Raw genomic sequence first — 57671 nt, forward strand, 5'->3', positions numbered from 1 at the left:
AGGCACCTCCACCAGATCGTCGGTTCGGCAAGCAGCCCGCATCACAGCGGACCCGACCCGACGACTGGTGGACGGTCGCCTATCGGCGCGGCCTCTTAGCCGGCCCGGCTCTCGACGTACCGCCGAGCACGTTCGAGGGCCTCCGCCGGGTCCACGCCGGCGACGCCGGCCATCCAGCAGGCGATCGGTGCCGCTATCCGCTCTGAATCGTGGGCTGCTGCGCCTGCCAGGTTCAGCAGCGCCTCGGTGATGTCCTCGCCCGGAGCAGGAGCACCGATCACCTCGGCAAACCCCGCCAGCCACTGCTGCGCCGTGGTGTCCGGCGGCACGGAACCCGTCTCGTCGCTCATCGTCACAGCGTACGTTTGGCCGACCGCGCCGTCGCGGGCAATTCACGCTCTCCCGCTCCCGTCGGATCGCTACGGTGCGGACCCGGCAGGTGGCACCCGCAGCCGAAAGGACACCCGATGAGCGACGACGACGGCATTTTCGGACCCGAGCTGTTCGAGTTTCTCGAAGAGCTCGAAGCGAACAACAACCGGGAGTGGTTCAACGAGAACCGCGAGCGCTACGAGGAGGAAGTGCGCGAGCCTGCGTTCGACTTCATCCGTGCCATGGGCGCCTTGCTGGGCGAGATCTCACCGCACATGACCGCACGCGACACGAAGGTCGGCGGCTCGCTGATGCGCGTCTTCCGCGACACGCGGTTCTCCTCCGACAAGACTCCGTACAAGACCAATGTGGGCATCCAGTTCCGCCATGTCCGGGGCGGCGATGTCCACGCTCCCGGCTACTACGTCCACCTGGACACCGAGAGCTGCTTCTTCGGCGCCGGCAGCTGGATGCCTGATCGGGATGCGCTTGCTGCGTACCGCGTGGCCATCGACGAGCGTCCGGACGCATGGATTGCGGCCCGGGACACGTGCCAGTCCGACGGCTGGCGCATGGAAGGCGAGCGGCTCAAGCGCTCGCCCCGTGATTGGTCGGCGGACCACCCGATGATCGAGGACCTCAAACGCAAGAGCTTCATCGCAGTGCGCGACTTCGACCACGGCGTCGCGCTCAAGCCCGACTTCCCTTCGATGATCGCCGCTTGGTGCGCCGAGACACAGCCGCTCATGAGGTTCTTGTGTACCGCTGTCGGGCTCAAGTTCTGAGCTGTTGATCGCCCCTTTCCGGGCGACGGCTGGCTTCGCGGGAGTGACGGAAGGTGACGCTCATGCGCGGCGAAGCCGTCGCTGTCTTCGGCACTGAGTGCTCCCAGGACCGCTGGCAGGCGCCGCCCATCACGAGCAGATCGCCTGAGGCCAGGGTGAAGGCACGACTGCGCCCCCCGCCCTTGGGTCGCAGCAGGAAACGGCGAGGACCGCCGAGGGAGACGATGGCCACCAGCGAATCGTCGGGATTGATACCGATGCGGTCGCTGTGCCACGCCACAGAGTCACGGCCGTCCCGGTAGTAGTTGACCCACACAGAGTTAAGCGGCTTCCCGTATCGGTCACCGAGAGCCGTCGACATGGCGTTGACGGCTCTCGGCGCGCTCGAAGTAGGACACCTGAGCTGCGCGCCGAGCCGTGGTTCCTCCACCATCCGGCCGTACATCTCGCGCTGTGCCCTGGTCCAGCGGAGCCTTTGCGCCAAGTCAGCCAGCAGCTCGTCGGCGCCGCTCAGCCATCGAGACGATGCGTCGATCCAGCTGTGGTCATCGAGGATCGTGCGCACCACCGCTGCGGCCGGGTTGAGTTGGGGCGTGCCCAGAGCGAACAGATCGGTTTGGTAGTCGCCGACACCGGCCGTGACGGCGGTGCGGTTCCACACCATCGCCATAGGGTATCAAACGTACGTTCCTTAAACACGAATGTTCGCAAGTGCTGTCAGTTGTCCAGTCGCACCAGCTCCGGCGGCAGGTACGACTTCACCGGCGGCGGTTCGCCCTCGAAGAGCTCGACCTCTACGAGACAGGTGTGTGCTGAGGGTCCCTGGGCCAGCCGGGAGGTCCCGATGTCCGCGGTCAGCGCGTTCGGATTGCCGGCTCGGCAGGTGCCGTCGGGGGCGGGGTCGTACCAGGCGCCGGTGGAAATCTGCACCGCTTGGGGCATCACGGCGTCGTCCAGCACTGTGCCGGCCAGGCAGGCACCCCGGTCGTTGAACAGCCGCACCACGTCGCCGTCGGCGATGCCCCGTGCTGCGGCGGTGTCGGGATGCATGCGAACCGGTTCGCGGCCCGCCACTTTGGTGGCCTGGCTGGGAGCGGCGTGGTCGTACTGGCTGTGCAGGCGCGCTGCGGGCTGGTTCGACACCAGGTGCAGCGGGAACCGGTCGCTGCGGGCTCCGCCCAGGCGTTCGAAGGGCTCCATCCACGCCGGGTGCGGCGGGCAGTCGTCGTAGCCGTAACCGGCGATGGTCTCGCTCCACAGCTCGATCTTCCCGCTCGGCGTGCGCAGCGGCTTGGCCGTCGGGTCGGCACGGAAGGCCTCCAGGAACACCTGGCGGGGTTCCCCCATCGGCGACATGCCCGGTGCCATCACGTAGCCGTCGCGCAAGAACTCGTCATATGGAGGGGACTCGGGATTCGCCGCCCGGTGAATCTCGTAGATCACCTCGAGCCACTCGTCTGCAGTGCGGCCTTCGGTGAACTTCTCCCCGAAGTCCAGCCGCTCGGCGAGGCGGGCGAAGATCCAGTAGTCGTCGCGGGACTCCCCCACGGGCTCCGCCACCGCCGACATCGCGACGATCATCGTCTCGGCGCCACCGATGTCGTTTCGTTCCAGGGGTGTGGTTGCCGGCAGCACGACGTCGGCACGGCGGGCCACCGGCGACCAGAAGGGCTCGTGGACGACGATCGTCTCGGGTCGCTGCCACGCCCGCACCAGCCGGTTCAGGTCCTGGTGGTGGTGGAAGGGGTTGCCGCCCGACCAGTAGACGAGCTTGATGTCGGGGAACCGGCCGCGGTGCCCGTCGAAGTCGAACGGCTCACCGGGCCCTTCGAGCATCTCGGTGATGCGTGAGACCGCGATCACCGGCGGACCCGGCTGGCGCATCGGCACCGGCAGGCCTGGCACGCGCACCCGCACCTGACCGGCGCCGGTGTTGCCCTGGGTGCCGAAGCTGAAGGCGTAGCCGCCGCCGGGAAGCCCCACCTGGCCCAGCACGCACGCCAGAGCGAGCGCCGTCCAGTACGGCTGCTCGCCGTGGTGGGCCCGCTGGGTGGACAGGCTGAGGTTGACCAGGGTGCGTTTGGCGGCCATCTCGTGCGCCAGCGCCCTGATGCGCGCAGCCTCGATGCCGGTGACTGATGCGGCCCATCCGGCCGTCTTGGGCGTGTCGTAGTCAACGGCATCGCGCCACGGCGTTGCGCCGTCCCAGTCACCGCAGGCGGTTGCGAAGCCCTCGCCGAGCACGTGTGCTCGCAGCTGCGCCCAGCCGTGGCAATGGGTGACCAGGAACTCCTCGTCGGCGAGGCCGTCGGTGACGAGCGTGTGGATGATTCCCAGCATCAACGCCACATCGGCGCCCGGGCGGATCGGCAGCCAGTGCGCGCCGACGGCAGGATCGAAGTCGTCCCGCAGCGGGCCCACGTTGACGAACTCGACGCCCGCCTTGCGGGCCCGACCCACCCAGTCGTTGTGGTGATGCGGGCCTTGGCCGCCGTAGGTGACGTGGCTGTTGGTGGCGCGCATGCCGCCGAAGCACACGAACAGCTCGGTGTTCTCGCAGATGACCGACCACGAGGTCTGACGGGCCAGCGCGGCGTGGTAGCCCATGCCGACCATGTAGGGGAACAGCGCTTCGGCTGCGGCAGACGAGTAGGTGCCCTTCTGGTCGGTGCAGCCGCCGGCAAGCCGCATGAACCGGTGCTGCTGGCTGGACGCCAGCCCGAAGCGTCCCGCTGAGCCCCAGCCGTACGAGCCGCCGAAGATCGACGACCGGCCGTGCTGGGAGCGCACCCGGGCGAGCTCGGCGGCGACGAGGTCCAATGCGTGGTCCCAGCTGACCTCGACGAACGGCTCATGGCCACGCAGGTGGGTTGCCGCTCCCGGTCCGTCCCGCAACCACGACTGCCGGACTGCTGGGCGCATCACCCGGTTCTCGGCGAAATGTCGCAGCGATTCCCCGAGGTGCGACTGTTCGGGGTCGGCGGGGTGCCGGCGTACGTCCAGCACCTCGCCATCGGCCGAATCCAACAGGAACGACCCGAAGTGCGTCGCCATCGCCGTGGTGCGCACGGTGGTTGCGGGGGCGTCCGGCGCTGCCGTCATGAAGCGCCCGCAGGGGCGGCTGCCGTGCCTGCTGCGTCGGCGGCGCCGTTGGATGTGCGCTGGCTCCAGGCATCGGCCAGCAACTCGAGGCTGGTGATGCGTTCAGCCAGGCCGTACGTGGAGGTGTGCACCATCAGCTCATGGGCACCGGTGGCAGCGGCCAGCGCCTCGAGACCTGCCACCGCTTCGTCGGGATCGCCCACGATGGCGTTGGTCGGCATCGCGGCCGCGTGCTGCCATTCGGGATGAGCCATCGCCTCATCGGGCGGCAGCAGCGGCCAGAACCGGCCTGTACGAATGCCCAGTCGGCGAAGCAGCGACGGTGCTGCGTGGTAACGGGCCGTTTCGCTGTCCGCGGCGGTGACCAGCCCCGCGCTGACCATCACGTAGGGCTCGTCGAGCACCATCGACGGCTGAAACCGCTGCCGGTACAGATCGACGGCGCCCAGCACGCCCCCGCCGTCGAAATGGTGGGCGAAGGCGAACGGCAGACCCAGGTAGCCGGCGAGCTGGGCCGAGTAGCCGCTGGAGCCCAGCAGCAGCACCGGTGGCATCGACGTGGCCTGCGGCGTCGCCTGGAACTCCAGCGGAGGCCCGTCGGTCATGCGCACATCACCGAGATAGGCCATCAGATCCAGCAGATGGCTCGGGAAGTCGTCCACCTGCCAGGGATCGGGCACTGAGCCGTCCTCGGCCGGACCCCGGACTGCTGCGGCCGATATGCGATCGCTGCCGGGAGCTCGCCCGACGCCCAGGTCGATGCGTCCCGGATGCAACGCCTCAAGCATCGCGAACTGCTCGGCGATCACGGCCGGGCTGTGATTGGGCAGCATCACCCCGCCCGAGCCCAGCTTGATGCGTTTGGTGTGAGCGGCCAGGTGGGCGATGAGCACCGCCGGCGACGTGCTCGCCACGGTGTCGATGTTGTGATGCTCGGCCACCCAGAAGCGCTCGTAGCCCAGGCGGTCCGCAGCCCGAGCCAGCTCGGTGGTATCCGCCAGTGCCTGCGCGCTGGTGCCGCCCTCAGAAACGGTCGCCAGATCCAGCACCGACAGCGGCACCGGTTGCGCGGCACTCACGGCGTCAGGCTAAGAGGAAGCGGGCAGCGGCTGAGCGGCAAGGATTCAGCCCAATGCACCCGCCGCAGCGGCGTCGGCAATCTCGTCGTCGCTGAGGCCCAAGAACTCGCTGAGCACGTCGAACGTGTGCTGGCCGATCATCGGCGCGGCATGGCGTGGACCATGGTCATAACCCGCGATCCGGTACTGATGGCCCGAATAGGGCACGTTGCCCATCCGTGGGTGCTCGAGCCAGCGATGAAAGCCGAGATGCGCATACTGCGGGTCCGCCAGCAGGTCGCTGCTGCGCTGCACCATGCCTGCCGCGATCCCGGCGTCGAGCAGTTGCCGTTCCAGCGTGGCTGCGTCTTGGTCAGCCGTCCACGCCGCGATCTCGTCGTCGATCGCATCGTGGGCCTGAAGCCGCCCATCAAGCGTCGACAGCTCGGGTGCGAGGGCCCACGGCGGAGCGCCCATGAGCTTGGTCAGCGTCGCCCACTGGGTGTCATCCGCGATGGTGATCGCACACCACCGGTCCTCCCCCGCACACCGATACACACCCTGGGGCGCCATTTCGGGATCGCGATTCCCGATCCGGGTGGCCACCGTGCCGCTCTCGCCGAAATCGGCGAGCTCAGGAGCGAGGAATTGCAGGCCGCACTCGAGCTGAGCGGCTTCGATGACACAGCCTTCGCCGGTTCGGCGCCGACGATCCAGCGCCGCAAGCAGCGTGGTGGTGATGATGCGCGGCGAGATGGTGTCGGTATAGGCGAGGTAGGGACCGTCGGGCGGCAGGTCGGGCCAGCCCACCACCGGGTAGAAGCCTGCGATGGCGGCCGCGTGGTAACCAAATCCACCCAGCTCCGACATCGGGCCGCCGCTGGCCAGCAGGGACGTGTGCACCACGATGGCTTGAGGGTTCAGCTCGGCGATCAGGTCGTCGTCGGCGATGTTGCGAGCGAAGGTCCCCGGCGTCCAGGCCTCCACAACGACATCGGCCCACGCAATCATCCGGCGGGCGATCTCGACGCCCTCGGGCGTCTTGAGATCGATGTCCATGCTGAGCTTGGACGTGTTGAAGGTGCCGAAGAAGTGGGCCATGTCCACATCGACGACGTCGTCCTTGAAAGGCGGGTTCGCACGCAGCCCGTCGAGGCGCGAACTCGACTCGATCCGAACCACGGTCGCGCCATGATCGGCGAGAGCCTTCGCGGTGATGGGCCCCACTCCGATCCAGCTGAAGTCCGCAACGCGCAGCCCGGCGAAGGGCAGTTCGGCAGTGCCCACACTCCACTCCAGGGGCTGCGCTGATGGCTCGGGATCTGCGGCAGCCTCGGCGATCTGGTCTCGGATCTCGACGCTGTGTTCATTGAGTCGCGGCGGCTGCCGCTTCGTGCCGATGCGCACACCGTTGATCGTGGCTGGACCGCCAGGGAGGTCCACTGGGGCGGTGTTTCCCCCTTCGGTCGGTCGCCAGAAGTCGCGGATTCGCAGGTGCTCGAACTCGACGAGGTCGGCCACCGTGTGGACCGGCGCAATCGTCTCCTTCAGAACCATTGAGCGCTGCAGCAGTTGAGCGTTCGTGTGTCGCCCACACAGCCCCACCATCGCCCGGTACAGCTCGTCGAAGGTCCGGCTGATCGGTTCGCCGGCGGCGGCACGCATGTCGTAGGTGTCCCATTCCTCGACGCGCCAGCTCTCGTCTGCCAGGCCCTCCTCGATGTACCACTCGAGCAAGCGGCCTGTCGCCACGCCCCGGGCAACCCCGATCGCCCAGCCGTCCTGTGTGCGATAGCGCATCTCGAGGGGCACGGCCAGTTGCGCGACCGTGCCGGAGCGCTTGAAGTCCCGCCCGCAGATCGCATGAGTCTCCATGGCGTTGAGGAGCGTCCACGTCATCGCCGCCTGGGCTGACACGCCGACGTGCTGTGACGAACCCGTGGCGCGCATTCGAGCGTGGGCCATCAACCCTGCCGCTGCGGATTCGGCGCCCGCGTGGCGCCATGCCTGAGCGATCGACGCCTTGACGGGCGCTCGCTCGAAGATGCCCTGCATGTTCGCCGGCCCGCCCAGCGCCGCCAGCGACAGCTCCGAGGCGGGATCGCCGCTGCGGGGTCCGTCGAGACCGAACGGCGTGACCTGCACATGAATGATCCGGTCGTTCAGCGCTGCAAGATCATCGTGGCCGTATCGGGCGGCGGCCAGCGTTCCCGCCACTCCCGACTCATAGACGAAGTCCGCGAGCTTGACGAGGCTCTCAAACACGTCCCTGTCTTCCGGGGCGTCAAGGTCCAGCACGATGGAGCGCTTGTTGGAGTTGTACGCGCAGAATTGCCAGCTGCGCAGGTCGTCTGTCGCGCCATTCGATTCACGCACCGGCAGCGCCGCGCGGGCAGACGTGCCGCCGGGCGGCTCGACCTTGATCACGTCCGCGCCCAATTCGGCCAGCATCCACGGCCCGAATTCGCCGCGGTGATCAGTGAGATCGAGAACGGTCATACCCGCAAGCGGCGCGGATGCCGTGTGCTGGGCGGCGTCGGGTGAGGTCATGTGGCCCCTGAACTCATGAACGTGCTGGCACGTCGAATCGGTACGACGATACGCAGGCGCTTGCTGTGACGGGGCGGTTAGCTTGCCCAGATGGCCGAGAACTCCTCGCCACAGCGATTCCGAGCTCCCAGCGAGCTGAGCGACGAGATGCTGGAGCGAGTGCGCGCGTGCGGGGAAAGCTGCGACGCCGACCGCAATCCCGATCGGGAGATCTTCGCCGACCTCGGACGCGACGGTCTCATGAAGCTGCTTGTGCCCGCCGAGCTGGGCGGGCTCGGTCGGCACCCCGCTGAGTTCATCGAGTTCACCCGCAGGGTCACCTACGAGCACCCGTCGGCTGGCTGGGTTGCCATGACCTGCAATGAGGAAGCCGAGATCTTCGCTGCCTACCTCGAACCGTCGACGGTCACCACGTTCTACGGGGAGCATCCTGATGCGGTCATCGCCGGCTCGGGCGTCCCACGTGGCATAGCGCGTGCGACCGACGGCGGCTGGCTCGTCAACGGTCGTTGGACCTTCGTGAGCGGCTGCAGCGTGGCCGATTGGTGGGTGGTGGCCAACATCGTCGAGGGCACCCGGCCCAAGGACATCTGCCACGTCCTGGTGCCCGCCGATCCGTCGCTCATCGACGACACGTGGCACACGCTGGGTCTGCGTGGCACCGGCAGCCACGACGTCGTGCTGACCGACTGTTTCGTGCCCGCAGACCGGGCTGGCGTGGCCGAGAACTTCTCACTGCCCAAGCCCAACGAGCATCCCTTCTACCGGCTGCCCTCAGGGCTGCGGTTCCCATTCCCCAAGACCGGCGTGGCCTCGGGCATTGCCGACCGCGCCATCGACGAATTCACCACGCTGGCCACCGCCAAGACGCCGCTGTTCGCCCGCACTGAGCTGGCCGCGCGGCCCGACGCCCATGCGGCGATCGCACGTGCCGCCGCGCTAGCCGGTGCCGGCCGATCGTTCGTGGCCGACCAGCTCGACGAGATCTGGCAGACCGCCTCGGCCCACGGCGAGGTCACCCCGGCGCAGCACGCCCGCGCCCGGCTGGCCTGCTCGTGGAGCGTCCAGAACTGCATCGAGGCTGTCGAGACCCTGGTCAACGCAGCGGGCAGCACCGCCAACTTCACGGCATCGCCGCTCGGTGCACTGCTCAATGACGTGCGTGCCGTGGCCGGGCACTTCATGGTGGGCGGATACCAGATGGACACCGCCGGACGGGTGCTGCTGGGCCAAGATTCCGGCGACCGCAACTTCTGAGCAGGTTCACGCGGCAGCACCGAGTTCGAGAAGAACACGGCGGCATACGCCGACCTGCTCGCCACGCTGCGGGAGCGGCAGCAGTTCGCCATCTCGGGCGGGGCCGGCAGGGAGCGCTCCATCGAGCGCCATCACAGCCGGGGCAAGATCCTGCCGCGGGACCGGATCGACCTGGTCTGCGATGCCGGCACGCCGTTCCTGGAGCTCTCCACGCTGGCGGGCTGGGAGATGTACGACAACAGCGCCCCCGGCGCGGGCATCGTCACCGGTGTCGGCGTGGTCTGCGGCGTGCCGTGGATGTTCATCGCCAACGACGCCACGGTGAAGGGCGGCTCGCTGCTGCCGGTCAGTATCAAGAAGCACGTGCGTGCCCAGGACATCGCCGCCGAGAACGGCCTCGGCGTCATCTACCTGGTCGATTCCGGCGGCGCGTTCCTGCCCCTGCAGGACGACATCTTCCCCGACAAGGACCACTTCGGCGGCAGCTTCTACCGCCAGGCCCGGCTCTCAGCCATGGGCCTCCCCCAGATCTCGGTGGTGCTGGGCGGATGCACGGCAGGCGGGGCGTACGTTCCGGCCCTGAGCGACGAGGTGATCATGGTGTCGGGCATCGGCCGCATCTACCTCGGCGGCCCGCCGATCGTGAAGGCCGCGCTCGGCGAGATCATCGAGCCCGACGATCTCGGCGGCGCAGCGCTGCACACCCGCATCTCGGGCGTGTCCGACTACATGACACCCGATGAGCGATCGGCCTACGGCAAGCTGCGCGAGCTCTGCGACGCCGTCAACCAGCGTCCGGTGGATCACCGCGAGGGCTGGCTGTCATGGACAGCGCCGGAAGCACCCCACTACGACCCGGCCGAGATCTACGGCGTGATCTCCGCTGACGACCGCATCGGCTTCGACGCACGAGAGGTCATCGCCAGGCTGGTCGATGGCTCCCGCTATTCGGAGTTCAAGCCCGAATGGGGCGAGCACATCACCTGCGGCTTCGCCCGCATCTGGGGTCATCAGGTCGGCATCGTCGCCAACAACGGGATCATCTTCTCCTCCGACGCCCTCAAGGCCACTCATTTCATCGAGCTGTGCGAGCAGCGGCGTGTGCCGCTGCTGTTCCTGCAGAACACCACCGGGTACATGGTGGGCAGCGACTCCGAGGCAGCCGGCATCGCCAAGCACGGGGCAAAGATGGTGTCCGCCGTCGCCAACGCGACAGTGCCCCGCTACACGGTGCTCATCGGGGGCTCCTACGGTGCCGGCAACTACGGAATGTGCGGGCGTGGCTTCAACCCCAGGTTCCTGTTTGCCTGGCCCAACAGCCGAATCGCCACGATGTCAGCCGAGACAGCGCAGACAGTGCTGGTGGACATCCGGCTCGCCGGCATGCGCGGCACCGAGACCACCGAGTCCGAGATCGCTGCCATGCGTGCCGAGGTGGCCGCTCAGTACGAGCAGCAGAGTGATCCGTATTACGCCACGGCACGGCTGTGGGACGACGGCCTGATCGATCCGGTCGACACGCGTGACGCACTCGGGCTCTGCCTAGCGCTCGCGGCCCGCCAGGATGCTCCTGCAGTGGGCAGCGGCATCGTGTACCGGATGTAGCCGGGAAGCACGTTCGCTATGAAGCTGCTGGTCGCGAACCGAGGCGAGATCGCGAGCCGGGTGTTCGCGACGGCACGCCGGCTGGGCTGGCGAACGGTCGCCGTCTATGCCGAACCCGATCGTGATGCACCGTTTGCTCTCGAGGCCGACGAGGCGATCTGCATTGGGCCGGCCTCGCTCGAGCGCTCGTACCTCGACGCCGGGGCCATCGTGGCGGCGGCCCACGAGACCGGGGCCGATGCGATTCACCCCGGTTACGGCTTTCTGTCCGAGAACGCCGACTTCGCCCGGGCAGTCGTCGACGCCGGGCTGACCTGGGTCGGGCCGCATCCTGACGCAATCGCCCAGATGGGCTCGAAGATCGAAGCTCGTGCCATTGCGGAGTCTGCGGGCGTGCCGACCATTCCCGGGTTCAGCGACGTCGACATCGACGGTGTTCGCGAGCGATTGAGCTTTCCGGTGCTGATCAAGGCGTCAGCGGGCGGGGGCGGCAAGGGCATCCGCATCGTCCGCTCGGCTGACGGGTTCGACGCCGCGCTGGCTGAGGCCCGCACGGAGGCATTGCGCTCGTTCGGCGACGACCGGGTGCTGGTGGAGCGCTACATCGAGCGGCCCCGTCATGTGGAGGTGCAGGTCGTCGGCGACCGGCACGGCACGGTCATCCACCTCGGCACTCGCGACTGCTCCTCGCAGCGTCGCTACCAGAAGCTGTTGGAGGAAGCGCCGGCACCCAATCTGGATGCCGCCGCCCGTGAGGGATTGCATGACGCGGCGGTGGCACTCGCCCATCGCATCGGTTACGACAACGCCGGCACCGTGGAGTTCATCGTCGATGCCGGCACCGGCGAGTTCTTCTTCCTGGAGATGAACACCCGCCTGCAGGTGGAGCATCCCGTCACCGAGGCCATCACCGGGCTCGACCTGGTGGAGCTGCAGCTGAGAGCCGCCGGCGGCGAGCCGCTGGGTTTCGACCAGTCAGCCGTCACGTTCAGCGGGCACAGCATCGAAGCCCGTATCAACGCCGAGGACCCGTCTGATGGCTTCACTCCCCAGGCAGGCCCGGTACGCCACCTGCAGGTTCCCCCCGGAGTGCGCTGGGATGCCGCCATCGCCGCCGGCAGTCAGATCTCCCCGTACTACGACCCGCTGATCGCCAAGCTCGTCGTCACTCGCCCCGACCGCCCTGCGGCGCTCGACGCCCTGCGCGATGCGCTCGACGGGCTGGTCGTGGGCCCGGTTCCCACGAATGCCGGATTCCTGCGCTGGCTCGTCGACGCGCCCCAACTGCGCGATGGCGAGATGACCACGAACGTGATCGATGGGCTCGGAGCCGCCGAGATGCCTGCGCCGCCGCCTGCCGCCGAGGCGGCCGCGGCCGCCGCGGCCGCCTGGTTGGGCCAGTTGCTGGACGAGCGTGCAGCGGCCCCGAGTGGGCCGTGGACCGTGCTGAGCGACTTCCGGCTGACCCCGCACACCTCGGACGCCGTCGCCGTGCTGCGCGATGAGGTCGGCGAGCTCCACGAGGTGTCCGCCAGGGCGATAGCGGCGGGCCGTGCCGCGAACACGAGCAGTGCAACGCGGGATGGCGTGGCCGTCAATATCCGCGGCCACACGATCACCTTCGAGGTGCCCGACCGCTCCGACGCCTGGGCGCCCACCGCAACCGGCGACACCGGCGACGTCGACTCGGTTGCTGCACCATTTCCCGCTGTCGTGGTCGACGTGCCGGTGGTGACGGGTGATGTCGTTGCCACAGGCGACGTGGTCGTGGTGGTGGAGGCGATGAAGATGCTGCACTCGCTTGCCGCGCACGGGGCGGGCACCGTTGCAGAGGTCCGCTGCGGGCCAGGCGATGCAGTCGAAGCCAACCAGGTGCTCGTCAGCTTCGAACAGCACGAGCACGACCTGCCGGCAGATCCGGCTTGATCGCCGCCACGACCTGGAGGACCCCGACGGCTCTGGGGTCTAGACCAGTCCGAACGGCAGGCTCGTCAGCACCTCGTTGCCGGTCTCGGTGATCAGCACCTGCTCCTCCAGCTTCACGCCCTCACCGCCTGATCTCGGCCCGATGAACGCTTCCACGCACATCACCATGCCGGGCTCCAGAACCCCGTCGTAGCCGATCGAGTCCCACTTGTGGCGGTGGTAGATAGCCGGGTATTCGTCGCACAGCCCGACGCCGTGGGAGATGACCGTGTAGCCGCGGTAATGCTCGGGGTCGGGGTACCACGCCTTGTCGGTGATCTCGCGCAGTGTTGCTCCGGGGCGGTGCAGCTCGCTGTTGCGCTGGATCTGTTCGAGTGCGAGCGACCACGCGTCGTGCTGGGCACCGCTGGGTCTGCCGCTGCCGCACAGCCATGTCCGCGACAGGTCCACGCACATGCCGTACGCGCCTACCAAGTCAGTGTCGAAACCCATCAGCTCGCCTGCCTGCACCCGGCGGCTGCTGGCCTCGTGGTACCACGGGTTCGTGCGCGGTCCCGACGACAGCAGCCTGGTCTCGATCCACTCGCCGTAGCGCCGCAGGCTCCCTGCCCACAGCTCGGCCCACAGATCCAGCTCGCTCACTCCGGGCTCGAAGACGGCGGCCATGTCGCCGACGGCTGCCTCGCAGGCGTGCACAGCGCACCGCATGGCCCGGATGTCGTCGGGGCCCTTGATCGCACGGGCCTGCTCCATCAGCTCGCCGGCGCTGACCAGCTCGATGCCGCGGCCTTCCAGGGCCTGGACGCCGCGCAGTTCGAGCTGATCGACGGCGAGGCGTCGCCCTCCCCCGCTGTGCTCGTCCACCAGCCCAGCTATCTCAGCCGCCCAGCGGCCGGCGACTTCGCCCGAGCGCGGCCCGGCCTTGAAGTAGATGTACGACAGCCCCGGGCGGATCTCGTCCACCGTCTCGGAGTGGGCATCGAGGAACTCCCCGTCGGAGAACTCGAACACCACAACGGGCCCCTCGGCGGCCACGAACGCGTAGCGGACGGCATTGTGCATGGTCCACAGCGACATGTTCGTGGTGTCCGTGGCGTAGCGGATGTTCACCGGGTCGTACAGCAGTGCCGCATCGCAGTCCGCGCCGCGCAGCTGCTCGCGGACCCGTTCGAGGCGGTACCGGCGCAGCGCCGAGCGGTCGGGAAGCTGCAGCCCCGCAGCAGCCCACTCGGCCTCCAGCTCGGCACCCGGGCCGAGCGCGTGCATGTTGAGGTCGGTGTGGTCCAGCAACCACTCCGGGGGTTCGGCCCGGCCGACGCCGATCTTGGGCTTGTGGCGGCGATCGAACCCCTGCAGTGCCATGACCGCTCGCCCCTCCCAAGGTCTGCACAGCCCCGCTGTGAGGCCGAGACACTGATGCGCGGCGAGCCTAGGGTCTGGGAATGACCGCAGAAGGACATGGCGGCGAAGCCGCCGGCACGCTCACCGGTATCACCATTCACCCCATCAAGGGCTGCCGCCGCGTCGAGCTCGATTCGGCTCTGGTCACGGCAACCGGGCTCGAAGGCGACCGTGCATGGCAGGTGGTGACGGCCCCCAACGACACCGACGCACTCGGGGAAGCGGTCACCCAACGTCGAAACGCGGCGCTCGCCACCGTCGCCCCCGTGCCGATCGACGGCGGCCTGACCATCAGCGCACCCGGCATGGGCACCATTGACGTGAAACGCCCCGACGCCAATGACACCACCGTCCTTGCCTTGATCGGCGATGAAGTGGCGTGCGCAGATGCAGGAGACGAGGCGGCCGAGTTCTTCAGCGAGGTGCTCGGCTTCCCGGCCAGACTCGCAGCGTTCACCCCTGAGTCATCCCGTCCGATGCGGCTGTTCCGGGGACGCCTCACCGGTTTCGCTGACGCCGCGCCGGTGCTCGTGGCCAATACGGCCTCGCTCGACGATCTGGTGGCGCGGGCCTCAGAGCCGTTCGGCATCGAACGATTCCGGGCGAATCTCATCGTGACCAACGACGAACCTTGGTCGGAAGACACCTGGACCGAGTTCTCGATCGGCTCGGCCCAGCTCACCGCTCGCGTGGTGTGGCCCCGCTGCGCTGTCCCTCAGATCGATCAGGACACCGGCGAGCGCCACCGCGAACCTGCTTTGGTGCTGCGCAAGCACCGCTGGTGCTCGGTCGCGGAAGGCTTCTCGCCAGGCATGCGGGGGATGCTGGAGGGCAATGCCATGTTCGGTGTCGCGTGCACCATCGACCCCGAGGGCGTTGCGGTCTCCGTCGGCGACCCGGTCAACGTGACAGCCACCGGTCCACCCCTGCTCGACCCGCCCCGCTGAGCGCTGCCGAGCGAGTCGCTAGGTCAGCTCGGCGAGCACGCCGTCGGTGTGCTCGCCCAGCATCGGTGCTCGCTGCCAGGCCCACCAGTCGCCGTCGGTGGTGAAGGGCGAGCCGGGAACGGTGTAGGTGCCGAGCACCGGGTGCTCCTCGGGTCGCCACCAGCCCACGGCTTCGAGATGCGGGTCGTGACGCAGATCGCCCACGGTGTTGACCGGGGTGATCGGGATGCGCCGCCGCTGGCCTTCCACGAACAGTTCCTGTTTGGTGAAGCGGGTGGTGAGCTCCTCGACCCACGCGTCCACGGCTTCCAGCGCCTCACGGCGCACCACGATGTCGATGAAGATCTCGTCGAGGATGCCCTCGTTGCCGGTCAGCTCGTGCACCCATTGCGCGACTGCGTTCCAGTGCGCCGGCTGGATGGCGATGATCGCCACGTAACCGTCCGACGCTGGGTACATGCCCATCGGGCTGGTGACCGGACGGCGATTGCCAGCCCGAGGCCGTGGCACCTGGTCGTCGAGATACAGCGGCACACCGGTCTCAGGCGACAGCCACAGGCCTACTTCCTGCAACGACAGGTCGATGGTCTGGCCGAGTGCCGGCTCACCCGCCGCCCCAGCCTGATTGCGTGCACGCACCGACATCATCGAACCGATCACCGCATGCAGCGAGGCGCCGTGCATCAGCACACCGATCTCTCCTGCCGGTGCCAGTGGGGGGCCGTGCGGGAAGCCCACGGTGGACGCCAAGCCGCACGATGCCCAGGCGACAAGATTCGACGAACGCCAGTGACGTCGCGGCCCTGTCATGCCGAACGGCGTGATCGATACCCAAGTCAGGTGCGGATACCTCTCGACGATCCCGGAGACACCGAGCCCGCCCTGGCCCATGTCTGCCAGCCACGGGTATGCCTCTTGGGCGACGGGCATCGCATCGTCGAGCACCACGTCAGCTGTGCCGATCAGCTTCACCAGCGACGCGGCATCCTCGCTGTCGGTCGGGTCGAGCACCACGCTGCGTTTCGACGCCGCGTAGTACGCCCACCACAGGCTGGCCTCGGGGCCTGCGTGACCCGGCGCCAGCGGCGGCATAGTGCGGATCGGATTCCCCCCAGGGGGTTCCACGCAGATCACGTCGGCGCCGAGCGCCGCCCAAACGCGGGTGCCATACGCACCCGACAGCCCGGTCAGGTCAAGCACCCGAACCCCGTTCCACGGGCCGTGGCCGTGTTGCGCGGGGCTCATTGGCTGCCGCCGGTGATGCTGCCTTCGGCGTCGTAGAACTCCGCTATCCCGACCGATTCGTACCAGCGGTCGAAAGGCCGTTCCAGCACAACCTCAGGTCGGGCATCTACGAACGCCGTCCCGTCAGAGACCATCTGCTCCACATCGTCCTCCGAATAGCCGATCTCGGTGAGGACATCGACGGTGTCGCCTCCCATGTTGGGCCCGGCGCGTGTGACATACGGGGGTGTCGCACTTAAGCGCACCGGGTTGCGAACGAACAGGTCGCGGCCCAATCGTGGACTCGGGGCGATCGAATACGGGCGGCGGTCGTGCACCTGGGGGTCAGCCAGCACGCCCGTGTGGTTGAGCACCTCGTAGGCCGCAACGCCCAGCTCCTGCAGCTCCGCGGCCGCTTGCTGGGGGCTGCGACGGCTGGTCCAGTCGGACAGCTCGGCATCAATCGCATCGTGATTGGCAACGCGATCGGCCAGCGTGCCGTGCGGGTAGGTCGACAAGGCGGCATCGCCGCCGGCGTCGTGCGCAGGCACATCAGACCATTCGGCCAAACCCGCCAGCGCCTGCCATGCCTCGTCATCGGGCACTTCGACGGCGATCCAGCGATCGTTGCCCGCGCATGGGTAGATCCCCGCAGGTGCCGCCCACGACACCCGGTTGCCATTGCGAAACGGCTCGGGCACGCCGAGGTCCTGGCCCACCAGGTATGGCCCCAGGAACGACACGGTGGTCTCGAGCTGGCTGATGTCGATGAACCGGCCCTCACCTGTGCGGTCCCGTTCGTGCAACGCCGTGACAATCGCCAGCATGGTGTGCAACCCGCCCATGTAGTCCGGCGGGGCGATGGAGGGAATGCCGGCGGGTTCCTCGTGCGGGAAGCCAGTGAGCGCGTCCCATCCCACGAGCGGTGCCTGATTCGGGCCGAAGGCCCGGAAGGGGTAGTACGGCTTGTCGGGGTCGACCCCGAACCCGGTCATGCCTGCATAGATGATGTCGGGGCACACCTGCTTGACGGATTCGTAGTCGAGTCCCAGTTCGGCGATGCCCGGCGCCGCGAAGTTCGTCAAGAACACGTCGCACGTGGCCAGCAGGCGTTTCGCGGCCTCGAGTGCCTGGGGCTGTTTCAGCTCGAGCCCGACCGAGCGCTTGCCGGCCGACATCTCGGGCACGTAGGGACCTGTGTCGCAGAAGACATCCGCCAGCTCGGGATCGCGAGCCCATGCGGAGCCGAACGCTCGCGCCACATCGGGATAGCTGTGGGCCTCCACCTTGAACACCTCGGCCCCGTGATGCGCCATCGCCTTGCCGCAGCAGGGGGCTGCCACCGCAATGCTGATCTCGAAGACCCGGATCCCTGCAAGCGGTCTGCGGTTAGCGCTCGCCGTCATCGATGACACCTCATGTGCTCCGATCCCATAGCCCGGTGACCTTAGACGCAGCGCGGCAGGCTGCCCTCTCCCCGTGCTAGGACAAGACCCCGGCGGCGGGATCCGCCTGCCGCCAGGCCAAGCCGGAGGGTTGCCCCGACATGACTGATTCGACTGCTTCCGCCGATTCACCGACCGAGGTCGTCGGCAAATTCATCGCCTGCATTGAAGCAAAGGACCTCGACGGGGCGGCCGCCCACGTCTCCGACGACGTCTATTACGACAATGTGCCGGTCGGCGACATGACTGGCCCCGACGCCATGAAGGAGTTCCTGAGCGGCCTGACGAAGGGCGACGGACCCGTGGAATTCGAGGTCGTCCGCCAGACGGCCACCGGCAACACCGTGATGAACGAGCGCGTCGACCGCTTCCACACCGGCTCCGGCAGGCTGATCGAGCTGCCGGTGATGGGGATCTTCGAAGTCAACGACGGCCTGATCACATTCTGGCGCGACTACTTCGACAACGGCATGTTCATGCGCCAGATCAAGGGTTGAGCCCGCTGTGGCGTACCAGTACGAGGGCTTCGACCTCACTGGCAAAGTCGCGGTCATCACGGGAGGCAACGGCGGCATCGGTCTGGGCTACGCCCGTGGCGTCGCGGCCGCGGGTGCCGACGTCAGTATCTGGGGCACGAACCCCGACAAGAACGCAGCGGCCGAGGCCGAGTTGCAAGAGATCAACCCGTCCGCCAGCGCCCTTCGCTGCGACGTCTCCGACGAGGAGCAGGTCGAGGAGTCCATGGCAGCGGTCGTCGAGCGCTACGGGCGCGTCGATGCTTGCTTCCCGAACGCCGGCATCGGCACGCAGAATCAGAAGGGCTTCCACGAGCACTCCAACGAGGACTGGTTCAGCGTCATCGACGTGAACCTGCACGGCGTGTTCTTTACCCTGCGCGCCGCCACCCGCCAGATGATCGCCCAGGGCGAGGGCGGCTCTCTAGTGCTCACGTCCAGCGGCACCGCCATCCAGGGTGCCGCCCGGGGTCAGGCGTATGCAGCCACCAAGGGCGCCATGCTGGCGATGATGATGGGCCTGTCGGTCGAGATGGCCCGCTACAAGATCAATGCCAACGCCGTCATCCCGGGCTGGATCGACACCGCCATGACCGAGCGGCTGTTCAACTGGGACAAGTTCGTCGACAACGTGATGCCCCGCATACCCATGCGCCGATGGGGCGTGCCAGACGACTTCGGCGCCATCGCGGTGTACCTCATGAGCGATGCAGCCCGCTGGCACACCGGCGATGTCATCAAGATCGACGGCGGCTTCAGCATCTTCTGACGCTTCGCGCAACGCCCCCGTGCGATTGTCGATTTACGAAGATGTGTTAGGTTTTTTGGGCGGGGCACTGAGCTAGGGGGGACATCGTGGAGGAATACGACATTCACATCAAGGACGGCACGATCGTCGACGGGACACGCGTGCCGAGCTTCCGCGGCGACCTGTGGATATCCGACGGGCGCATTGCCCAGATCGGCGGCCGTCCCGACAAGCCCGCGAAGGAAGTCATCGATGCGGGCGGCTGCATCGTGGCCCCGGGCACCATCGACCTGCACACCCACTACGACGCGCAGATCCGCTGGGATCCGTACTGCTCCATCTCGAGTTGGCACGGGGTGACATCGGTGGTGCTCGGCAACTGCGGTTTCGGGTTTGCTCCCTGCAAGCCCGGCTTCCGCGAGCGGTCGATGCTCACGATGGTGCGCACCGAGGCGATCCCGCTGGCAGCCATGCAGGAGGGCATGCTGCCGAAGTGGGACTGGGAGACCATCCCCGAGTACCTCGACTCGCTGGACCGCACGCCGAAGGGCGTCAACGTCCTGCAGTACATGCCCACGGCGTCGCTGATGATCTACGTGATGGGTTTGGAAGCGGCCAAGACCCGTCCGGCCAACAACGCAGAGCGCAAGGAAATGCAGCGCCTGCTGCACGAGGGCATGGACGCCGGCCTGTGCGGCTTTTCAATCCAGCGCCTCGGGCCCAACTCCACCCAAGCCGACTTCGACGGCTCGCCGATGGTCACCGACACCATGATCGACGACGACATCTTCGTGCTGGCCGAAGTGCTGCGTGAGCGCGACGAGGGCTTCATCCAGCTCACGCAGGCCACGAGCCCCGACGTCAACAATCCGGAGGATCTCGACTTCAAGCGGCGGCTGGCCGAGGTGAGCGGGCGACCGATCATCGACAACGTGGTGCCCGTGAGCCAGCGCAACCCGCGTGTCCACGAGGAACGGCTCGAATGGCTCGAGCAGGCCCACAACGACGGGCTGCGCATCTTCGGCCAGGGCGCTTCGATCCGCACGGGCTTCGCCTTCTCGCTCGACGAGTGGAACCTGTACGACTCAAGCCCGGCATGGCGCGAGGCGACGACGGGCTCGATCGAGGACAAGATCCGCAAGATGTCCGACCCTGCCCTGCGGGACCGGCTGCGTGCCGAGACCGATGAGGCGGCGACGCTGTTCGCGAACACGCAGGGCGCCGTCGGCGGGCCTCCCCGCAAGCTGGTTGTGCAGGGAGTGGCGCGCCGTCAGGACCTGCAGAAGTACGTGGGCAAGTCGCTGGGCGAGATCGCCGAGATGGAAGGCAAGCACTACATCGACGTGATGCTGGATCTGTCGCTCGAGACCGATCTGAAGACGGAGTTCCTGGGCGAGGGTCCTGAGTTCAACGTGGACCACATGTCCGCGGTGTACACCGACTCGCCGTACACGATCCCGGGCGTGTCCGACGGCGGTGCGCACACCAAGTTCTTCACCGGCGGTGCTTGGACGACGGACTTCTTGGCGTGGATCGTGCGCGACGAGCAGCGGCTGACGGTCGAAGAGGCGCACTACCGGATGTCGGCGCTTGCAGCGCACGCGGCCGGATTCCAGGACCGCGGTGTGCTGAAAGAAGGCGCCCCGGCTGACGTGCTCGTCTACGACATGGATGAGCTGGCCATCGATCCCGAGTGGATCGGCGAGGCCGTCTACGACCTGCCCGGCGGCGAGTGGCGCCGCGTGCAGCGTGCGCATGGCTACCGCCACATCCTGGTGAACGGCGTCGAGACGTTCCAGGACGGCGAGTGCACCGGGGCTACCCCCGGCAAGCTCCTGCGCCACGGCCGCGGCTAGCGGCCGGTATGACACGTCGCGGCTAGTTCGCGGCGATCACTTCCGCGAGGGCAGCGACCCCTTCGCGGATGTCGTCCTGGGAGAGGCTGCCGAAGCAGAGGCGCATACGGCGTGCGCCCCAAGCGGGTTCTACTGACCAGGCTGCGCCTTCGTTGAACTGGATGCCTCGCTTGGCCGCTGGCGCCAGATAGCTCGACGTGTCGGTGCCGGTGGGGAACGTGAGCCACACGAAGATGCCGCCCTTGGGGTCGGTCACCTGCACCGGTCCGCCGAGCTTGATCGCCACTTGTGACAGCGCACCCATGTGGGTGTTCACGGCGCGGCGCATCACCGCGCATTTCTCTCGCAGCGTTTCCCGCAGCTGGGCTACGTGGTCGTCGAAGTGGGCTGCTGCGTACTCGGCGAGCACGAGCTGTTCGATTGCGCCGGTGCCGGCGTCGTCCTTGAGGGCCATGAGCTGGCGCACGATGGGCACGTCGCCCACGATGTAGCCGACGCGGAGCGCAGGCGCGATCGACTTGGAGAACGAGCCGCAGTAGATCACCGCGCTCGGCCCCTCCGATTCCGCGCAATCCAGCGCACGCAGCGTCGGCGGGCGCTCGCCGATCCACTGGAGATCGGAATAGCACTCGTCCTCGAAGATCGGCACGCCGAAGTGCCGAGCGATGGCCAGGATCTCTCGCCGGCGCTCAACCGGCATCACCGAACCTGTGGGGTTCTGGACTGTCGGGATGGTGTAGATGAACCGGGGCGGCGTGCCGGCTGCAGCCAGCTCGTCGAGCAGGCCGGCAAGCCGTTCCGGAACGATCCCGTTGTCGTCGAGCTCGACGCCGACGCACCTGGCTCCTCGCCGGGCGACCTTCGAGATCATCCCCCCGTACGTCGCCTCTTCGGCAACCACGACGTCCCCCGGGCGCAGGAACGCTGCGTTGACCAGATCGAGCGCCTGCAGCGAACCGGACACCACCAGCACCTGCTCGCTGCTCGTCGGCATGTGCGCATTCGCATCCAGCGATCCGGCGACGAACGCACGCAACCCCTCGAAGCCCTGCGGATTGCCGCCGAGGTTGTAGGTGGCGAGTTCGGAGCCATGCTTCGTCAGCACTGACATGGCTGCCTCGGTCAGGCCGCCGACCGGCACGCTCGGCGAGTCGTTGTTCCCGCCTACGAAGCTGAAGCGCGGGATCGGCGTCCATGCCCCTGCCGGCCGTGGCAGGCCCTCGGCCATCTTGCCGGTCATGTCAAACGTCGGCATGTCGAATGCGCTCGCGGGCGCGTTGCCGTTCGGTAGGCCGGTCTGCGGCACGATAGCTCTCTCCAGTAATGCTCGGCTGGTCCGGATCAGGCGTCCGAGACAACGATCCGCTGCGCGAACAGCCACTGGCCGTCGATCTTGCGCACGATGTCGTCGTAGTGCCCGACCAGCAGGATCCTGCCACCGTCAGGCAGCGGCTTGACCATCTGCAGGTGACTGAACACAGTGGCCTCGGATCCGTCGCCGTCGGCCACGACGTTGGTCACCCAGTGCTGTGCGGAAGCGAACTCTGCGTACTGCTCTTCGGTCGAGTACGCGGCGGCGAACGCCCGTAGCTCGTCCCGGCCGTTGAAGGTACCGACGATCCCGATGAACTGCCCGTCGGGAGCGAACGTATTGGCGTACCCGTCGGCATCGCCGGTGTCGATTGCCTTGTTGTAGCGGGAGATGAGATCCCGGATCTCTACTCGATCATCATTCGTCAGCGCCACAGCTCGCCCCCCGTGCTCTGTCGGCCTGTTGGCGTCAACCTACTGCGGCACGGGTCGCGTGGCTCCGGCCCTCCGGGCGTCGGCTCCCTTGGGCGTTAGCTATGCCTACTGAACTGCGGCAGGCATCATCACTATTCAGCATTCGGCCATCTGGATACGTGCCGAGTCCCCTGCTTATACTTCGATTGGTGCGCACGGTCCGGGCATTTCGGTCAAAGCGAGACCGGCGGTACGCCGACCCGGCTGCGCCGGACGACCTGGCCCGGAACGGCCGAGATCGGCACTGGCCGGGCGCACGCTCGATCGTCCTCGATGGTGTCACCCACTCGTACAGCCAGGCCCACGGAGTCAGTTCCCCCGAGGGCCTCGATCCCGCTGAGGAAATCGCCCAGGGCAGCTATTCGGTGTACGACCTCTCGCTGCGTGTCGAGCCCGGCGAGTCGGTCGCGCTGCTCGGCCCCAGCGGGTGTGGCAAGACCACGCTGCTGCGCCTGATCGCAGGGCTCGAACGTCCCCTGGCCGGCACCATTCAGCTCGGCGAGAGGTTCGTCTCGGGACCGCCGGGGCGAGGTGGTTCCTGGCTGGCTCCCGAGTCGCGCCGTGTCGGGATGGTGTTCCAGGACTGGGCGCTGTTCCCGCACCTCACTGTGGGGCGAAACGTCGGCTACGGGCTCGAACGCTCGAAGCGGACTGCCGGCCGCATCGCCGAAGCACTCGACCTGGTGGGTCTGTCCGGGTTTGCCGAACGCATGCCCTCCACGCTGTCGGGCGGGCAGCAGCAGCGCGTCGCCCTGGCGCGGGCACTGGCCCCTCGGCCGGGCGTGCTCTTGCTGGACGAGCCGTTCTCCAATCTCGACTCATCGCTGCGCGAGGACGTTCGCAGCGAGGTCCGGCGGTTGCTCATCGAATTGGGCATCACGGCCGTCTTCGTAACTCACGACCAGGACGAGGCCTTTGTGGTGGGCGACCGCGTGGGCGTGCTCTGCGAGGGCCGTCTCGCACAGGTCGACACGCCCGATGGCCTCTACCGCCGGCCCGTCGACCCCTTCGTGGCCGATTTCGTGGGCACCGCGTCATGGGTGCGTTGCGGCGCCTCGGATGGATTCGCGCACACCCCGCTCGGACGCCTCCCGCTCAGCGACACCACTGGCGCGAACGGTGATGGGGCGGTATCGCACGGCGCCGCGCGCACTGTCGATGTGATGTTGCGACCGGAGCAGCTCCGCCTGGCCCAAGGCACCACAGCCGAGGTCGAACTGGTGGAGTTCTACGGGCACGACTCGATGGTCGTGGCGAATCTCGACGGCACTCAGCTGCGCGTGCGCTGCGGACCCGATCCCGAAGTGCGCCGCGGCGACTCGGTCGCTGTCGAGTTCACCGGCACCAGCGTCGTTGCATTCGCCTAACTGCTACTCGCACGCAGCGGGGAGATGACCTGTTCGGCGAAGCGGTGTGCTGGCTCGGCGCTGTCGGGGTTGCCGAAGTCGAGCACGAAGTGCCGGATTCCCACATCCACCAGCGAAGCCAGGAATTCGGCGTACTCGGCAGACTCGCTGTCAGTCGTGGGCAGTGCGCGCTCGACGGTGGTGGACATCTCCAAGCCCGCCGGGTCGCGTCCGAGACGTTCGAGTTCGTCCAACACGATGCCGCACTTGCGTCGCAGCGCTTCGAGGTCCCGCCGCCATGGCGTGTTCCAGATATCGGCATGGCGGGCGGCGACCTTCAGGCCGATCTGCTCTCCCGAGGCTCCGATGCAGATCGGCGGCGGCACTTCAGGCAAGGGAGGTGCCGTTGCGCCGTCGATGCGGTAGTGCTGGCCCTCGAAGCTGGGGTCGTCCCGCGTCCACATCAACCGGCAGATCGTGACCACCTCTTCGAGCTGGGCGAATCGCACCTTGGGCGAGGGGAACTCGTAGCCGTAGGCCTCGTACTCGTCGCCCCGCCAGCCCGCCCCGATGCCCAAGATGAACCGGTTGCCCGACAGGTACTGCAGCGTCGCCGCCATCTTGGCTGTCAAAGCCGGCGGTCGGTAACCGTGCCCGAGCACGTGATGGCACAGCTGCACATCGGGCAGGCGAGCCGCACACCAGGTGATCGTTGTCCAAGCTTCGAGGAACGGATCGGTCTTGGCGTCGAACCCGTAGAAGTGATCGGCGATCCAGAGCGAGTCGAAGTGCCCGATCACCTCAGGCAGGAGCCACTCCACCTGATCGGCCACGATCGGCCGATGGTCACTCCACCGGTTGCCGATGCATGGCGACAACCACCCGAACCTGAGCCCATTTCTCGAAGTCACGGCGTCACGCTAACCGTGCCCTCGCGGTGGCCACTGGGCGAACGCGGCGCTCTGCTCCTGCATCGCTCCCCTGGTTGAGTCAGGGGCGGACGGCGCGCTTGTTGGGGCGGCGGGCCAGCTCCTCCAGCACCGGCTGGGCCAGCTTCACGAAGGTGCACGCCAGGCGGCGGGTCTCTCGTGGATCGATGAGATCGACGACGTCGCCGTGCATGGCTGCCTTGAACGGCGAGCGGAGCCGCAGCAGCCGCTCTTCGATCATCTCTCGATGTGCTTCTGGATCGGGTGCGGCGTCGATCTCGCGCCGGTATGCCGCCGCAACGCCGCCCTCGATCGGGATGCCGCCCCACTCCCCCGCTGGCCATCCGAAACGCAGGTTGAGCGCATGAGGCAGGCCGATGCTGTTGGGCGCATCGGCAGCCACGCCATATGACTTGCGGACGTTGAACTCCACCTTGGGCACGCTCGCCTCTGCTGAAGCAATCAGGGCGCGCACGCCCCGGCGCATCGTGGCCTTGCGCTCCGCGGCGGAGCCGAGCATGAAGCCGGGCATGTCCAGGAAGATCAGCATCGGCAGGTTGAACGCGTCGCACAGGTCCACGAAGTGCGCGTACTTGTCGGCGCCGTCGCCGTCCATGGCACCGGCCAGCCGCATCGGGTCGCTGCCGACCACGCCCACGCTGTAGCCGTCGAGCCGGGCGAAACCGGTGATGATCGCTCCGGCGTAGTGGCGGCGCATCTCGAAGAACTCGCCGTTGTCGACGACGTGGCGGATGAGCGCTCGTGCGTCATAACCGGCCCGCCGGTTCGTGGGGATGATGTTCAGCAGCTCCTCAGGCCGGCGATCGGGCGGGTCGCCCGTGTCCACACGAGGCGCCACCCCCGAGGTGGTGTTGGGCAAGTACGAGAGAAACTGGCGGATCTGGTCGAACGCGTCCTCCTCGCTCTCGGCCACGTTGTCGACCTGGCCGCTCTCGTACACGTGCATCCGGTAGCCGCCCAGTTCCTCCTTCGACAGCGTCTCGCCGGTGGCCCTCTGCACCACCGGCGGCCCCGACGGGAAAATCTGCGACTGGCCCTTCACCATCACCGTGAAATGCGACATGAGCGCCGCAGCAGCGGGCCAGCCCGCGACCGAACCCATGATTCCCGCAGCCACCGGCACCTTGGTCAGCATTTCCACGCCTTGCCACCACATGTCCCCCTCCGGCAGCGCCATCTGGCCCGACTCCTCGTCAGACCGTGAGCTGTGGCCGACGCCTTCGCGCAGCTGCACGTACGGGATGCCGTAGGTGATGGCGAGCGGCTGGGCGAACTGGTGCGGGATCTTGTGGACGTTGTGCGGGCTGCCACCCGAGATCGTGAAGTCGTCGCCGCCGATTGCCACCGGCCGCCCGTCGAGCTCGGCGAGGCCCATCACGTAGCCACCCGGCGTGAACCCGATGATGTTGCCCTCGTCGTCGTACTCCGGTCCGCCCATGAGCCCGCCCATCTCGATGAACGTGCCTGGGTCGGCCATCTTGGCGATACGTTCGCGCACGGTGTACCGACCGCCCTGGTGCTGGCGGTCGATGCGGTCGGGCCCGCCCATCTCGGCAGCGAGCTCCTTGAGGTATGCGATCTCGGCGATCGCATCCTCCCAGGACATCCCCGGCTTCCACGTCTCCCGATCTGGATCAACTGGCATTCGTGCGCTCCGATCACACCGCTAGGGCCGTGCACGCGACTGTGTCGACGACCGCAGAGCGTGCTCCATCCAGTGCCCCTACGAATGTATGAGGCGCAGACGGCCCATGCCGCAGTTCGATGTGTAGAATTGAGAACAATATACACATAACTCATTTTGCGCATATCGGCAAACATGCAGGCAGCTACGACCAAGGCGCGGGAGGCCAGACATGCGCACGAACATCGAGATAGATGACGAGCTGATGGCGGCGGCCATGGGCGAGGGTGGCTTCCGCACCAAACGGGCGGCCGTCGAGGCAGGGCTGCGCCTGCTGGTTCAGACGAGAGCACAAGGCAGTATCCGGGCCTTGCGGGGCAAGCTCGGCTGGGAGGGGTCACTCGACGAGATGCGCACTGATCGATGATCGTCGTCGACTCATCGGTCTGGATCGATTTCTTCAACGGGGCCGGCACTCGCCAGACCGACCTGCTGGATCAGTTGCTCGGCAGCCGACCGATCCTCACCGGCGATCTGATTCTCGCCGAGGTCCTGCAAGGATTCCGGGACGAGGACGACCTCCGCAACGCCCGAGCGGCGATGGACACGCTGATCTTCGAGCCGATGGTCGGACGGCAAATCGCCATCGCCAGCGCGCACAACCACCGGACGCTGCGCGCGAGGGGGATCACGCCCCGCAAGACCATCGACATGCTGATCGCCACGTTCTGCATTGAGAACGGTCACCAGCTCTTGCATGCAGACCGTGACTTCGAACCCATGTCCGACCATCTCGGGCTGATGGTGCTCTAGCGGCCCGAAGTCACATCGGAAGCGTGCCCTCGACCGACCGCAACGCACGCTTGCGCTCGGCGACGTCGGGGAGGATCGTCTCGACGAGCGCCCAGAACGCCGGTCCATGGTTCCGTTCGGTCAGGTGCGCGAGCTCGTGGACCACCACGTAGTCCAACAGTCGAGGGGCGAGCATCACGAGCCGCCAGTTGAACCTGAGCCGGCCGTCCGCGGCGCAGCTCCCCCATCGCTTGCGCTGATCTCCAATGTGGATCTCCGGCATGGAGTTACGTCCGAGATCGGGCCACCAGCGGTCAACGCTCGTCGTGACGTGCTCACACGCACGCAGCCAGTACCACTCGGCGACTGTGCTGCGAACTCGTCCCGCGGCATTCGCTTCATCGGTCTCCAGAGGCAGGAACACCTGCAATTCCCACGGCCGGAAGCGCACGTCGACATCGGCGACGCCCCCGTTGCCGACGACCACGTTCACTTGCCGGCCGAGATATGGAACCGAGCTCGGAATCTCGCACGGCGCCGGCGATGCGCGCGGTGCCGCAGTGTGCGCGAGTATCCAATGCGCCTTGTTGCGGACGAAGGCCGCTACCTCCTCAGAAGGCGTGATTGCAGGCACCGCGACGCGGACGCCGCTGGGTCCAGCAGAGATCTCCATCGTCTTGTGCCGGCGCGTGCTGCGCTTGATCTCGTAGTCGATCACGGCATCGCCGAATCGAATCCAGTCATGTTCGGTGAATTCCATCCCACGATCCTGACCGCGGGGTGTCACATCACCCGGTTCGTTTTCCGATGGCACTACCGCCCGCAGCAGCAGGCCGATGGGCCGATGGCTGTGTGGGCGTATTCGTGTCACAGCCCCCATTTAGTTTGAACGCATGTTCTCACACGTGCAGCAGGCGCTCGATTGCCTCGCAGCAGCGCTCGACTGTGTCGATACGGCGCCTACGGGTGAATTGCGCCGCACGCTTGGGCTGGCGAAGTCGCTGCGCTCGCGTGTCGAGTTGCTCGAGACCAAGGCTGCGTCGGTGGTCGCGCAGCGAGAGCGTCACGGCGACGGCGGCGCAGGGTTGCTGAACCAGGTCGGCGGGCGGTCTCGCGCCGATGCTGCCCGCAACGCGCGCACCGAGGCCGAGCTGGCTGAGCTGCCGGTGGCCCGTTCAGGCGTCGCTGAAGGAGAAATCAGCTTCGCGAACGCCGCCAAGCTCGCTCAGGCGGCGCGCAAGACCAGCGCCGACGCCGTGCAGGCAGATGCCGATCTGGTGCAGATGGCCAAGACGCTCCCCGACGACGAGTTCGCCCAGGCCGCTCAGCGCTGGGCCATCCAGCATCAAAGCGCCGACGATCTCGCCGTGCAGCATCGGCGCAACCGGCGCAACCGCCATGTGCGGTTCTGGAACGGCGAGGACGGATCTGTGCAGATGCGCGGTTCGTTCGATGCCGAGATGGGCGCCCGCATCCAGGGGCGCCTTCGCCGTCAGGCTGAATTGCTTCGCCAAGCAGACCGCCGACGCCAGACGCACTCGCAGCCCCCGGGGACAACCTGTGACGGTGGTGACAGCGACGCTGGCTCCGTGCCTGAAGCGGCCGTGCGCACTCGCGACCAGCGCATGGCCGACGCCCTCGACACACTCCTCGCCACCAGCGCTGAGCCAGACGGCGACGCCGAGCCGGCATCAGAGACCATGCCGTCCTCTCCGGCCGGCAGCAAGGCAGCCGAGATCATCGTGCGCTCCGACCTGGCCGCATTCGTCGGCACGCCCGGCGGCATCGCCGAGATCTGCGGCGGCGGCCCGATCCCACCCAGCACCGTGGCGAGGCTGGCGTGCAACTCCGACGTGTGGATCGAGATCTTCGGCGACAACCTCACACCGCTGTATGAGACCGTCGCTAGCCGAGCACCCACCGCCGCACAACGACGCGCGCTGATCGCCCGCGACAGAGCGTGCATCGGTTGCGGGGAACCGCCCGGCGCTTGCGAGGCCCACCACATCACACCCTGCCAACGCGGTGGCAAGACCCGCCTCGACAACCTCGTGCTGGTGTGCTGGCGCTGCCACGACCTCATCCACGACCACAACTGGCAGGTGACCATCCGAGACGGCCGCTACCGGCTCGCTCCCCCCGACCCCGCATACCAAGCCGAGCCTGCCCCGCAGCGCAAACCCAAACACCCCGCACCGCTCCCGACGGGAGACGAGTCGCTGTGGGAAGACCCCGCGGCCTGAAAGCGGCCCGTGACGGGGTGCGGTGGCCGCAGTAAGTTGCGGCAGCGAGGTGCCGGGCTGTGCGGCGCCACTGAGCCTGACAGGGGATCACGATGGAACTGGGGCTGTTCACCATGCCGAGCCACCCGCCTGAGCGCGATCTGCGCGAGGGCTGGGAGTGGGATCTGCAGGTCATCGAGTGGGCCGACGAGTTCGGTTTCGGCGAAGCCTGGATCGGCGAGCACCATGCGGCCAAGTGGGAGCCGCATCCTGCACCGGACCTGCTGACGCTTGCGGCGCTGCAGCGCACCAAGAACATCCGCATCGGCCCCGGCGGCTTCCTGATGCCCTACTACCACCCTGCCGAGCTGGCTAACCGGATCTCGCTGCTCGACCACATCTCCGAGGGACGGCTCAACTTCGGTGTCGCCGCGAGCGGACTTCCCAGCGACTGGGAGATGTTCGGCGTGGACGGCATGGCCGGCGAGAACCGCGAGATGACCCAGGAGTCGGTGGAGTTCATCCTCAACCTCTGGAGCCAGGAACCCGGCTGGACCCACGAGGGCAAGCACTGGAAGGGCTCGGTGCCCCACGGCATGCCCGACATGGACCTCGTGCATCACCTTCGCCCGCTGCAGCAGCCCCATCCGCCGATCGGTGTGGCGGGGCTCAACTCACCCTCGCCGACGCTGGAGATGGCGGGCGAGAAAGGCTGGCTGCCGCTCAGCCTGAACCTGAACCCGCAGTACGTGAGCGGGCATTGGGATTCCTACGAGGCAGGTGCTCGCCGGGCAGGGCGGGAAGTCAGCCGCAGTGACTGGCGGATGGTGCGCGAAGTCTTCGTCGCACCGACCGATGAGGAGGCCTGGGAGCTGTCCTACGGCGGGATGATGGGCCGGATGATGACCGAGTACTTCATCCCGCTGCTCGGCGCCTTCGACTTCCACAAGTTCCTCATTGACGAGCGCAACCCACCTGCCGACGGCGTCGTCACCGTGGAGTACTGCGCCCGCAACAACTGGTTCGTGGGCTCACCCGAGACGGTCGCCGCATCGATCGAGAAGGTCTACGCCGACGTCGGCGGGTTCGGCCATCTGCTGCTGTTCTGTTTCGACTACTCCGAGGCACCCGAGGCGTGGCGCCGCTCGATGGACCTGCTGGCCAACGACGTGATGCCGCGGGTGGCACACCTCACCGGAGACTGAACCTGCGCGAACGCTGAATGCTGCCTCAGCCCGCCGAGTCCGGCGATTGGGGCGAATACAGTTGCACGACATGGTGTCGGCACCGCGCGCAGCGACTTCGCCAGCACTTCGTGCCGTTCGAGCTGAGGCCGAGGCGCTGGTCGATCTCGCCCGGCGCCGCATCTCCCAATACTCGGGCGTCGGCGCCCGAAGCGCGGCGCGACGGCCGCCGATCTGGCCTCCGGCTCCAGAGCTGCCCAAGGGCGACCCCCGTCTCGGACTGCGGGATCGCTGGTACCTGCTGGGTGTCGCAGACCTAGTGGGTGCCCAACCGGTGCCGACACGCCTCCTCGGAGAGGATTTGGTGGCGTGGCGCGACGGCGACGGCGAGGTCCGGTTGATGGCCGACCTGTGCCCGCACCGGGGCGCTCGGTTGTCGGTCGGCAATGTCGTCGGCGGGCAGCTGCAGTGCGCGTATCACCACTGGCGGTTCGACGGCGAGGGCCAGTGCACGTCGGTGCCGTCGCAGGGCGGCGCCTGCTCGCTGGCCGAGCGAACTCGCGTCAGCGTGAACTACCCCGTCAGCGAGCAGGCCGGCTATCTGTGGGCTTGGATCGGCGAGAGCGAGCCTGTGCCGCTCAGGCTTCCGGCTGAGTTCACCGACGGGCGCTACTCGACATTCCCCGAATCCGTGGAGTGGGGCGCCAACTGGATGCTCGGGCTGGAAAATCTCGTGGATCTGATGCATGCGCCGTTCCTGCACGCCCGCTCGATCACGCTCAACGAGGGGATCACCAACGACCGGGTGGTGGTCGACGACCACGACGACGGCTTCGAGGTCCGCCGCCGAGACCAAACGGGCACCAACTTCGATTGGATCGACATCCACACCGGCGCGCTCTCTTTTGTGCGTCTGGATATCCCGCTGCCGCCCAGTGCCGGGCCGGGCCCGCCGCTGCGGATACTGGGATTCCTGACGCCGCGTGACAATGCAGCGACGTTGGTGCACTTTCCCCGCTTCCGTGCGGTGTCGGGCCGCGAGCGTCGCATCTGGCGAACGCTGTACCGGCTGCGCCTGCGCGGCACTCATCTGCACGTGCTCAATCAGGACAAGGAGATGCTGGAGAGCCTGCGCACCGTCGAGGAAGCCCGCCGCGACGAGCATCTCGCGCAGGCCGACCGGCCCGTGGTACACCTGCGCCGGGCGCTCGAGCCGGCCTTCGCTGAGCAACGGCAGCGCTTCGGCCTCGAAGAGCCGCCACCCCCGGCGCCCATTGCCCTGGCTGACTGACACTGGACCCCACTTAACCTGCGACCGCCGACCACCACAGGACACCAACGATGAGCCAGACCACCGCCGACACGGCGCCTACAGCCGCAACTGCCGAGTTGGAGGCTCGGATCGACGACATGTGCGCCATGCGCGACACCCGTCGGGAGGATTGGGACACCCTGGCGTTCCAGACCAAGGCAGGCCCGCAGTACCGGCGCGCACAGATCCGCTACATCGGCTCGGGCGGCACCGGCAACCACGCGGGCGACGAACGGGCGCTGGCTGCAGAGCACTTCACGTTCTCCAACATGCTGCTGCCGCCGGGCGCCGAAGGTCCCGAGCACACCCATCACGACGTGGAAGAAGCGTTCTTCGTGCTCGAAGGCAAGCTCGAGGTGACGATTCACCACGGTGATGATTCGGCCAGCCGGCTGCTCGGCTACCGCGATCTCATCAAGATTCCGGCCGGCACTGCCCGGTCACTCCGCAACGTGGGTGAGACCGACGCATTGTTCGTGGTGATGCTGGGTGCGTCGAAGCCTCAGCTGCCCACCTATCCCCCGCACTCCCCCATGGCGGGGATCTCGCGGGACTAGAGGCTGAGCCGCCGCACGGCCAGCTCCAGCATGAGCCTGCACGGTCGCTGCGTCGTCGTCACCGGCGCCGGGCGCGGGCTCGGCGAGGCCATGGCGCATGCGATCGCGGCCGAGGACGGGTCGGTTGTCGTGGCCGAGTTGGTGCCCGAGCGCGGGGAGCAGGTCACGAGCGACATCAAGGCCGCCGGCGGTGCTGCCGAATTCGTCCCGACCGATGTGAGCGACGAGTCGTCGGTCGCCGATCTTTCTGCTCATGTCGCAGGCAGTGGCGGGCTCTGGGCTCTCGTGAACAACGCTGGCCTGGCCGATGCCGTGGGCGGCAAGACTTTCTGGGACATCACGCCTGATGAATGGGACCGGATTCACACCATCAATGCTCGAGGGCCGTGGCTGGTGAGTCGAGCGCTCGCCCCGCAGATGATCGGCACAGGCGAAGGCCGGATCGTCAATATCGCATCGGATGCGGCGCTGTACGGCTCGCCCCGCCTGGCGCACTACGTCGCCTCGAAGGGAGCGCTCATCGCCCTGACACGAGCGATGGCCCGTGAGCTGGGCGACCACGGCATCACCGTCAACGCTGTGGCACCGGGGTTGACCGAGGGGCCGTCGGCAGAGCGGATCCCCGCAGAACGCCACGCGCTGTACGCCGCCAACCGGGCCATCACGCGACCCCAGCAGCCAGATGACGTCGTGGGCGCTGTCAATTTCCTGCTGTCGGACGAAGCCGCCTACATCACCGGGCAGACGATCGTCGTCGACGGCGGCTTCGTGATGCCATGAGTGATGGTTCTCCTCGAAATGGCGGCGACTTGCTCGTCGAGGTGCTGAGGGCACTCGATGTCGACGCTGCGTTCGGCGTGGTGAGCGTGCACAACCTCCCCCTGGTCGATGCCCTGACTCATCAGCTGCGCTGGGTGCCTACCCGCAGCGAGGCGGCTGCCGTCAACGCCGCAGACGGCTACGCCCGCGTGAGGGGCACGCCTGGCTGCGCGGTGACCTCCACCGGCACCGGTGCAGCGAATGCAGCCGGCGCGCTTGTCGAAGCCCTGACCGCCGCCTCTCCGGTGCTGCACGTCACCGGCCAGATTCCCAGCGAGTACCTGGGATGCGGCCGTGGAGTGATTCATGAGACCCGTAACCAGCTCGGGATGCTGCAGGCCTGTTCAGTGTGGGCGGCAACTGTCGAGGCCGATGCCTCGGGGGCCTTCACTGCGGCCGCCAGGCGCTTGGGCCGCCACCCGCGCGGCCCGGTCAGCCTCGAGTGGCCGGTCGACCTGCAGTACGGCGAACCGGCCTCGTTCGAGGCAGGCGAGAACGGCGCAGCGTCGAGCTCGCCGAGTTCGCCCGAAGTGCCCGGACCTGACGAGGGTGCACTGGATCGGGCCGCCGAGCTCGTCGCTGCTGCGGAACGGCCGCTGGTGTGGGCGGGAGGCGGCGCTGTCGGTGCCAGCACGCAGGTCGATGACCTGCTGCGCCGGACCGGAGCTGGCCTGTTCACCTCCAACGCGGGCCGGGGCGTGCTGCCCGAGACCGATGCACGGGTCATCGGAAACTTCGCGGCCTCGGCGGCGGGCGCCGAATTGCTCGACCATGCCGACCTGCTGATATCGGTCGGCACCCACTTCCGTTCCAACGAGACGCGCAGCTACCGGCTCGCGGTGCCGCAAATCCACATCCAGATCGACGTCGACCCCGCTGCCGTCGGGCGGGTGTACCCGGCCGATATCGGGATCGTGGGCGACGCCTGTGTCGTGCTCGATGCGCTCGGCCAGCGACTGGTGGGCGGAGCGACAGCAGCGCAGCCTTCTTGGACCGCTGCGATCGCCGCTGCCCGAGACCACTGCCGGGCGCAGCTAAGCCGCGACATCGGGCCATATTCGGAGATCTGCGCCATCATGGCGAGCACCCTCAGCGATGAGGCGCCTCGTGTCCGCGACATCACCATCCCGAACAGCTCCTGGGGCAACCGCCTGCTGCCGATCATCGATTCGGCCAGCAACGTGGTGCCCCGCGGCGGCGGCATCGGTCAGGCTGTGGGCATGTCCATCGGCACTGCTGTCGCCCGCCCCGACGAGCCGACGATGGTGATGATCGGCGACGGCGGGCTCGCGCCGCAGATAGGAGAGTTGGCCACCCTCGCCCAGGAGAACCTGCCGGTCACCGTCGTGGTCTTCGACGACGGCGGCTATGGCGTGCTGCGCAACACCCAAGACCAGCACCTGGGCCGACGCTCAGGCGTCGACTTGCTGGCCCCTGATCTGGCTTCGGTGGCAAGTGCGTTCGATCTGGGCTATTGCGATGCGACGACGCCCCACGACTTCGCCCGTGCGTTCGAAGCAGCCATGAACGCGGGAAGCCCGCAGCTGATCCGGGTGGACTGCGAGACACTCGGACCGATGCCGACGCCATTCGTGCCGCCGGTCGAGATGCCATCGGCAGACCGATGACCATTCCCCTCACCGCCCCATGTCGAGACACGCTGCGATGACTGTGGAGCCAGAACTGGCAGCGGATCCGTCGAGGAGCGGGCTGATCTCGCGCAGCCACCTCGGCATCGAGCCGTTCGCACTGGCCCGGCCGGCGTCACTGGCCGAAGCTGCGGCCAATGTGGTCAACGGCGCGTGGGCACACGCTGGCGGCATCGACGTTGCACAGCGCCTGCGAGACGGCGGGCAGGCGCCAGCCCTCGTTCCCTTGCGCCAAGCCGGTCGAGGCTCCGGCAGCGATTTGGATGTGCTCACCGATATCTCGCTGCGTGACGGCGCGCTGTTCATCGGCGCGGCGGTCACCCACGCCCGCATCGAATCCGACGCGCTGGTGCGAGCCCATCGCCCTGATCTGGCTGCCGCGTGGCGGACAATCGGCAACGTGCGCATCCGCACTGCTGGCACCGTCGGCGGCAATCTCATGTCGCTCAACCCCGGCTACGACGCCGCGCCGATCCTTGCAGCGGCCGGCGCCGAACTGGTCTTCGTCGATCCCGACGGCGGCGAGCAGCGCTGTTCGGTTGCCGATCGGGTCGCGGGCAGGCTGCTGGTGGGCTGCCAGGTGCCGCTTGAAGGCCGTGTCGTCTTCGACCGATCGCTCAAGCCGGTCGCTTCGGTGGCCGTTGGCAACCGGCATGCGGCTATCGGCTGCGCGTACCGCGATGTCGAGGTCATCGAGCTTGACATCGGCGCCGATGGAACCGTCGATCTCGATGCCCTGCGTGCCGGGTTGGACCCACTCGGCGAACCGCTGGACAACGCCGATGCCTCATCCGGATACCGGCGACGTGTCATCGAGGTACTCATCGAGCGCTGCGCTCAAGCACACGCCAGAGGCGGCTCGGCGAGTGCCGGATCTGGCGGCGGAGAGCCATCGGCCACCGACCTGCCCCGGCGCCCGAACGCCGTGCCAGCAGGGCCACGCGACCAAGCCGCTGCACTACCGGACGACAGCCATGCGGCTGGCGACGCCGGATCGGTCGAACTTCAACTGCACCTGAACGGCGAGCCGTTCGAAGCGGCTGCGCCGGCATCGGAGATGTTGGTCGAGACGATCCGCAGTCGGGCTGGCCTCGGCGGTACACGCGTCGGCTGCGATCAGGCTGTCTGCGGTGCCTGCACGGTGCTGGTCGACGGTCTGCCCACGGCGTCGTGCTCCACGTTCGCCTGGCAGGCCGCCGGCTGCGACATCCACACAATCGAAGCGGCCAATGAATCCCCAAGCGTCGAGCCGGCGGGAAGCCTGCCCGCTGTCATGCGCGCGGTGCAGCAGACGTTCGCCACCGCCAGCGCATTCCAGTGCGGCTACTGCACACCTGGCCTGATCCTGACCGCCAGCTCACTGCTGGCACACGATCAGGAGCCCGATCGCAGCACGATCGTGGACTGGCTCGATTCGAACATCTGCCGCTGCACCGGCTATCTGATGGTGATCGAAGCCGTCGAGGCAGCAGGAGCTGCACTGCGCAGCCGCAGCGACGCACACCCCGAACCAGCGCCATGACTCGGTCGGACGCGTCGCTCAAGGTCTCAGGCACTGCGCCGTACGCCGTCGACGTGGCACTAGCGGGGATGCTGCACGCCAAAGTGCTCCGCTCGCCCCATGCCCATGCGCTCGTCACCCGCATCGACACCACCGCCGCCGAACAGGCTCCCGGTGTGCGGGCAGTGCTCACCCGCCGTGACCTGCTCGAGGGTGAGCACCGTGATCGCTGGGCTGCCGGTGATGTCCAGCACCGCCCATCGAATGCGCCTCTCGTGGCCTCGCACAGCTACGGCTACTTCATCAAGGACCAGCCGGTCCTTGCGCTTGAGCGCGTCCGCTGCATCGGCGACCCGGTAGTCGCCATCGCTGCAGAGACCGAGCTCGACGCGGCCAGAGCGCTGTCGCTGGTGCAGGTCGCCTACGAGCCACTGCCGGCGGTCACGAACTTCGACGAGGCGCTGGCGCCCGGCGCACCGGAGATCTTCCCCGAGGCACCCTTGGGGATGACGCCCGCCTACGGCCAGGGCGCGAGCGGCGGTGCCCGGCAGCGCCCCAATGTCTGTTACCGCTTCGGCTACGAGACCGGTGATCCAGCAGCCTTCGAAGGCTGCGACCACGTCTTCACCGACGTCTTCGCGTTCGACGGTCGCCAGCAGCATCTTCACCTCGAACCGTTCGTCGCGGTGGCCAGGTGGTCGGCGCAGGTGACCGGCGACGACAGCCGGCTGGAACTGTGGTCGAGTTGCCAGAACCCCTTCCCGGTCCGCAAGGAGATGGCACGCCTGCTGGGCATCGGCGAGCAGCGGGTGCGCATGCATGTCGGTTATCTCGGCGGGGGTTTCGGGGCCAAGAACGGCTGCAAGACCGAGCCCATCGCCGCGCTGCTGGCGCTCAAGGCCGGCGCGCCGGTGCGCTATTGCCTGACGCTCGACGAGGGCTTCTGGACGATGCGCCAGCACAACGCCCGCCTGACGCTTCGCACCGGCGTCATGGCCGACGGCACGCTGGTGGCGCGTGACGCCGTGGTGCTGCTCGATGCCGGCGCGTACGCAGACGCCAGCCCGCTCGTGGCCGAGAAGGCCGGCTACCGCGTCGCCGGGCCGTACCGGTGGCAGCACATCCGCTCGGTCACCGACGCCGTGCTCACCAACACCACGCCTGCCGGACCGTTCAGGGGATTCGGAGGCACGCAGGCCAACTTCGCCTGCGAGAGCCAGATCGACATGATCGCTGACCGGCTCGGCATGGATCCGGTGGAGTTGCGCCGTCGCAACCTGATCCGTCTCGGCGAGCCGTACGTGCCGGGCGAGTCAGCCATGGACTCCGATCTCGTCGAGGGTCTCGATCTGGTGGCGTCGCACATCGGTATGGGCAGCCCTCGCCCGGCAGGGAGGGGTCGCGGTGTCGCCGTGGGCTTCAAAGACTCAGGAGGAGTGAACAAGCCGGCTCAGGCCCGGGTCAAGGTGGCCACCTCGGGCGACGCCTGGGTGCAGTGCGGCACCGTCGAGATGGGCCAGGGCTCCCAAACCGCCCTGCGGGAGGTCGCAGCACGCGTGCTCGGCGTGAGCCGCGAGCGGGTCCACTGGTCAGACATAGACACCGACCACACGCCATTCGATCAGGGCACCAACGCGTCTTCGGCGATCTCAGTGATGGGACAGGCGGTGCAGAAGGCCACCGAAGCTGCCCGACTGCGCGTCCTGCAGTTCTCGGCGACGGCGCTGGACGTCCCGGTCGAGCGGGTCGACTTCCGGGACGGCTTCGTGGTCGTCACACCTCCCGACGGCTCGGGCGAGGTTGAGCGCCGCCCACTCGCCCCGCTGGTCATGGGCTTCTACGGCGGCACCGGGTACGAGTTCACTGGCGAGGGCTTCTTCAAAGCGCCCACCGACCATCGGGCCCCGCTGGAATCGCCGTGCGTGTCGTGGGAGTACGGCTGGGGCGCAGCGGAGGTGTCGGTGGATGCCGAGACTGGGGCCATCACGGTGCACCGCTTGGTGGTTTCAGGCGATGCCGGCGCTGTATTGCACGAAGGTGCCTGCCGGGGGCAGGACGAAGGCGCCTCGATCATGGGGCTCGGCGGTGCACTGTTCGAGACCATGCGCTTCGACGGTCCCGTGCTCACCAACGGCAGGCTCGTCGACTACCGGGTGCCCCGAGCCAGCGACCTTCCGGCGGAATTCGTGTCGATCACCCAAGAACAGGGCCACGGCCCGGGGCCGTTCGGTTCGAAAGGCTTGGGCGAGGGAGCGATGCTGCCGATCGCGTCGGCCATCGCCAATGCCGTCGCCGATGCCACCGGAGCTCGCGTCACATCCATGCCCCTGACTCCAGAGACCGTGCTCGCCGCACTGGACGGAATACGGGGCGAGCAATGAGCCCCGACTCGCAACCGGGGAGATGGGCGATCACCCACCTGCGCCACATCTCGCTTCGCTGCGCTGCGTTCGACGAGAGCGTCGACTACTACGCCGGACCGTGGGGCTTGCAGCGGCTCGCCGATTCCGATGACGACACCGCGGTACTGCGGGCAACAGGCCCGGAGCATCACGTGCTTGAGCTGCAACGAGCAGGTCGCAATGGCATCGACCACATCGGCTTGGGACTAGCCGATGACCGTGCCGTCGACGCTGCGGCAGCCGGGCTGGCAGAACGCAGCGTGCGACTGCTGAGCGAACCCGCGAAGTTGGATCATCCCGGCGGCGGCTATGGATTCAGGATTGCGGATCCAGAAGGGCGTGTCATCGAGCTAGCCGCTCGCACCGAAGCCGTTGCGCCGTTCGACGCTGATTCCACACCGGTCAAGCTCGCACATGTTGTGCTCAACACGGCAGACATCGAAGCGCTGTGCACCTGGTGGTGCGACGTGCTGGGTTTCCGGGTCAGCGACTGGAGCGAACGCCAGATGGTGTTCCTGCGCTGCAACACCGACCATCACTCCATTGCGTTCAACCGGGCAGAGTGGGTCTCGCTCAACCACGTGGCGTATGAAGTGCCGTCGCTGGATGCCTACATGGCATCGCTGGGGCGGCTCAACCGCGCCGGACACACCGTCGGCTGGGGCCCCGGACGCCACGGACCGGGCAACAACGCGTTCGGCTATTTCGTCGACCCCGCCGGCACCGTTCCCGAGATCACCGCCGAAGTCCAGCAAGTCGACGAAGCCACGTGGGTGCCTCGCACATGGCCCCGCACGCCCGAGCTGTCCGACCGCTGGGGCACGGCCGGCCCACCCTCGGCCGAGATGCGCCAGCACATGGCCGGAGCGCCCGACTAGCCATCGGGGCTGCGCAGCCGGGTCCTCGGCTAACCGAGCTGCTGTAGGGAAACGGCTGCGCTGTCGACAGCTTCCTGGGAACTGCCGATCAACACGATCGCCGAGCAGTGGACGCCGGCCGCAGGAACTATGCGCCAACTCCGGCCGACAGCCTGCACCTCATGGCAACATCCGTCAGGGCTCGCGAACCACCCTTTCGTCCGTAGCAGCGAGGCTGGCGACGATTCGAACCAGCGGGCAACGTCGGCCACCTGCCACGGCCTTGTTGGTGCCACGACTGCAGTCGCCACCTCGAAGGGGTGCTCGCCCACGTCGGCTGGAAAGGTTGCTCCACGCAACGCTGCACCGATCAGCAACCGGGGATCGATGCGGCCATGTACCGCGGGAACGACCATGCGGCCCGGAGCAAGCTGGCCGAGTCGCTCCGTCAGGACTGCAACTTCTTCGCCTTCTACTTGGTCAACCTTCGACAGCACCACCAAGTGCGCCACGTCGATCTGACGACGCACGGCGGGTCCGATGCGCGGGTCGTTCAACTGGGAGGCCAGCTGCTGCGCGTCCACCACGGCCACGACACCGTCGAGCATGCAGCCCGCAGCCCCCTCGACGGCCAATGCCAGCGTGGCTGGGTCGGCAACTCCGCTGGCTTCCACCACGATGGCATCGCTCGTTTGCGAGACGGCCAGCCCTTCCAGTGTCTCAGCAAGGTCGTCCACCAGTGCACAGCATGCGCAGCCGTTGGTGAGTTCGACCCGGCCGGGCGCTCGTGACGCAACCTGCAGTCCCTCGATGGCCGCGGCGTCGATGTTCACGGGCCCGATGTCGTTCACCACCGCAGCAATGTGCAACCCGGCCGGCTCGGCGAGCAGCTGCCGCAGCACCGTGGTCTTGCCGCTGCCAAGGAAGCCCGTCAGCACCGTGACACCGACAGCGTCTCCACCACTGTCGCCGTGCCGCCGCCGTGCCGCCGCGATCGAGCCGACGGTGGCCTGCCATGCGGCGTCGATCTGGTTCATCAGTACAACCGGGGCACGATGCGCCACGGCACTTTGCTGCGGTACCGCTCCCACAGCTCGCCGTACTTGGCTGCGCAGCGTCGGTCGTCGTCGCGTTCACGCGGCACCAGCAGCGCCACGTAGTACAGCGGGTACAGCCACGGCCAGATCACCGCAGGCTGCCCCAGGGCCAGCGCGAGGCCAGTCGCCATGGCGATCTCGCCCAGGTAGTTGACGTGCCGCGACAGACCCCAGAAGCCGCCTGCGAGCAGGCTGCGCTCGCCGTCGGACAGCGCCCGAGGGGCCAATCCCAGGAATAGCCGCTCGGGGTCTCGCTTGAATCTGTACTTCTGCATGTTCGCCCCGCGCGCCAGCGTCCATCCGAACAGGAACACGACGGCGGCCACCACCGCCAGCCAGACGGGCGCATGCGGGTGCGGACGATCTGCCACCGCCCACAGCCCGACGGCGTAGAAGTACGGGTACCAGCACAGGCAGCCCCACACGAGCTTGAAACCCACCCGTTCCGCGAAGAGGTCGTAGGTGTACAGGTGGACGTGCTCGAAGACCAGGTAGTCGCACACGAACCAGCTGAACAGCACCACATACAGCACGACTCCCGGTGACACGTCATCGGGGTACGTCTCGAAGTGGTGGGCGGCGAACGAGAGAAGGTTGAGCTCGAGCAGCGTCGCGCCCGCCAGATACAGGTACATCTTGGCGTCGGCGCGGCCGCCGAACGGCTGGGGGTTGGCGCGGCGGCCGAGATAGAACTCAGCGAGCGGCCGCTTTCCCCCTGACGGCGCCCCTGGAACCACCGCGGCCGATGCCAGCAGTCCCAGCGCCACCGCCCCTGCCGTCCCCGACCAGCGATGGTGCCACAACCAGTCCCAGGCAATGACGCCGCTGGCACATCCGGCGCACCACAGCCCCACGGTGACCGCAAAGACCAGCAGGCCATTGATGCGGTAGCTCAGCGCCTCCCCGCTGCGTTCGTGGCGCGCGTAGCCGGTCACACGTCGCGCCGGCAGCACCAGATGCAGCACTCCGATGACAGCAAAGACGGCCCACGGAGCGAAGAAGCCCGCCAGAAAGTCCGTCACGTCACGTTTTCTGTGTTCCTGCCGATGAGGCGGACAGCGCCGCGACGGCTCAGCACGCGCCCCATGAGTACCGCTGTCATGCGGTTGACGAGTCCCGGCACGAAACGAGGCCCCCGGCTGAGTGCATCGAGGGTCTGGCGGGCGGCCTCCTGCGGGTTCAGCATGCCGGGCACCTTCTTGCCGAAGTTCTTCTCGTATCCCGGTGTGGGCATCGCTCCGGCGCAGCAGGCGACGACATCGATGCCCGCAGATCGCAGCTCGTACCACAGGCTTTCGGCGAGGTGCGTGTTGAACGCCTTGCTCGCTGCATAGACGGCGATGCGGGGCGTCCCTTGCAGGCCAGACAACGACGACATCAGCACCACTGCTCCGCGGCCCCGCCCGCACATCGCCGGTACCAGCGCCCGCACTGCCAGCATCGGGCCGCGCACATTGACATCTACCGCTCGGGTGATCTCAGGTTCGGAATTGTCCAGGAACGGGCCCAACGGCGCGAATGCCGCGTTGTACACGACGATTCCGACATCCAGGCCGTCGGCTGCGGTTGCGAGCCGCTCGACGAAGGCCGGATCGGCTAGATCGGCCACCACGCAGCGAACCACGATGCCGTGCGTGCCGCGGAGCTCGTCGGCGACTTCGGTGAGCAGCTGGCCCCGGCGTGCCACCAGCACCAGGTTCATGCCTCGGGTCGCCAACTCGGCTGCGAAGGCCGCTCCCAGACCCTCCGAAGCGCCGGCCACCACGGCCCATGCCCCGTATCTCTCCGGCAGGGAACGCACGCGTCGTTTCACGAGGTCGGCTCGCCTCCGAGCACCGTGTCGACCACGCCGATGTCTCGCAGCGCCATCGGATCAACTTCGTAGGGATCGTCGTCGAGCACGGTGAAGTCGGCCAGCTTGCCGGCCTCGATCGATCCCAGCCGGTCGTCGCGAGCCAGCACGTGGGCTGCGTCGATGGTGACCGCACGCAACGCCCGGTCCACTGAGATCCGCTCCCCCGGCGCCATCACGGTCTCACCGTCGGCGCCTACCCGGTTGACAGCGCACCACACGGCCAGCAGCGGCGACAGCGGCGTGACCACCAGGTTGAAGTCGCTGTGGAGCGCGAACGTGGCACCGGCCCGCTCCAGCGAGCCCAGCCGGGCCGTGGCCTCGCTGCGGTCCGGACCGAAACCGTGATCGGCGTGCAGCTGCGCACGGAAGTGCACGAAGTAGATGTTCACGCTGGCCAGCCCGCCGAGTGCTGCGAGACGCTTCGCCTGCGCCGGCGTCGAGATGCAGTAGTGCTCGATGGTGAAGCGATGGTCGAAGCGCGGTCGTGCGGCCTGCAGTGCAGCCAGCGTGTCCAGCGTCATGTCAACCGTGCGGTCGCCGTTGGCGTGCGAGTGGATCTGCACCCCCGCCTGCCAGAACGGTCGCATCCGCTCCACCATGTCCTCCCACGGCACCTCGCCGGTGTGGGCGGTGTCTTCGTCGAGGTATCCGGGCGAGTTCATCACCAGCGTCATCGACGGGTACGAGCCGTCGTTCACGTACTTCACCCCGTGGGTATTGAGCCGGTCGTCGCCCTCGGCCCTCTTGGAAGCCAGGAAGTCGAGCATCTCGGCGCCGTAGGTGCGCACCAGTTTCGGCTCGAAGGGGATCATGTAGATGCGCAGCGGGAACGTGCCCGCGGCAATGGCCGCTGCGTGATCGTCCCACTCGGGCTCGAACCCGTCGGCCATCCCCCACACCAGGTCCGCCGTGGTCGTGACCCCCGCGGCACGGGCGACCGCTCCCATGCGATCGATGGCAGCCCGGCCGGTGCCCGGCCCGAAGATCGACGCCGCGACGGGTCGATTGGCCCGCGCGGTCGCCTCGGTCTCCACGAACCAGCCGTTCAGCCGGCCGTCGGCGTAGCGGCCTAAGCCGTGACCGATCGAGTCGTCGTCCACCCCGATCAGCTCAAGCATCGGGGAGTTGGCATAGACGATGTGCGGCGCGTAGGCGCAGACCCACAGCGGCACGGTGTCGCTGATCTCGTCGAGCATGTCGCGGTCGAGGTGGCCGTCCTGGCTGGCGGGGTCGTAGCCCCATGCAGTCAGCGGCTTGCTGGGATCGGCATGCTCGGCGGCCAGCGCCCGGAGCTGGTGCAGCACCGCGTCACGGCTCGGCAGCCCCTTGCGGATGCCGGTCGGCGAGGCCGAATCAATGGGGCCGACGTAGTGCAGCCCCATGTAGGTGCCGCTCAGCCGCAGGTGGGTATGCGGGTCGATGAAGCCCGGAAAGATGATGTTGTCGGCATATCGGTCGTCGACGTCGTAGGGGTAGCGCCGCAACCACGGCTGCATCGACTCCATCGAGCCCACCGACACGATGCGCCCGTCTGCAACGGCGACGGCGTTGCCACGGGGCCTGCCCGGGTCCATCGTGTGGATCCGGGCCGCCGGGTACACCGTGATGTGCTCCATGCGCCACCCCGCTCGTGCTGTGGGCATCCCGCCCGGTTCTAGTTCAGCGCACCGACGAGATGAAGGCTTCCAGTGCGGCGATGTGCTCGGCCGTGTTCTGCAGGTCGGCAGCCGGATTGCCGCCCCACTCGCAGGTCGTGCTCTGGCAGTTGATCGAGAAGTGGCTGAAACCCGCAATCCGGGCGTCGTCGACGAGCGCCGTCCAACGGTCCGCCCCGATGCCGTAGTTGGCTTCGCCCTCCAGCGCAAAGTCGGCCGGATCACGCCCCTGTTCGGCGAGCATCTCCCGCAACCGTTCCGCGAGTGCCACCGTGTCAGGCCCCGAATCGCCGAAGGTGAAACCGTCGCCCAAGCGTGCAGCGCGCCGCAACGCTGCCGGCGTGTAGCCGCCGAACCAGATCGGGATGCGCCGCGCAGGACGGGGCTGGATGCCGGCCCGGTCGATGCGGTGGAACTCGCTCGTGTAGTCGATGACGTCGTTCTCCCACAGCGCCCGGATGACAGCGATCTGGTCGTCCAGCAGCGCGCCGCGCCGCTCCCAGTCGGCGCCAAGCGACTCGTATTCGACGTAGTTCCAGCCCGAGCCCACGCCCAAACGAAAGCGCCCGCCGGACAGCATGTCGACTTCGGCCGCCTGCTTGGCCACCAGTGCAGCCTGTCGCTGCGGCAGGATGATGATCCCGGTTTCCAACTCGATCGTGCTGGTGACACCGGCCAGATAACCGAAGAGCACGAATGGCTCGTGGAAGTCGTCGCGCTCGGTGTAAGGCCCCCAGAAAGCCGGCTCGCGTCCGGCGTGCTCAGCGCCGAGCACATGGTCATAGGTCACGATGTGGGAGTAGCCGAGCGACTCGGCCGCCTGTGCCCAGTCGCGCACGGCCAGCGGATCAGCGCCGATCTCGCACGTCGGCAGGACGGCGCCGAACTTCATGGGCTCGTTGCTTCGCCGGCTCAGCTCAGGATGCGGATGGGCACGCTGCGGGGACCGCGTATCGGGCCCACCGACCACTTCACCTCGTCGGGCTCGACGGCGAGCTCGAAGTTCGGGTAGCGCTCCAGCCAGGCGGTGAGCCCCACTCGCAGCTCCATCCGCGCCAGGTTCGAGCCCAGGCACCGGTGCACCCCCACCCCGAACGCCATATGCCGGTTGTTCTGGCGGTCCAGGATCAACTCGTCGGGATTCTCGAAGTAATCCGGGTCGCGATTCGCCGACGGGTACGACAGCAGCACACGGCGGCCGCCCGACACGGGGCAGCCCGCGATGTCGGCATCCTCGGTGATGTACCGCGCAATCGTGACAGGGCTGTAGTAGCGCAGGAACTCCTCGATGGCCGTGGGCATCAGCTCAGGCTCGTTCACCAGCCGCTCGAGGTCGTCTGGGTGGGATCCGAGGTGAAACAGCATCGAGCCCAGCGTCGACCACGTCGTGTCGATGCCACCGAGCATCAGCACGAATAGCGCACCGATGCGTTCCTTGCGTCCGAACGGGCGTGTGCTGCCGTCGGGCATCTCTGCTTCCGCATTCAGCACCATCGTCACGAGATCGTCAGGCGCGCCGTCGCCCATCGCCTCACGATCCGCCAGCTGACTGGCGAAGAACTCCTGAACCTCGCTGGAAGCCTTGCGGGCGATGTCCAGGTCGATCTGGCCCTCTTTGAGCATCCCGTCCACCCATTGCCGGAACGTCGGGCCCATCTCGGCTGAAACGCCGAACAGGTGGCCCATGACTTCGACAGGCAACAACTGCGCGAAGTCGAGAGCGCCATCCACCAGCTTGCGATCGCCCATGTCGTCGAGCAGGCGCTCGGCCATGGCGACGACTGTCGGCTCCAGCTCATCGGTGGCCTTCGGGCTGAACGACGGGAGCAGCGGCCGGCGCACCGGGCCGTGCTCGGGCGGATCCAGCGTGATCGGAGACAGATCCAGCTTGATGTTGTCCGGGTGATTGGTGTTGACCGCGGTGATGCAATTCGAGAAGGTGTCGGTGGCACGGGCGGTCTCGACGATGTCGTCGTGACGGGTCACCAGGTACGCGCCGTAGAAACGCTCGGTCTGGGCCACCGGGCAGCGCTCTCGCAGGTCGGCCAGGATCTCAGGTCCCTGCGCGGCCCACTCCTCGCTGAGATGGTCAAAGTCTGTTGCCCAGTCGGTGACAGGTGGTCGTTCTGACATGTCGGTCGGCGCTCCACTCCCGGCAGCCGTCGCGGAATCGTGACGGTACGCACGGACGCTGCGAGCTATCCGCACAGGTGTCGATGGTATTCCGCCCGTGGATCGCTGCGCCGGAGTTCCCGGGCGACGGGCACGGCGCACAGATTCTCCGTGCGCTCGGCACGACGCGCGACTGCTGCGTCGGTTCAGCATGACGCAGGGCCGCTGCGTCGATTCGACACGGCGCGTACCGTGGTGACGTGCCGCTCGACGTCATCGGGATGATCGGCGTATCGCCGCCCAAGGACGACTCGACCGTGCACGTCATCGAGGGCGGGCTGTCCCGCCAGTTCCTCGAGGACTTCAGCCGTGCGCACGACGAGGCCGGCTTCGACCTGGTGCTGGTGGGCTACACCTCCACTTCGGCCGACGGATGGTCGGTGGCTACCCACGCGGCCTCGGTCACCGAACGCCTCGGCTACTTGGTCGCGCATCGTCCGGGTTTCGTCGCCCCCACACTGGCAGCGCGCAAAGCGGCCACGTTCGACCAGCTCAGCGGCGGGCGCTTCGCACTGCACATCATCGCCGGCGCCAGCGACAAGGACAATCAGCGTGACGGCGACTACCTGCCGAAGGCCGAGCGCTACGCCCGTGCCGGCGAGTACATCGACGTGATGCGCCGCACCTGGACGTCAACCGAACCGTTCGACCACGACGGGCCGTACTACCGATTCAGCAACGTGCGTGCCGACGTGCAGCCGGTGCAGCAGCCGTCGCCGCCGATCTTCTTCGGGGGTTCCAGCGAGGAAGCGCTGGAAATGGGCGCACAGCGCTGCGACGTGTACGCCATCTACGCGGAGCCACGTGCCGCTGTGGCCGAACGGTTCGACGACTTCCGCCGCCGGGCCGCTGCGCACGGACGCACGCCGCGGTTCTCGATCAGCGTGCGGCCCATCCTCGGCGACACCGAAGGCGAGGCGTGGGACCGGGCCCATCGGATATTGGAAGGCATCGAGGCTGCCGGCACCGACAAGCTCACCGTGGCGGGCAGTCACCGGGGCAAGCCGTACGACCATGGCGGCGAGCGGATGCTGGGTTATGCCGCAACCAGTGATGTGCACGACGAGCGGCTCTGGCTCAAGATCGCCGAGGCCACAGGTGCTCCCGGCAACACCTCGTGCCTCGTCGGGACACCGGAACAGGTGGCCGATGCGATCCTGCGCTACTACCGGCTCGGAATACCAGCGAGCGGCGGTGTGAGCGATGTGGGCTACGTGCTGATCCGGGGCTTCGACCCCTTCAACGACGCCGTCGACTTCGGCCACGAGCTCATCCCCCGGATCAAGCAGGGCGCGGCCGAGCTCGATGCGTCTTCGATCCGCACCGAAGACGCTGACATCACCAGCGAGACTGCCCTGGCCGCTGCCGACTGACACACTGCATTGCCCTCGCCGGCGATGTCACCGATGGGAGAAAACCATGCTCGATTTGGACCTGACCGGACGTACGGCAGTGGTCACCGGCGCCAGCAAGGGCATCGGCGAGGCATCGGTCACGCTGCTCGCTGACCACGGCGCCGCCGTGGCGTTCTGCGCCCGTGGCGCCGACGCAGTGGACGCCCTGGCTGCATACTCGCCGCCGTCGGGTTCCGGCTCGGTGCGTGGCTACACCGCGGACATGTCCGATGCCGACGCCACGCAGGCATTCCTGGAGGCGGCCACGGCCGATGTGGGACCTGCCGACATCCTCGTCAACAACGTGGGCGCCTCGCCGTCGCGGAACTTCCTGTACATGTCCGACGACGACTGGACCGACCTGCACCAGCTCAATCTCATGTCGGCCGTGCGCTGCACGCGGTTCTGCCTGCCGCACATGCGCAAGCAGAAGTGGGGTCGGGTCATCATGATCGCCACTGGCGCCGCCTTCTCCCCCAACGCAGCGCTCATCGACTACGCCGCCACCAAGGCCGCCATGGTGGCCACCGCCAAGGCGCTGGCCGGCAAGTACGGCGCCGACAACGTGCTCACCAACACGGTCATCCCCGGGCTCATCCGCACCGACATGTGGGAACGGGCGGCGGCCGAGATCGCAGAGGCGAACAACACCGACGCCGAGGCGATCTTCGCCCGCAACTCCACCGGCGTGCCCCAGGGGCGTTACGGCACGGCAGAGGAGGTGGCAGCCGGCGTGGTCTTCCTGGCGTCGAGCGCCGCCAACTACATCAATGGCACCTGCCTGACGATCGACGGCGGGGTCGGCACACACGTCTGAGCCGGCAGTGATCGACGGCAAGGGCCGCCACCTGCCGCGGCTCTGAAACATCGCACGTCCACGGGCTAGCTTTCGGGGCGCACAGGCGCTGTACGGCTCGGCGCCAACCTCGCCCCACCTCACCGACGAAACGGGAGCACCGACATGGCGCACGCCTACACCGACAAGGGCCTCGAGATGCAGGAGGCCGTGAAGTCGTTCATGGACGACCACATCTACCCCAACGAGGAGGAGTACAACGAGCAGTACGAAGAGCTCGTAGCCGCCGGGCAAGTGCACGCCACCCCGGCAATCATGGAGAAGCTCAAGGCGGCGGCGCGCGAACGCGGCCTGTGGAACCTGTTCATCCCCCACCTCGACCCGCAGGCGCCGGGCACGAAGCTGTCCAACCTGGACTACTCGCCGATCTCCGAAGAACTCGGCAAGGTGTCGTTCAGCTCCGAGGCGCTGAACTGCGCGGCGCCTGACACCGGCAACATGGAGATTCTGAACCTGTACGGCTCCGAGCGGGTCAAGCAGCAGTACCTGGCACCGCTGCTGGAGGGGGAGTTCCGCTCGACCTTCTCGATGACCGAGCCCGAGGTGGCCAGCTCTGATGCATCCAACATCCGCCTGCGGATCGACAAGGACGGCGACGAGTACGTGCTGAACGGTCGCAAGTGGTTCTCCTCGAACGCGCTGCGGCCCGAGTGCAAGGTGCTCATTGTGATGGGCAAGAACGACCCGGACGGGCCGCGCCATCGCCAGCAGTCGATGATCGTGGTGCCACGCGACGCCGAAGGCATCACGGTGGAACGCGACCCGCTGGTGTTCGGCTACCACCACCGGGGCGGTCACCCCGAGTTGGTGTACGAGAACGTGAGGGTGCCCGAGGACCACATCCTGGGAGGCGAGGGCGAGGGCTTCGCCATCAGCCAGGCTCGGCTGGGCCCCGGACGCATCCACCACTGCATGCGTTCGATCGGCGTGGCCGAACGGGCGCTGGAGCACATGTGCAAGCGGGCGCTCGAACGCCACACCTTCGGCAAGTCGGTTGCCCAGCAAGGCCTCATCCAGGACTGGATCGCCGAAGCACGCATCGAGATCGACCAGGCCCGCGAGTACGTGCTGCATGTGGCACATCTGATGGACACCATCGGCAACAAGGCCGCTGCGCAGGAGATCTCCGGCATCAAGGTGGTGGTGCCCAACATGGCGCTGAAGATCATCGATCGGGCCATCCAGGTGCACGGCGCCGGCGGTGTCACCCAGTTCTTCCCGCTGGCCGAGATGTACGCCCAGATGCGGACGCTGCGGATCGCTGACGGCCCCGACGAGGTCCACAAGATGACCATCGCCCGCCGCGAACTCCGGCGCCACGATCCCGATTTCAGGATGTCCTAGGACATCCTGAACATCAGACACGGCGGATGGGCTAGTTCCTGAGCTGCTGGGCCAGCGCGTCCAGTGTTTGTCGTACCTCTGTCAGCGTCGCCGACGGGTCGCTTCCCGGATCGACCGGGGCATGCAGGCGCAACCGGCTTCCGCCGGGCACCTGTTCGAGGTCGAAGCGCCAGCGGTCGGATGCCGAGTCGAGCGACTCGATGGCGGCCCGGACCGAGTCGGGCTTGGCCTTGAGATCAATCTCATCGACGACACCCGGCCCGGCGGGCGTCTTGGTACGCCCATAACGGTCGAAGTAGGCGATGTCGGCAGCCGGGTAGCGCCGCGACGTAGGCGTGAAATCGGTGCCGATCGTGTAGGCCACCGGGAACAGGCAGATCTGGGTCACGTGATCCGGCAGATCCAGCAGCTCGGCGACCGCCGGCGCCTCGTTGAGGTACATCGTGGTCCACACGGTGCCCAGGCCTCGACTCCGCAGCGCGACCATGAAGCTCCACGCCGACTGGATCACCGAATCGAACAGTCCCGGCCGGCCGCTCCCGTCATGGCGCCCGAGAATCGTGGGGATCACGAGCGCCGGCGTCCTGGCGATGTTCTCGCCGAGATGGCGGGCACCTGCCATCAGCCGTTCGTTCTGGTGGCCGCTGCCTTCGAGCCGCTTGGCCGTCTCGATCACCCAGTCGACTCCCGCCGACAGGTACAGCTCGGCCATCCGGTCCTTGGTCTGCTGGTCCCTGACGATCATCCAGCGACGGCTGCCGTTGTTGCCGCCGGTCGGTGCCTGCTCGGCCACATCGATGCAGTCGAGGATGATCTGGTCATCGACGTCCCGGTCGAAGTCGAGACGCTGACGCACGCCCCGCGTCGTCATCAACGCGTGATCCACGATCGCCTGATAGCCGGGCGTGCCCGGTGCGAAAGCCGGCTCAGCCGTCATGTCACCCCAGTCCATTTGCCGTGCGTTGACTGCACTTGGCGACCTTGGCCACCGTGCGAGCAGGGTAATCGCGTGGTACTTCGGGACTGCCAGCGCGTTCCAGACGGCGAAAGCTCGGAACGCCTGAACGCCCGTTACTTTGACTCGTTCTGTCGTGCTGACTACGTTCTGAGCACTGACCGTTTCCTCTGATCGGGCAAGGTCAGCTGCAATGGGGGCAAGCACGGGAGAATCTCATGGCACGACTGTTGTTCGTGGTGTCCAGCGCAACGGAGATGGCGCTCGCCGATGGCACGCCGCACGAGATCGGCTACTGGCCCGAAGAGGTGTACCGACCGCTGCACCGCTATCTCGAAGCTGACGTGGAAGTGGTGGTTGCGACGCCCGACGGCGCAGCACCGACACCCGACCCGCTCGGCCTGGAGCCTCGCTTCCACTACCGCGACGAGGACGAAGACTTCCTTGCATCAGTGATCCGGACTTTCGCGGTCGACCCCGAGGACATCCGTATCACTCTGCACCACCTGACCGGTCTCGATCTCATTGCCGCTCGCAGCATCCAGCTCGCGGCCGGCACTGCGGGCGTTGACCCGGTCGATGCCCGCTCGCATATCGAAGCCGCCGCCCGCGTTGCCTGGTTCGAGGACCGCAATTTTGTCGACGCCCTCTGCGATCCGCAGACCGGGGCCGCGCCCAGCAAATTCCCCGGCGAGGCGCAACTGCGTGCCATCGCGGGCGATGTCCAGCGCGAGGCGTCCGCCGAAGCTGAGCGAGTACGCATCGAGCTCACCACCAGTGACCTGCTGATGAATCCTCGATCGCTGTCAGGTATCACCAACGAAGAGCTGGAGGGCTTCGACGGGGTCTTCTTCCCAGGCGGCCACGGGCCGATGGTTGACCTAGCAGCGAATCCCGATGTGGATCGCCTCGTGCGGCACTTTCACGAGCGAAGCCAGGTCGTGTCGGCCGTCTGCCACGGTCCCGCCGCGCTGCTCAGCGTCGGCACGGGCTACGACGGCGCGTGGCTGCTCGACGGCTATCGCATGACGGTGTTCACCAACGACGAGGAAGACCAAGTGCCGGTGGGCCAGCTCGGCGCACCGTGGTACGTCGAGACAGCGGTCCGCAACAAGGGTGCCGTGGTCGACAATGCGCCCAACGAGTGGGTCAGCCACGTGGTCGTCGATCGAAACGTCGTCACCGGACAGAACCCAGCATCGTCTGACGCGGTGGCCGACGCAGTGCTCAAGAAGCTGGAGGTGCTGTAGATGCCCGCAGGGGAGAACAGCACAGCCGACGGCAGCCCGTCGGTCGGCGATGCACTGGTACGCGCCCTCAACGCCCGAGACCTCGACGCAGCGATGGCCCTGTGCGATCCCGGCGGCGAAACCGTGCTGCCGCACCTCGCAGCAGCGGGCACGCTCGGCACCGAGGGGCGTGCCTATTTCTCGGACTTGTTAGCCGCGTTTGCCGATCTTCGGGTGACGGTGCGCGCCAGCTTCCTCGCCCCAGATCCCGAACACCCCGGCGGAATTGTCGAGACCGTCGAGGTTCGCACCGCCGGCACCCAGAGCGCTGACTTCTTGGGCATCACCAACCAAGAAAAATACTGCGACCTCGACCAGGCCTGGCGGCTGACGATCGCTCCCGACGGCAGGATCACCCGACTGCGAGGCTTCTGGGACCAGACGATTCTGCTGCGACGCCTCGCTGTACGACGGCTCGATGACATCAACATCGCCGAGGCGGGCCAGAGCGTGACCACCCCGCCGGTGGCCTCGTCGCCCGAAGCACCGCACATCTCTGCTGCTGGTTGACCCAACAGGCCGCGCCGAACCCGCAACCGCCGATCCGAACCGACCGATACCACTGCCACCACTACCGAGACATGGGATAAGACCATGACTGCAACCGTCACTACCGAACGATCCGGTGCCAGCGCCGAGACGGCCGTGCAGGTCGTCGGCGAGTTCTTCGACGCCTACCGCGCCCGCGACGTCGAGGCCATGGTCGACCTGTGCGACGACAACGCCGGCTTCGACTACATCCCCTTCGAGGCCTGGGGCCGCCAGCGTGTGGTCCGTGGCGAAGGCAAAGTGCGAGGCGTCGGCAAGGCCATCTGGGACAGCCTCATCGACGCCTTCCCGAACCTCACCAACGCCGTCACTTCGATGGTCGCCGACGACTACGGCAACGTTGCTGTCGAGGTGCACATCGGCGGCACGCAAGCCAAGCCCTTCGCAGCGGTGGCCAACAGCGGCAAGCCCTACTGGCTGCCTCACTTGTTCGTGTTGCACGTCAACGAAGAAGGACTGATCGACAACAACCGGGCGTACTGGGACAACGCCGACTGGTACCAACAGCTCGACTGGATGGAGGTGGGCTGACATGGCAAGACTCAAGCGAGAGCAATGGTTCGACTTGACGCGTGACGTGGAGTGGGAGTTCACGCACGTCGATCACGAAGCCGTGTACCCAGAGTGGATCTCGGGCACCGGCAAGATTCCGCTCGACGACTGGAAGCAGTGGAAAGAGCCCTATGTCACCTCGTACCCCGAGTACGTGGCGACCCAAGCCGAGAAAGACGCCGGCGCCTACTCGGTGAAGGCGGCGCTGGAGCGCTCGTCGGTCTTCGACACCCTCGACGAGGGCTGGAAATCGGCGGCCAAGATGCACTTCGGCGGCATTGCGCTGATCGAGTTCATCGCCGTTCCAGCCGAACTGAAGATGGCCCGGTTCGGGCTCGCTCCGTCGTGGCGCAATACCGCCGTGTACGGGGCACTCGACGAGATCCGTCACACGCAGCTCAACATGTGGTTTGCCCACGAGCTTGTGGAGAAGGACCCGCAGTTCGACTGGACGCAGAAGGCGTATCACACCAACGAGTGGGGCATCATCGCGGCACGGGCCGTGTTCGACGGGCTGATGATGAACCCCAACGCCGTGGACACCGCCATCCAGCTGCCGTTCACCTTTGAGACCGGCTTCACGAACCTGCAGTTTGTGGGGCTCGCGTCGGATGCGCTGGCGTCGGGCGACATCAACTTTGCCAACATGATCTCGTCCATCCAGACCGATGAAGCCCGTCACGCTCAGCAAGGCGGGCCGACACTCGAGATCCTCATGGAGCACGACCCCAAGCGGGCTCAGTGGGTCATCGACAAGACGTTCTGGGCTGCGGCACGGCTCTTCTCGGTGCTCACCGGGCCGGCGATGGACTACTACACACCGCTCGAGCATCGCAAGCAGTCATACAAAGAGTTCATGGAGGAGTGGATCGTCGACCAGTTCGTGTCGTCGATCGAGTCATACGGCCTTAAGAAGCCGTGGTACTGGCAGGAGTTCCTCGACGGGCTGGAGCTCTGGCATCACTCCCTGGCACTGGGGCTGTGGTTCTGGCGACCGACCGTGTGGTGGATGCCCAAAGCCGGCATGCGCAAGGACGAACGCGAGTGGCTCAACGAGAAGTACCCGCGCTTCGAGCAGGAATTCGGGTTCATCTGGGACCAGATCGCCGAGAACATCAATAGCGGGAACATGGAGCAGACGCTTCCGGCCACGCTGCCTTGGCTGTGCGACCTCACACACCTGCCGATCGGCACGTGCGGGGCGCCGAACAATCCGAAGTACCCCATCAAGAGCTACCCACTCACCTACGGCGGCAAGACATACCACTTCGACTCGAAGGTGTCGCGTCAGATCTGGTGGGAGGATCGTGATCTGCTGCACCAGAACTCGGTGATTCACCGGCTGCTCGGTGGCGAGATCGCCCAGCCCGACGTGCCCGGGATTCTGGCGTGGATGGGGCTCACGCCCGAGGTCATGGGCGACGATGCCGAGGGCTACGCCTGGGCAGCGGAATACCTGCCATCCGAGCGCGTGGCAGCCGCGGCAGCAGGCGGCGGGGCATGAGCGACACAGCAGAAGCCGCTCCGGCGCCTCAGCCGTTCCCGGTCAACGCCGTCTTCGGCAATGACTTCGTCACGCAGCTCGTGCTGGGCATGACCGACATGACCATCGATCAATTCGCCGAGGCGGTGGCGGTGCATTCGGTCGGCAAGCGCCTTCGCGACTTGGGTCTGCCGAAGAAGGTCATCTACGAGGGGAAGGTGCTCGACGGCGACACCATGCTCGTCGAATCGGGAATCGTCCCGCTCACGAACGTCTACGTGGACTGGGTGTACGACGATGACCAAGCGACTGGCGGGCCGTCTGCCGAGTCCATGACGGTCAGCGATATCGGCCAACGACGTTTGGTCGGCCCGGTGCTGCGCATGAGCGATGACATCGGGCCGGTCTTGGCAGCCATCGAGGACGACAATCCCGATGCAGATATCGACGTCGTCGACCAGGGCGCCTATGTGCGTATCCAGACCACTGGGCGCCTGCGACTCACCCGCGAGTCGGCGCAGCGGCGCCTAGGGCAGCGCTTCGAGCTCCGGCAGCTTGAGGCGTCGATGTCCGCATTCAGCGGGCGCATCCACACCAGCACCGACGAGATCGTCTGGGAGTACGACGAGGAAGCCGGGTCATGAGCGACGAAGCGACAGACGACACCGCTGCCGGGAACGGGTCCGGCAACGGCGCCTCAACCGAGGCCGAGGCCGCGCCGCAGTCCCGCAAGCTGAGGACGTGGAGCTCGTTCGGCGATATCCGCCGCAAGCCGACGGAGTACGAGATCGTCAGCCACGATCTCAACTACACAACCCGGGCCGACCGGCATGCACCGCTCGAATCCAACCCGACGAGCCCGATGAACATGTGGTTGTCGACCTACCGCGACCGCTCGCCGCTGCAGGTCGACGACTGGCACGCATACCGTGATCCCGACCGACTGACCTACCGCGCCTATACGACTGGGCAGGCCGAGGCGGAACACACGGCTGCCACGCTGTTGGATGAGTACAGCGAAGCCGGACACGACGCCGGGTTGAGCACAGAATGGCTCGCGGCGCTGGGTGCGCTGTTCTGCCCGCTGCGGTTTCCCTACCACGGCATCCAGCAGATCCAGGCCTATATCGGGCTGGTGTCGCCGACGTCGTACCTGACCAACGCGGCATCGTTCGCGGCTGCGGATTGCTTCCGCGTGGTGAATCTCGCTGCGTATCGCACGACAGAACTCAGCCAGACGCACCCGGATGCCGGTTTTGGAACTGACGAGCGAGAGCACTGGCAGGGCGGTGCCGCTTGGCAGCCACTCCGCCGGGCAATCGAGACGGCCATGATCGCCTACGACTTCGGCGAGGCCCTCACGGCGACGAATCTGGTGATTCGGCCGGCCGTTGAGTCAGTGCTGTTCGAGTCGTTGGGCGAGGTGGCCCGAGCCAACGAAGACGACCTCACCTGGCTTCTGCTCAAGAGCTTGGGTGACGACGGCGAACGGGCGGGGCGCTGGTCAGCAGAGGTTGCACGCTTCGGCGTGGCGGCCAATGCCGACAACGTCGCTGTGTTCGCCAAGTGGGTCAACCGCTGGAGGCCGCGAGCGGTCGATGCGGCGGCCGCGCTGGCGGAGGCTGTGGCCGCCGTGCCTGGGTCTCCGCTGTCGGCCGACGACATCGCCGCGACCGCGGAAGCTGCGATGGATGCACTCCTGGAAGCCTCTCAGGCTCCCGTCGCAGCCTGAGAGGATGCGCGGATTGGATCGCCTGCCGGCTCAGCCTCTGAATCGTTCGGCTGATCGGCACCGATCATGAGCGACGGTTGGCACGACGTCTGCGATGAAGCCGACCTGTGGGAAGGCGACATGATGGGCGTGCAGGTCGCCGGCAACCCTGTGCTGCTCGTGCGCGACGCCGAGGCGGTGCGCGCCTTTCGCGATGTCTGTCCGCACCAGGAGAATCCGCTGCACACCGGTGTACTCGACGAGGAGATCCTGGTCTGCGAGTTTCACAACTGGATGTTCGACACCACGACCGGCGAGGCCATCAACCCGGTTGGCGAGTGCCTGACGCTGTACGAAGCCCGTGTGAGCGGCGATCGGATCGAGGTCCGATTCCCGGCCATCTGAGCAGATCCGCTCGGCCGCATCGATCCCCCAGCGCCTCCGCCATCGGTCCGCCCATGACCTCCGGTAGCTGACGAGCACGGGGGTAGGTTGGAGCGATGCTCACGGCCGGGGACGTGGCGTCGTTCGATACAGATGGCTTCGTCACGGTTGATTCGCTGATCGATCCTGAGCTGATCGAGCCGCTCAGGGAGCGGTTCGAGCGGCTGTTCTGCGGGGACTTTGAGACCGGCATCTCTCCAGACGAGGTCAACTGGCTCTCGGGCCGCGACGATCCGACGCTCACCAAGCAGATCTGCAACGGCTGGAAGGCCGACCGGCTGATCGCCTCGACGGTGCTCGACGCCCGCCTGGGCGAGGCCGTGGCCACGCTGGCTGGCTGGACTGGCGCCCGCATCATCCAGGACAACGTGCTGTGGAAGCCCCCGGGCGCACGCTCTGTCGGCTTCCATCGAGACAACGCCTACCTGGCCTGGTACAGGCCGACCGAGATGTTCTCGTGCTGGATCGCACTCGACGACACGGTGGCCGGCGGCGGCACCATGGAGATTGCACGGGGATCGCAC

At 67.2% G+C, this 57671-nt stretch carries 50 protein-coding genes and 1 pseudogene (1 of these 51 running past the window's edge); 31 read left to right on the top strand and 20 right to left on the bottom strand.

Annotated elements, in window-relative coordinates; genetic code table 11:
• Positions 1-95: 95 nt before the first annotated feature.
• A complete protein-coding gene (locus VI480_RS09625; RefSeq protein WP_323672616.1) occupies positions 96-350 on the bottom strand; it encodes a DUF6457 domain-containing protein in 255 nt (84 codons plus the stop codon).
• A gap of 117 nt (positions 351-467) precedes the next feature.
• On the opposite strand from VI480_RS09625, the gene VI480_RS09630 reads away from it, so the two are divergent.
• Positions 468-1157, top strand: coding sequence for a TIGR02453 family protein (locus tag VI480_RS09630; RefSeq protein ID WP_323672617.1), 690 nt, complete (start codon positions 468-470; stop codon positions 1155-1157).
• Here VI480_RS09630 and VI480_RS09635 read toward each other — a convergent pair.
• From VI480_RS09635 to VI480_RS09650, 4 genes are read right to left on the bottom strand one after another with little or no spacing between them, the layout of a single operon-like run.
• A complete protein-coding gene (locus VI480_RS09635; protein WP_323672618.1) occupies positions 1147-1821 on the bottom strand; it encodes an alpha-ketoglutarate-dependent dioxygenase AlkB in 675 nt (224 codons plus the stop codon). The genes VI480_RS09630 and VI480_RS09635 overlap by 11 nt on opposite strands.
• 53 nt (positions 1822-1874) lie before the next feature.
• Positions 1875-4259: a molybdopterin-dependent oxidoreductase gene (locus tag VI480_RS09640; protein WP_323672619.1), complete on the bottom strand. Its 2385-nt coding sequence runs from the start codon at positions 4257-4259 to the stop codon at positions 1875-1877.
• Positions 4256-5338, bottom strand: a complete 1083-nt coding sequence (locus VI480_RS09645) for an LLM class flavin-dependent oxidoreductase (protein ID WP_323672620.1) — start codon at positions 5336-5338, stop codon at positions 4256-4258. Before VI480_RS09645 ends, VI480_RS09640 begins: the two co-directional genes overlap by 4 nt.
• 45 nt (positions 5339-5383) lie before the next feature.
• A complete protein-coding gene (locus tag VI480_RS09650; protein ID WP_323672621.1) occupies positions 5384-7867 on the bottom strand; it encodes a CoA transferase in 2484 nt (827 codons plus the stop codon).
• Between the two features lie 90 nt (positions 7868-7957).
• On the opposite strand from VI480_RS09650, the gene VI480_RS09655 reads away from it, so the two are divergent.
• The 3 genes and pseudogenes from VI480_RS09655 (at position 7958) to VI480_RS09665 (ending at position 12655) form a co-directional block, all read left to right on the top strand.
• Complete coding sequence (locus VI480_RS09655) at positions 7958-9124, top strand: hypothetical protein (RefSeq protein ID WP_323672622.1); 1167 nt, start codon at positions 7958-7960, stop codon at positions 9122-9124.
• 12 nt (positions 9125-9136) lie between these two features.
• Positions 9137-10729, top strand: a pseudogene (locus VI480_RS09660) (carboxyl transferase domain-containing protein); the annotation flags it as partial.
• 18 nt (positions 10730-10747) lie between these two features.
• Positions 10748-12655 (top strand): acetyl/propionyl/methylcrotonyl-CoA carboxylase subunit alpha, encoded by a 1908-nt coding sequence (locus VI480_RS09665; protein ID WP_323672623.1) that lies wholly within the window; start codon positions 10748-10750, stop codon positions 12653-12655.
• 39 nt (positions 12656-12694) lie between these two features.
• On the opposite strand, the gene VI480_RS09670 is transcribed toward VI480_RS09665, so the two are convergent.
• Positions 12695-14017 carry a Xaa-Pro peptidase family protein gene (locus tag VI480_RS09670; protein WP_323672624.1) on the bottom strand — a complete coding sequence of 441 codons (1323 nt, stop codon included), beginning with the start codon at positions 14015-14017 and terminating at the stop codon, positions 12695-12697.
• Positions 14018-14097: 80 nt separating this feature from the next.
• Between VI480_RS09670 and VI480_RS09675 the strand changes: the two genes are divergently transcribed.
• Complete coding sequence (locus VI480_RS09675; protein ID WP_323672625.1) at positions 14098-15003, top strand: MOSC domain-containing protein; 906 nt, start codon at positions 14098-14100, stop codon at positions 15001-15003.
• An 18-nt stretch (positions 15004-15021) separates the two neighbouring features.
• On the opposite strand, the gene VI480_RS09680 is transcribed toward VI480_RS09675, so the two are convergent.
• A complete protein-coding gene (locus VI480_RS09680) occupies positions 15022-16248 on the bottom strand; it encodes a CaiB/BaiF CoA transferase family protein (RefSeq protein ID WP_323672626.1) in 1227 nt (408 codons plus the stop codon).
• Positions 16245-17633 (bottom strand): CaiB/BaiF CoA-transferase family protein, encoded by a 1389-nt coding sequence (locus VI480_RS09685; protein ID WP_323672627.1) that lies wholly within the window; start codon positions 17631-17633, stop codon positions 16245-16247. Before VI480_RS09685 ends, VI480_RS09680 begins: the two co-directional genes overlap by 4 nt.
• A 140-nt stretch (positions 17634-17773) precedes the next feature.
• Here VI480_RS09685 and VI480_RS09690 point away from each other — a divergent pair, with 140 nt between their 5' ends.
• From VI480_RS09690 to VI480_RS09700, 3 genes are all read left to right on the top strand, one after another.
• Positions 17774-18169, top strand: coding sequence for a limonene-1,2-epoxide hydrolase family protein (locus tag VI480_RS09690; protein ID WP_323672628.1), 396 nt, complete (start codon positions 17774-17776; stop codon positions 18167-18169).
• A 7-nt stretch (positions 18170-18176) separates the two neighbouring features.
• Positions 18177-18956 carry an SDR family NAD(P)-dependent oxidoreductase gene (locus tag VI480_RS09695; protein WP_323672629.1) on the top strand — a complete coding sequence of 260 codons (780 nt, stop codon included), beginning with the start codon at positions 18177-18179 and terminating at the stop codon, positions 18954-18956.
• A gap of 86 nt (positions 18957-19042) precedes the next feature.
• Complete coding sequence (locus VI480_RS09700; RefSeq protein ID WP_323672630.1) at positions 19043-20791, top strand: N-acyl-D-amino-acid deacylase family protein; 1749 nt, start codon at positions 19043-19045, stop codon at positions 20789-20791.
• 22 nt (positions 20792-20813) lie between these two features.
• Here VI480_RS09700 and VI480_RS09705 read toward each other — a convergent pair whose 3' ends face one another.
• Entirely contained in the window at positions 20814-22046 is a 1233-nt protein-coding gene (locus VI480_RS09705; protein WP_323672631.1) for a PLP-dependent aminotransferase family protein, read from the bottom strand.
• A gap of 86 nt (positions 22047-22132) precedes the next feature.
• Positions 22133-22537 carry a nuclear transport factor 2 family protein gene (locus VI480_RS09710; RefSeq protein WP_323672632.1) on the bottom strand — a complete coding sequence of 135 codons (405 nt, stop codon included), beginning with the start codon at positions 22535-22537 and terminating at the stop codon, positions 22133-22135.
• 188 nt (positions 22538-22725) lie between these two features.
• On the opposite strand from VI480_RS09710, the gene VI480_RS09715 reads away from it, so the two are divergent.
• On the top strand, positions 22726-23943 hold the full coding sequence (locus VI480_RS09715; protein ID WP_323672633.1) for an ABC transporter ATP-binding protein: 1218 nt from the start codon (positions 22726-22728) through the stop codon (positions 23941-23943).
• Here the strand turns inward: VI480_RS09715 and VI480_RS09720 are convergent.
• Positions 23940-24755 carry an LLM class flavin-dependent oxidoreductase gene (locus VI480_RS09720; RefSeq protein WP_323672634.1) on the bottom strand — a complete coding sequence of 272 codons (816 nt, stop codon included), beginning with the start codon at positions 24753-24755 and terminating at the stop codon, positions 23940-23942. The genes VI480_RS09715 and VI480_RS09720 overlap by 4 nt on opposite strands.
• 157 nt (positions 24756-24912) lie before the next feature.
• The gene (locus tag VI480_RS09725; RefSeq protein WP_323672635.1) at positions 24913-26517 is read right to left on the bottom strand and encodes an acyl-CoA carboxylase subunit beta; all 1605 of its coding nucleotides are present in this window, start codon (positions 26515-26517) and stop codon (positions 24913-24915) included.
• 211 nt (positions 26518-26728) lie between these two features.
• Between VI480_RS09725 and VI480_RS09730 the strand changes: the two genes are divergently transcribed.
• Together VI480_RS09730 and VI480_RS09735 are read left to right on the top strand one after the other, a co-directional pair.
• Positions 26729-26923 carry a type II toxin-antitoxin system VapB family antitoxin gene (locus VI480_RS09730; RefSeq protein ID WP_323672636.1) on the top strand — a complete coding sequence of 65 codons (195 nt, stop codon included), beginning with the start codon at positions 26729-26731 and terminating at the stop codon, positions 26921-26923.
• Positions 26920-27309: a PIN domain nuclease gene (locus VI480_RS09735; RefSeq protein WP_323672637.1), complete on the top strand. Its 390-nt coding sequence runs from the start codon at positions 26920-26922 to the stop codon at positions 27307-27309. The genes VI480_RS09730 and VI480_RS09735 overlap by 4 nt, the downstream gene beginning before the upstream one ends.
• Before the next feature lie 10 nt (positions 27310-27319).
• On the opposite strand, the gene VI480_RS09740 is transcribed toward VI480_RS09735, so the two are convergent.
• Positions 27320-28048: a SprT family zinc-dependent metalloprotease gene (locus tag VI480_RS09740; protein WP_323672638.1), complete on the bottom strand. Its 729-nt coding sequence runs from the start codon at positions 28046-28048 to the stop codon at positions 27320-27322.
• A 133-nt stretch (positions 28049-28181) separates the two neighbouring features.
• On the opposite strand from VI480_RS09740, the gene VI480_RS09745 reads away from it, so the two are divergent.
• From VI480_RS09745 to VI480_RS09785, 9 genes are all read left to right on the top strand, one after another.
• Positions 28182-29531 carry an HNH endonuclease signature motif containing protein gene (locus VI480_RS09745; protein WP_323672639.1) on the top strand — a complete coding sequence of 450 codons (1350 nt, stop codon included), beginning with the start codon at positions 28182-28184 and terminating at the stop codon, positions 29529-29531.
• A 92-nt stretch (positions 29532-29623) separates the two neighbouring features.
• Positions 29624-30715: an LLM class flavin-dependent oxidoreductase gene (locus tag VI480_RS09750; RefSeq protein WP_323672640.1), complete on the top strand. Its 1092-nt coding sequence runs from the start codon at positions 29624-29626 to the stop codon at positions 30713-30715.
• A 70-nt stretch (positions 30716-30785) separates the two neighbouring features.
• Positions 30786-31985, top strand: a complete 1200-nt coding sequence (locus VI480_RS09755; RefSeq protein WP_323672641.1) for an aromatic ring-hydroxylating dioxygenase subunit alpha — start codon at positions 30786-30788, stop codon at positions 31983-31985.
• A gap of 50 nt (positions 31986-32035) precedes the next feature.
• Positions 32036-32563 (top strand): cupin domain-containing protein, encoded by a 528-nt coding sequence (locus VI480_RS09760; RefSeq protein WP_323672642.1) that lies wholly within the window; start codon positions 32036-32038, stop codon positions 32561-32563.
• A gap of 30 nt (positions 32564-32593) precedes the next feature.
• Positions 32594-33343: a 3-oxoacyl-ACP reductase family protein gene (locus VI480_RS09765; protein ID WP_323672643.1), complete on the top strand. Its 750-nt coding sequence runs from the start codon at positions 32594-32596 to the stop codon at positions 33341-33343.
• Positions 33340-35010, top strand: a complete 1671-nt coding sequence (locus tag VI480_RS09770; RefSeq protein WP_323672644.1) for a thiamine pyrophosphate-binding protein — start codon at positions 33340-33342, stop codon at positions 35008-35010. The genes VI480_RS09765 and VI480_RS09770 overlap by 4 nt, the downstream gene beginning before the upstream one ends.
• Before the next feature lie 37 nt (positions 35011-35047).
• Positions 35048-36553 (top strand): 2Fe-2S iron-sulfur cluster-binding protein, encoded by a 1506-nt coding sequence (locus VI480_RS09775; protein ID WP_323672645.1) that lies wholly within the window; start codon positions 35048-35050, stop codon positions 36551-36553.
• The gene (locus VI480_RS09780) at positions 36550-38913 is read left to right on the top strand and encodes a xanthine dehydrogenase family protein molybdopterin-binding subunit (protein ID WP_323672646.1); all 2364 of its coding nucleotides are present in this window, start codon (positions 36550-36552) and stop codon (positions 38911-38913) included. The genes VI480_RS09775 and VI480_RS09780 overlap by 4 nt, the downstream gene beginning before the upstream one ends.
• Positions 38910-39812 carry a VOC family protein gene (locus VI480_RS09785; RefSeq protein ID WP_323672647.1) on the top strand — a complete coding sequence of 301 codons (903 nt, stop codon included), beginning with the start codon at positions 38910-38912 and terminating at the stop codon, positions 39810-39812. Before VI480_RS09780 ends, VI480_RS09785 begins: the two co-directional genes overlap by 4 nt.
• A 29-nt stretch (positions 39813-39841) precedes the next feature.
• Here the strand turns inward: VI480_RS09785 and VI480_RS09790 are convergent, their stop codons facing one another.
• From VI480_RS09790 to VI480_RS09815, 6 genes are read right to left on the bottom strand one after another with little or no spacing between them, the layout of a single operon-like run.
• Positions 39842-40828: a CobW family GTP-binding protein gene (locus tag VI480_RS09790; protein WP_323672648.1), complete on the bottom strand. Its 987-nt coding sequence runs from the start codon at positions 40826-40828 to the stop codon at positions 39842-39844.
• A complete protein-coding gene (locus tag VI480_RS09795; RefSeq protein WP_323672649.1) occupies positions 40828-41910 on the bottom strand; it encodes a DUF1295 domain-containing protein in 1083 nt (360 codons plus the stop codon). Before VI480_RS09795 ends, VI480_RS09790 begins: the two co-directional genes overlap by 1 nt.
• On the bottom strand, positions 41907-42701 hold the full coding sequence (locus VI480_RS09800; RefSeq protein WP_323672650.1) for an SDR family NAD(P)-dependent oxidoreductase: 795 nt from the start codon (positions 42699-42701) through the stop codon (positions 41907-41909). The genes VI480_RS09795 and VI480_RS09800 overlap by 4 nt, the downstream gene beginning before the upstream one ends.
• A complete protein-coding gene (locus VI480_RS09805; RefSeq protein ID WP_323672651.1) occupies positions 42698-44386 on the bottom strand; it encodes an amidohydrolase in 1689 nt (562 codons plus the stop codon). Before VI480_RS09805 ends, VI480_RS09800 begins: the two co-directional genes overlap by 4 nt.
• Before the next feature lie 16 nt (positions 44387-44402).
• On the bottom strand, positions 44403-45290 hold the full coding sequence (locus VI480_RS09810) for an LLM class F420-dependent oxidoreductase (protein ID WP_323672652.1): 888 nt from the start codon (positions 45288-45290) through the stop codon (positions 44403-44405).
• 20 nt (positions 45291-45310) lie between these two features.
• Positions 45311-46531, bottom strand: a complete 1221-nt coding sequence (locus tag VI480_RS09815; RefSeq protein ID WP_323672653.1) for a cytochrome P450 — start codon at positions 46529-46531, stop codon at positions 45311-45313.
• 239 nt (positions 46532-46770) lie between these two features.
• Here VI480_RS09815 and VI480_RS09820 point away from each other — a divergent pair, with 239 nt between their 5' ends.
• From VI480_RS09820 to VI480_RS09830, 3 genes are all read left to right on the top strand, one after another.
• Positions 46771-47943, top strand: a complete 1173-nt coding sequence (locus VI480_RS09820) for an LLM class flavin-dependent oxidoreductase (protein ID WP_323672654.1) — start codon at positions 46771-46773, stop codon at positions 47941-47943.
• A gap of 46 nt (positions 47944-47989) precedes the next feature.
• Positions 47990-48781, top strand: a complete 792-nt coding sequence (locus tag VI480_RS09825; RefSeq protein ID WP_323672655.1) for an SDR family NAD(P)-dependent oxidoreductase — start codon at positions 47990-47992, stop codon at positions 48779-48781.
• A 144-nt stretch (positions 48782-48925) separates the two neighbouring features.
• Complete coding sequence (locus VI480_RS09830) at positions 48926-50164, top strand: acyl-CoA dehydrogenase family protein (protein WP_323672656.1); 1239 nt, start codon at positions 48926-48928, stop codon at positions 50162-50164.
• Between the two features lie 31 nt (positions 50165-50195).
• Here the strand turns inward: VI480_RS09830 and VI480_RS09835 are convergent, their stop codons facing one another.
• Positions 50196-51101, bottom strand: a complete 906-nt coding sequence (locus VI480_RS09835) for a nitroreductase family protein (RefSeq protein ID WP_323672657.1) — start codon at positions 51099-51101, stop codon at positions 50196-50198.
• A gap of 236 nt (positions 51102-51337) precedes the next feature.
• Here VI480_RS09835 and VI480_RS09840 point away from each other — a divergent pair, with 236 nt between their 5' ends.
• The 8 genes from VI480_RS09840 to VI480_RS09875 all read left to right on the top strand — a co-directional run.
• The gene (locus tag VI480_RS09840; protein WP_323672658.1) at positions 51338-52369 is read left to right on the top strand and encodes a type 1 glutamine amidotransferase domain-containing protein; all 1032 of its coding nucleotides are present in this window, start codon (positions 51338-51340) and stop codon (positions 52367-52369) included.
• Entirely contained in the window at positions 52370-52918 is a 549-nt protein-coding gene (locus VI480_RS09845) for a nuclear transport factor 2 family protein (protein ID WP_323672659.1), read from the top strand.
• 84 nt (positions 52919-53002) lie between these two features.
• On the top strand, positions 53003-53488 hold the full coding sequence (locus VI480_RS09850) for a nuclear transport factor 2 family protein (protein ID WP_323672660.1): 486 nt from the start codon (positions 53003-53005) through the stop codon (positions 53486-53488).
• Position 53489: 1 nt separating this feature from the next.
• The gene (locus VI480_RS09855; RefSeq protein ID WP_323672661.1) at positions 53490-55013 is read left to right on the top strand and encodes a toluene monooxygenase; all 1524 of its coding nucleotides are present in this window, start codon (positions 53490-53492) and stop codon (positions 55011-55013) included.
• Positions 55010-55636 (top strand): MmoB/DmpM family protein, encoded by a 627-nt coding sequence (locus VI480_RS09860; protein WP_323672662.1) that lies wholly within the window; start codon positions 55010-55012, stop codon positions 55634-55636. The genes VI480_RS09855 and VI480_RS09860 overlap by 4 nt, the downstream gene beginning before the upstream one ends.
• The gene (locus VI480_RS09865; protein ID WP_323672663.1) at positions 55633-56724 is read left to right on the top strand and encodes a hypothetical protein; all 1092 of its coding nucleotides are present in this window, start codon (positions 55633-55635) and stop codon (positions 56722-56724) included. Before VI480_RS09860 ends, VI480_RS09865 begins: the two co-directional genes overlap by 4 nt.
• A 66-nt stretch (positions 56725-56790) precedes the next feature.
• Positions 56791-57108, top strand: coding sequence for a Rieske (2Fe-2S) protein (locus tag VI480_RS09870; RefSeq protein WP_323672664.1), 318 nt, complete (start codon positions 56791-56793; stop codon positions 57106-57108).
• Positions 57109-57203: 95 nt separating this feature from the next.
• Positions 57204-57671, top strand: the 5' portion of a protein-coding gene (locus tag VI480_RS09875; RefSeq protein WP_323672665.1) for a phytanoyl-CoA dioxygenase family protein. Its footprint extends 369 nt past the window's final position; 468 of the gene's 837 nt are visible here — the first part of the coding sequence; it begins with the start codon at positions 57204-57206; its stop codon lies off the right edge, out of view.

This window comes from Candidatus Poriferisodalis multihospitum, from assembly GCF_028283155.1.
Classification (GTDB): Bacteria; Actinomycetota; Acidimicrobiia; order Acidimicrobiales; family Poriferisodalaceae; genus Poriferisodalis; species Poriferisodalis multihospitum.

Bases quoted from the DNA above. Each gene is read 5' to 3' on its own strand.
- VI480_RS09670 (WP_323672624.1), bottom strand. From the start codon at position 14,017: ATGGCACTGCAGGGGTTCGATCGCCGCCACAAGCCCAAGATCGGCGTC.
- VI480_RS09850 (WP_323672660.1), top strand. From the start codon at position 53,003: ATGACTGCAACCGTCACTACCGAACGATCCGGTGCCAGCGCCGAGACG.
- VI480_RS09675 (WP_323672625.1), top strand. From the start codon at position 14,098: ATGACCGCAGAAGGACATGGCGGCGAAGCCGCCGGCACGCTCACCGGT.
- VI480_RS09725 (WP_323672635.1), bottom strand. From the start codon at position 26,517: ATGCCAGTTGATCCAGATCGGGAGACGTGGAAGCCGGGGATGTCCTGG.
- VI480_RS09805 (WP_323672651.1), bottom strand. From the start codon at position 44,386: ATGCCCACAGCACGAGCGGGGTGGCGCATGGAGCACATCACGGTGTAC.
- VI480_RS09780 (WP_323672646.1), top strand. From the start codon at position 36,550: ATGACTCGGTCGGACGCGTCGCTCAAGGTCTCAGGCACTGCGCCGTAC.
- VI480_RS09770 (WP_323672644.1), top strand. From the start codon at position 33,340: ATGAGTGATGGTTCTCCTCGAAATGGCGGCGACTTGCTCGTCGAGGTG.
- VI480_RS09765 (WP_323672643.1), top strand. From the start codon at position 32,594: ATGAGCCTGCACGGTCGCTGCGTCGTCGTCACCGGCGCCGGGCGCGGG.
- VI480_RS09665 (WP_323672623.1), top strand. From the start codon at position 10,748: ATGAAGCTGCTGGTCGCGAACCGAGGCGAGATCGCGAGCCGGGTGTTC.
- VI480_RS09865 (WP_323672663.1), top strand. From the start codon at position 55,633: ATGAGCGACGAAGCGACAGACGACACCGCTGCCGGGAACGGGTCCGGC.
- VI480_RS09740 (WP_323672638.1), bottom strand. From the start codon at position 28,048: ATGGAATTCACCGAACATGACTGGATTCGATTCGGCGATGCCGTGATC.
- VI480_RS09690 (WP_323672628.1), top strand. From the start codon at position 17,774: ATGACTGATTCGACTGCTTCCGCCGATTCACCGACCGAGGTCGTCGGC.
- VI480_RS09830 (WP_323672656.1), top strand. From the start codon at position 48,926: ATGGCGCACGCCTACACCGACAAGGGCCTCGAGATGCAGGAGGCCGTG.
- VI480_RS09855 (WP_323672661.1), top strand. From the start codon at position 53,490: ATGGCAAGACTCAAGCGAGAGCAATGGTTCGACTTGACGCGTGACGTG.
- VI480_RS09630 (WP_323672617.1), top strand. From the start codon at position 468: ATGAGCGACGACGACGGCATTTTCGGACCCGAGCTGTTCGAGTTTCTC.
- VI480_RS09825 (WP_323672655.1), top strand. From the start codon at position 47,990: ATGCTCGATTTGGACCTGACCGGACGTACGGCAGTGGTCACCGGCGCC.
- VI480_RS09625 (WP_323672616.1), bottom strand. From the start codon at position 350: ATGAGCGACGAGACGGGTTCCGTGCCGCCGGACACCACGGCGCAGCAG.
- VI480_RS09640 (WP_323672619.1), bottom strand. From the start codon at position 4,259: ATGACGGCAGCGCCGGACGCCCCCGCAACCACCGTGCGCACCACGGCG.
- VI480_RS09750 (WP_323672640.1), top strand. From the start codon at position 29,624: ATGGAACTGGGGCTGTTCACCATGCCGAGCCACCCGCCTGAGCGCGAT.
- VI480_RS09775 (WP_323672645.1), top strand. From the start codon at position 35,048: ATGACTGTGGAGCCAGAACTGGCAGCGGATCCGTCGAGGAGCGGGCTG.
- VI480_RS09860 (WP_323672662.1), top strand. From the start codon at position 55,010: ATGAGCGACACAGCAGAAGCCGCTCCGGCGCCTCAGCCGTTCCCGGTC.
- VI480_RS09785 (WP_323672647.1), top strand. From the start codon at position 38,910: ATGAGCCCCGACTCGCAACCGGGGAGATGGGCGATCACCCACCTGCGC.
- VI480_RS09655 (WP_323672622.1), top strand. From the start codon at position 7,958: ATGGCCGAGAACTCCTCGCCACAGCGATTCCGAGCTCCCAGCGAGCTG.
- VI480_RS09705 (WP_323672631.1), bottom strand. From the start codon at position 22,046: ATGCCGACGTTTGACATGACCGGCAAGATGGCCGAGGGCCTGCCACGG.
- VI480_RS09745 (WP_323672639.1), top strand. From the start codon at position 28,182: ATGTTCTCACACGTGCAGCAGGCGCTCGATTGCCTCGCAGCAGCGCTC.
- VI480_RS09835 (WP_323672657.1), bottom strand. From the start codon at position 51,101: ATGACGGCTGAGCCGGCTTTCGCACCGGGCACGCCCGGCTATCAGGCG.
- VI480_RS09815 (WP_323672653.1), bottom strand. From the start codon at position 46,531: ATGTCAGAACGACCACCTGTCACCGACTGGGCAACAGACTTTGACCAT.
- VI480_RS09840 (WP_323672658.1), top strand. From the start codon at position 51,338: ATGGCACGACTGTTGTTCGTGGTGTCCAGCGCAACGGAGATGGCGCTC.
- VI480_RS09650 (WP_323672621.1), bottom strand. From the start codon at position 7,867: ATGACCTCACCCGACGCCGCCCAGCACACGGCATCCGCGCCGCTTGCG.
- VI480_RS09735 (WP_323672637.1), top strand. From the start codon at position 26,920: ATGATCGTCGTCGACTCATCGGTCTGGATCGATTTCTTCAACGGGGCC.
- VI480_RS09760 (WP_323672642.1), top strand. From the start codon at position 32,036: ATGAGCCAGACCACCGCCGACACGGCGCCTACAGCCGCAACTGCCGAG.
- VI480_RS09730 (WP_323672636.1), top strand. From the start codon at position 26,729: ATGCGCACGAACATCGAGATAGATGACGAGCTGATGGCGGCGGCCATG.
- VI480_RS09870 (WP_323672664.1), top strand. From the start codon at position 56,791: ATGAGCGACGGTTGGCACGACGTCTGCGATGAAGCCGACCTGTGGGAA.
- VI480_RS09810 (WP_323672652.1), bottom strand. From the start codon at position 45,290: ATGAAGTTCGGCGCCGTCCTGCCGACGTGCGAGATCGGCGCTGATCCG.
- VI480_RS09635 (WP_323672618.1), bottom strand. From the start codon at position 1,821: ATGGTGTGGAACCGCACCGCCGTCACGGCCGGTGTCGGCGACTACCAA.
- VI480_RS09790 (WP_323672648.1), bottom strand. From the start codon at position 40,828: ATGAACCAGATCGACGCCGCATGGCAGGCCACCGTCGGCTCGATCGCG.
- VI480_RS09680 (WP_323672626.1), bottom strand. From the start codon at position 16,248: ATGAGCCCCGCGCAACACGGCCACGGCCCGTGGAACGGGGTTCGGGTG.
- VI480_RS09845 (WP_323672659.1), top strand. From the start codon at position 52,370: ATGCCCGCAGGGGAGAACAGCACAGCCGACGGCAGCCCGTCGGTCGGC.
- VI480_RS09685 (WP_323672627.1), bottom strand. From the start codon at position 17,633: ATGACGGCGAGCGCTAACCGCAGACCGCTTGCAGGGATCCGGGTCTTC.
- VI480_RS09755 (WP_323672641.1), top strand. From the start codon at position 30,786: ATGGTGTCGGCACCGCGCGCAGCGACTTCGCCAGCACTTCGTGCCGTT.